Here is a 57,671-nt window from a genome sequence, read left to right on the forward strand (position 1 = left end):
CACTGCTGTCGCCGCCGATGACCAGCTTGTCCGAGGCGGCATCGTCGCCGGCCAGCACGGTGTTGAACAGCAGCGTGCCGCCGTTGCCGGTGTAGTTGCCGCTCACGGTCAGGGTGTTGAACGCGGTGCCGTTGCCCAGCGCGACTACACCGCCGGTCGCCGCGGTCAGCGTGTTGACGCTACTGTTGCCCGTGAGCTGCCAATAGCCGCCCTGATCGATGGTAGCGGCGTTGACGCCAGTGAAGCTGCCGTTGATGCGACCGCCGTTGGAAAGGGTAACGTTGCCAACGCTGCCATCGGCGGCGACCAGGACGTTGCCATCCAGCACGCTGCCTTCCACGAAGAGGTTGGCCGTGGTGATGCGGTCGGTGGCAGACCCTTGCTCGACGGTGAGGATGTTGCCGTCACCGCCGCTGAGCGAGGCGCCGTTACGGACGAAAATGTCGGTGCTGGCGAGCAGGCCGGTCCCGTCGGAGCGGACGTTGATCGCGCTGCCCGCGGTGCCGACCACCGACGATCCGTCGATGATGACCGTGCCGTCGCCGGGCCTGGCGACGGCGAGTGAACTGGCGTGCAGAATGCTCAGGCCGTGCGCCTCTCCGCGGATGACCGAGCCGTTGAGCGCAGTCACCGCGCCGCCGAACGTGGTGATCGCACCGTCAAACTCAGTGCCCCCCGTCGCGGTGATGCTGGAATTGGAGAGCGTGATCGCGCTGCCGCTGCTCACGGTGGCAGCGCTCGCTATGCCGCTTATAGTGCTGTCAGTAAAGGCGGCACTCGAACCCACGAGCGAACTATCCACGAGCAGTGAAAGCGCGGTGCCGCCCGTATTGGAAAGCGTCCCGCGGTTGAATACGGCACTTGACTGCCCGCCTAGCGACAACGCGCGGAACGGAGTGTTGGCAGCAATGGAACCCCCTGTAACGCTGACGGTTGCGCCGTTGCCCGCGGTCGTTCTTCCTGCGGTCGCACCATCACTCAAGGTGATGGCGGCGTTATCCACCTGGATGTCGGCGGCGGCGGCGCCCGGTGCCACAGTCAGGGCCGCACCATCAGTCACCGACCAGGATTCCAGCGGATCGCCGGGGTTGACGGTGTACGTCGTGCCGGGGCCGGTGACAGTGCCTGCGATGGCGGACAATGGGCCGAGAAAAAGCGCGGCAGCGACGGCGCTGGCGAGGACATGGCGGGAGGTCAGATACATGGGAGGCGTCCGTTAGGGAGGGAGTGCTGCCAGTCACCGAGAGCATTAAATGACGGAGAAAACGTGATGCGCTCGTGATACGCGTCTCATGCTTTCGCAAGATGAATGGCGCGGAGAGAGCGAAAGTGCTGCCGTCTCGGGGGTAGGGGAAGTCTGGGGCCAGCTGAAACTGTGATCCATGCAACTAATTGCAATTGCGCCCCAAGGCTGAATGGCCGTTACGGATCGATGGCGTCAATAGGGAGCGAAACGGTGCAGCGCATGTCTTCGCTGGCTCAACGCGCTGCAACATGCGGTCGCACATCGCCGGTGCTAGGATCGGCCACACCTTGAATCGATCTAAATCCAAGCACATGACCAGAACGGGGACGTCAGGATGGGTGGGGCTCGCAATGGGCGCCCTGTTGATAGCCGGTGCCGCCAACGCGGCGCCCATGGCAGTGGGTGAACGTGCCTACGCCGCCGTCGATCCCTTCATCGGCACCGGCGGGGAAGGGCATACCTATCCCGGCGCCACGGTGCCGTTCGGCATGGTCCAGCTCAGTCCGGACACCCGCATCCAGCCGCGCGAAAAGGCCTACGGCTGGGCAGCCGGTTATCGCCATGACGACAGCAGCATCGTCGGCTTCTCGCACACGCATTTCTCCGGCAGCGGCCATTCGGACCTGGGCGACGTGCTGGTGATGCCGTTCACCGGCGATCCGGGGCTGGAGCGCGGTGACCCGGACACGCCAAAAAGTGGCTATGCCTCGCGCTTCCACCATGACAATGAGAAGGCCGAGCCGGGTTACTACGCGGTCACGCTGGACGACTACAAGGTACGCGCCGAGCTCACTACCAGCGCGCGCACCGGCGTACACCGTTACACCTATCCAAAGGGCGAGAAGGCGCGCGTGCTGCTCGACCTGCGCACCAGCCTGTATGACTATCCGGGCAAGATCCTGTGGTCGCGGCTGCGCCTGCAGCCCGATGGCACGGTCACCGGCTTCCGCGAAACCCGCGGTTGGGCGCCGGGCCGGCAGCTGTATTTCGCGATGCGTTTCTCGCGCCCGCTGACCGGCCACGCCTTGCACAACACCGAAACCGACATTGCCTACAAGGGCTTCCCGCCGCCGGGCCAGAACGATCCCACCCAGCGCCCGCAGATCGAGGGGCGGCAGCTGGTGGGGACGTTCGATTTCGGCACGCTGGATGCCCCGCTGGTGGTCACCGTGGCCATCTCGTCGGTGAGCGAGCAGGGCGCGATCGCCAACCTGGACGCCGAAGCGAAAGACCAGAACTTCGACCGCGTGCGCGCCGATGCGAAGCAGCAGTGGACCCAGGCGTTGTCCGCCGTGGACATCGAGGCCCCCGCGCATGACCTGCGCAGCGCCTACACCGCGCTGTACCACAGCATGCTGGGCCCAACCCTGTTCATGGATGCCGATGGCCAGTACCGCGGTTCGGACAATGCCGTGCACCGCGCCGAGGGCTACACCAACTACTCCACGTTCTCGCTGTGGGACACCTACCGTGCGCTGCATCCGTTGCTGACCCTGGTGCAGCCGGAAAAGCGCAACAGTGATTTCATCAATTCGCTGATCGCCCACCAGCAGCACAGTGCGTACGGCATGCTGCCGGTGTGGGCGTTCCACGGCCAGGAAACCTGGTGCATGATCGGCTACCACGCCGTGCCGGTGATCGCCGATGCCTACCTCAAGGGTATCCGCGGTTTCGATGCGGACAAGGCGCTGGATGCGATGGTGGCCACCGCCAACTACGGCCCGTATGACGGCATCGCGCAGTACCGCGAACTGGGCTGGGTGCCGATCGACGAAGAGGGCGAGGCGGCCAGCAAAACGCTGGAGTACGCCTTCGACGACTGGACCATCGCGCGCATGGCCGAGGCCATGGGCCGCAAGGACGTGCAGGCCACCTTCGACGGCCGCGCCGGCAACTGGCGCCATGCCTATGACGCCGGCACCGGCTTCATGCGCGCACGCAAGCGCGATGGCAGCTTCCGCGAGCCCTTCGATCCATCGGCCAGCGGGTACGGCACCGACTACACCGAAGGCAACGCCTGGCAGTACTCGTGGTATGTGCCGCAGGACGTGGCCGGGCTGGCGCAGGCCCATGGTGGCAGCGACACGCTTCTGGCGCGCCTGGACCAGGTGTTCGAGGCCAAGGTCGACCCGTCGATCTTCGAGCATATGGAAGACATCACCGGCCTGATCGGCTGGTACGCGCACGGCAATGAGCCCAGCCACCACGTGGCCTACCTGTACGCGCATGCCGGCCAGCCGTGGCGCACGCAGGCCCGCCTGAAGCAGATCATGGACACCCAGTACGCCGACCGTCCCGATGGCCTGGCCGGGAATGACGACCTGGGCCAGATGTCGGCCTGGTACGTGTTCACCGCGCTGGGCTTCTACCCGGTCGCGCCGGGCAGTGGCGAATACATCATCGGCCGGCCGTTCGTGCCCAAGGCCACGTTGAACCTGCCCAACGGCAAGCAGTTCCGCATCGTTACGCAGGGGATGGACAAGGGGCACCAGTACGTGGGCTCGGTTACCCTCAACGGGCAGCCGCTGCAGCGCACCTTCCTGCGCCATGCCGAGATCCTGGCCGGCGGCGAGCTGCGCTTCACCCTGCAGGCCGAACCGAACAAGGCGTGGCCGGGGGAGGGCGCGCAGGCGCCGTACTCGATGTCGCGCTGAGCATTGGGCGAAACCCGTCAACCTTTGCAGGGCAAGGGCTGTCCCGACGTGGGGCAGCCGAGTCGGGCCAAAATGGGATTTATGTCCAATTTGGCCAAAAGGCGTATGATGGCCCCATATCCCGCGCTGGAGCCTGCCATGACGTTGCCCTTGGATCTGCCCGGCCTTGAAAAGGCCACTGCATCATCGGTAAAGACCCGTGGCTGGCCGAGCCTGATGCGCACCGTGCGTGAAAAGCAGGCGCTGGTGATTACCAACCACAACCACCCCGAAGCGGTGATCGTCGATATCAAGGCCTACCAGGAACTGCTGGCCAAGGCCGCCGGCGCCGGTGGCGACGCGCGCGGCGGTGAGCTGGAACGCCTGCGTGCGCAGTTCGATACGCAGTTGGCCGGGCTCAACCGCGACGGCGGGCTTGGCAAGGTGCTGGGCAAGCCGATCCATCGCGGCAAGATCACCCCCGGCAAGTCGCTCTGACCGGTGGGGCGGATTCTGGTGCTGGCCGGCGTCAACGGCGCCGGCAAAAGCTCGCTATTGGGCACGTTGCTGGAGGCGAAGGGGCTGTCCTGGTACAACCCCGACGCGTTCACCCGCGCCCTGGTCGAGGCCGGCTGGGTGGAGGCCGAGGCCAACGCAATGGCCTGGCACGAAGGCACGCGGCGGCTGCGCCAGGCCATGCTCGATGGCAGCGATTTCGCCTTCGAAAGCACGCTCGGCGGCAATACCATCCCACGCCTGCTGCGTGAGGCCTGCGCCTCGCACGAGGTCGCGATCTGGTTCTGCGGCCTGGACAGCGTGGCCCTGCATATCGAGCGCGTGGCGGCCCGGGTGAGCCGCGGTGGCCACGACATTCCGCAGGACAAAATCCACGCCCGCTACGATGCCTCCCGCGAAAACCTGATCGAGCTGCTCCCGTACCTGGCCGAGGTGCATGTCTACGACAACAGCGCTCCGCTGGACGAACAGGGCCGCGCCGACCCGCGGCCCTTGCTGCAACTGGACCGCACCGGCCTGCATTACCCGGTCTCGGTCGCCGAACTGCTGCACACCCCGGACTGGGCCAAGCCGATCGTGATGCGGGCGATGGAGCTGCACGCCGGCGCTGCCTGACGCTGCGGCGGGCGGCAGTGCACACGCGGCACACACATCCGTATGCGCGGTGCTTACATCCACCTGCCTACCTTGGACCTCGGGCGCAACGGCGACCCGTTTTCCCAAGGAGTCCACGATGCAGCAGCACATTCCCGCAGGCACCCTCGTCGTCGTCGCAGACGGCGGCTCGGCCCGTGTGTTCACCAATGTCGGCGATGGCCGCACCCTGCAGCTCAAGCAGCACGATGAGCTGAAGGTCCAGGACATCAGCGCGCAGGGTGTCTCCGGCCAGGGACCGTCGGGCTCGATGCCGCAGGACATGAGCATCTCGCAGATGAACGAGGCTACCTTCGCCAAGCAGTTGGCCGGGCAGTTGAACGAGGACGCCCTCAACAACCGCTATGCCCACCTGGTGCTGATCGCCGATCCGCAGACGCTGGGGCGGATCCGCCCGCAGCTGCACAAGGAGGTCCAGTCGCGGTTGCTCGCCGATCTGGCCAAGGATCTCACCAACGCCCCGCTCGAAGACATTCAACGGGCGCTTGAGCAGGCGCGATGAGCTACAGCCGCGACTACGCCAGCCAGGAGCCGTCACGCGCCGAGATCGATGCGGGCACCGGCTGGCAGCTGGTCGAGTTCGGTGCCCCGTGGTGCCCGCATTGCAGTGCCGCCCAGTTGGCCCTCAAGGACTGGCTGGATGCGCACGAGATGCCGCATTTGAAGATCGAAGACGGTAAAGGGCGGCCTGCGGGCCGCTCGTTCAAGGTCACGCTGTGGCCGACCGTGATCCTGCTGCGTGATGGGCAGGAAGTGGCACGGGTGGTGCGACCGCGTGGCGATAACGATCTGGCCGTGTTCGATCACGCGCTGCAGGGCTAGAATCCCGGCGTTGGTTGTTTGCCGGGATCTGCGCGTGCCTTACCGAAAAAAGCACATCACCGCCGTCGATGGGCAAGGCCGCAGCATGCCGTTCGCGCCGGATGTGCCGGTGCTGTGCCGCGCGCGCGACTACACCCCGGGCACGGTGATTCCGCTGCACCATCATCCCGACCGCCATCAACTGGTGTACGCCGAGACCGGCGTGCTGGTGGTGCAGGCGGGCGCCGGGCGCTGGGTGGTGCCGAGCACGCGCGCGATCTGGATGCCGGCCGGCATGGGGCACAAGGTGAGCTGCATCGGCGCGGTCGGCATGCGCAGCCTGTACATCCTGCCGTCGGCCATGGCACATGCGCCAGACACCGCGTCGACCGTATCGGTCACGCCGCTGTTGGCGGCCTTGATCCGCGCCGCCGTCGAGGTGCAGCCGCCGTATCTGCAGGACTCCCGCGACGGTCGGGTCACGCAGCTGATCCTGGACGAACTGGAGACGCTGCCGGTGTTGCCGCTGCACCTGCCGCAACCGCTGGATCCACGACTGCAGGCCATCGCGCGCCGGCTCGAATCCGCCCCGGATGATCCCTCCACGCTGCAGGACTGGGCGCGTCGGCTTTCGGTGGACGTCAAGACGATCCAACGCTTGTGTGCGCGCGAAGTGGGCATGACCTTCGGCCAATGGCGGCAGCAGGCGCGGTTGCTGCGCGCCCTGGAGCGTCTGGCGCACGGCGACAAGATCATCGATGTGGCGCTGTCGCTGGGGTATGCCAGCCCCAGCGCGTTCACCGCGATGTTCAAGAAGCGCTTCGGGCAACGGCCGAGCCAGTTCTTCCAGTAGCGCCGCGCACCTGCCGCGCGTAGCGTCGCGTCAGTGCGGCCTGGTTTTGGGCAGGAACGCCGTTGCCAGGCCCAGCAGGGGCAGGTACGAGGTGAAGTGGTAGACCCACACGATGCCGTGGATGTCGGCGAGCTTGCCCAGGCCCGCCGCGCCGATGCCGCCGATCCCGAACATCAGGCCGAACATCAGCCCCGATACCATGCCGACGCGGCCGGGTACCGCTTCCTGCGCATACACCACCAGCGCGGCGAAGGCCGAGGACATCACCAGGCCGACCGCGATCGCCAGCACCGCCGTGCCCATGAGGTTGGCGTAGGGCAGGGCGAGTGCGAACGGCGCCACGCCGAGGAACGAAATCCAGATCACCGCCTTGCGCCCGATCCGGTCGCCGACCGGGCCGCCGATGAAGGTGCCCAGCGCGATCGAGGCCAGGAAGATGAAGAGATACATCTGACTCTGCTGCACGCTCAGGTGGAAGCGCTCGATCAGGTAGAAGGTGAAGAAGTTGGTGAACGAGGCGATGTAGACGAACTTGGCGAACATCAGCACCGAGATCACCGCAATGGCCTGCACCACTTTTCCGCGGCCGAGGCCGGTGCCGTGGCTGCGCGCCAGGCTGCTCATCTTGGCCTGGCCATGGCGCACGGTCCAGCCGGTCAGCCGGAACAGCACGAAGATGGCGACGGCGGCGATCAGCATGAACCAGCCGATGGCGCGTTGCCCGTGCGGAATGACCACCGCGGCGGCGAGCAGCGGGCCGATCGCCGAGCCGGTGTTGCCGCCGACCTGGAACGTGGACTGCGCGGTGCCGAAGCGCCCACCGGAGGCCATCCGTGCCACGCGCGAGGCTTCTGGATGGAACGTGGCCGAGCCCACGCCGACCACTGCGGCGGCCACCAGCAGCATTTCGTAACTGTTGGCAAGGGCCATCATCGCGATGCCGATGAAGGTGGCCACCATGCCCGACGGCAGCAGGTAAGGCAGCGGCCGTTTGTCGGTATACATGCCCACCCACGGCTGCAGCAGCGAGGCGGTGACCTGGTACACCAGCGCGATCACCCCGATCTGGCCGAAGCTGAGCTGGAACTCGCTCTTGAACATCGGATACACCGCCGGCAGCACGGCCTGGATCATGTCGTTGAGCAGGTGCGCGAACGCGGCGGCGCCGACGATGCGGATCGCAAAGCCCTGGTTGGCGGGTACGACGGGGGCGGCCGAGGGGATCGGTGCGGGTGCGGGGGAGGGCGTTTGTGGGGTCATGGACGGCATCGAAAGCAGGGCACGCTTGCCGGCACCGTGCGGGGGCGTTGCAGCGCCGCGTGGTCCCGGACCCGTGGGGAGGGGAGGGGACGCCCAGAATAGGACCGTTGCCTTCTCCCGTCTCGCGCGATATGGGCGCGGGTCGTCGCAAATGGGGCATGGATCGCGCCGCGTTGCGTCGTGGACCTCATTTTAAGGCGTCCCCTCTACAATTGAGGGCTTCAAGCAATGAGGACACGGCAATGAATGCCGCAGCAGACAAGGACGATGCAGCCAGCATCGCGCAGCATCGAACCGCCGCCGAGGTCGCCTTCAATCCTGATTACGCGTCGGCCAACAGTGAGTACCGCGCCGCAGTGGGCAGCGGCTCGATCACCTGGAATCCGGGCGATGGCGCGGTCAAGGGCGCCATCGAGCGGGACGTTGCCAAGGTGGGCTCCACGGCGCAGACGCAGGCTCAGGCGGTGACCTTCACGCACGCGAGCGCCGACGGCCTGGTGAACTATCAGGTGCAGATGGAGCGCTCAGCGGGCGCACGCGCGGAGGTGGGGGGTGGATCGAGCCGTGGCGCGGCCGCCGAGACGGCCACCACCGCCGGTGTACGCGGGCGCTACCTGGTCAGCCTGCCGGCCGGCAGCGATGCGGTCGATGCGGCGAAGGTGGACCCGTTCACGCCCACCACGATTCCCGTCGGTGGCCGCGTCACGCTCGATGCCCAGGCGTTCCAGGGCACTGCGCTGGACGCCAGCTTCCGCCACATCGCCACCCAGACACAGCTCACCGAGGCCTCGGGCGCGAGCTATCGCGTGGACCGCCTCGATGCCGGGCATGTGCGCGTGACCATGGGGCCCAACCAGGCCGTGTCGGCATTCAACGGCCTGGGCGTGTCGGCCGGCGGTGTCAGTGCCATGCTCGGCCGCCAGGATGCGCTGGGGCAATCCACGCTGAAGACCGCCACCTTCGACCTTGGCCAGCCCGATGGCCAGGCCGCCTACGCGCACTTTGTCGGTACCGGCGAAATCGCCGCGCAAACGCCGGGGGTGGATGCGGTCGCCACCGTCGAACGGCTGGGCATGAGCTCGCAGACGCGGCTGAAGGTCGGCGTGGGCGAGCACTTCAGTGCCGATCTGGGCGGTGCGCGCAACAGTGGCGACGTGGTGCGCACGCGCTTCGAGGATGGCAGCCATGTGGATGCACGCCGGGTGGAATACAGCGACAACGTGCCCATGACCCGGCTCAGCGTGCATGCCGCCGACGGCCAGGAGAATGTCGACGCGCGCCGCTACGAGTTCCAGTTCGACCTGCGCAACGCGCCGCAGGCCCAACAGATCGCCGGCCTGCTCAACACCGCGCTGACCGGCGAGACCCGGCGCGCCGGGCCGGTGCAGGCCGGCGACACCCTCACCCTGGGCTTCAGCGAGGCGCAGATGCGCACGCTGATGCAGCAGACCCAGGCCATGGTGCAGGACAACCCCACCGCCGACCGGCGCTGGCGGTTGTTGGCCGAAGATGGCCACGGCCAGCCGCAGCAGGACGTGGACGCCTTCGCCACCACGCTGGCACGCCTGCAGGGCCAGTCCGCGTATGGCATGGCCGAGCGCCTGTTCCATCTTTCCAACGCCGCCGACGGCGACCCGCGCAAGGGCTTCGAGCCGATCGCCGCCAGCGTGGACAGCCCGCGCCTGCGCGACCTGCCCGCACCGTCGCCGCTGCTGCCGCAGGATCCGCGCCATGCCGACAGCCCCGATCACGGGTTGATGCGGCAGAGCCAGAACGCAGTGGGGGCGCTGGATCAGGGCATGGGCCGTCAGCCCGATGCGATGAGCGAGCGTCTGTACATGGGATTGGTGGTGGCGGCACGCCGAGAAGGTCTGGAGCGGATCGACCAGGCGCAGCTCAGCGACGGCGGCCAGTACGCGTTCGCCGTGCAGGGCGAGCCGCATGCGGCGGACCGCAAGCTGGCCCGTGCCGAGACCAGCGAAGCGCTTGCCACGCCGGTGGGTGAGCATGTGCGCGCACTGCAGGAGGTGGCGCCCGCGCACGTACGCGACGCGCAGGCCGAACAGCAGCAGGTGGAAGAGCGTGTGCAGTCGCAGGCGCAGGGGATGTCGCGCTGATGACGCATCCGTGGGCCGCGCTGGCCGTTGCCCTGGCCAGCGCCGGCGCACCGGCTGCAGAACTGCTGCAGCCGGGCATCTATCGGCTGGACCCGGACGCGTGGTTGCAGGCTGCCCCGGCCACGCCAGCCCCAGGCGAGGCGTTCAAGCAGCGCTTCGCGCATGCGATTCCCGCCAGCGCCAAGGTGCGCGTTGCCTTCGTATCGCGCGATCCGCAGGGGCAGCGGAACACGCTGGTATTCGTCACCGACCCGGGCTATCGCTACGACATCAACAGCGAGAACAGGCTCTGCCCGGCCTATGCATTCCCTGACTGGAACGACCGCTCCGACGCGCAGCCCTACTGCCGCACCAACATCAATGGCGATGGCAGCGAAGCCGCGTTCGACTGGAGCACCACGCAGTTCACTGTGCGCTGGAACGATCGCAAGCGTGCCACCGGCACCGAGCACATCCCGCCGCAGCGCAAACCCACCGCCGATGAGGTCGGGGCCTGCGCGATCAGCGACGTCTGTGCCCCCGAGGCTTACGGTCGCAGCGTCACCCATTACGAGGTGATCCATCCGCGTGATCGCTTCGTGCTACAGCAGGCGCGTGACTATTCCGATGTGTTGTATCTGCCTATCGACGTGGTTGCGCAGGCTGAGCCGTTGGCGACCCGTGCGGGCGAGCCGCTGAAAGCAGGCAGCTATCTCGCGGTGGTATCGCGCACGCCGGCATGGTTCCAGATCGAACGCATCGCATCGGACGGCAGCACTGCGTCAGGCTGGATCGACCGCGATGCGTTGTCCCGACCCGAGTGGGTCGTGCAGACGGCGGTGACGCCGGCGTTTCGGTTCCGGCTGGGCTTCGAGCGCAACGACAGCGATGACGACGACCCGCAACGGGTGCTGAGCGCCATCGACGTTCTGGACGCCACCACCGGCAAGCGCGTGCAGATCCTGCGCGATTTCGATGCCGATCCCATCGGTGGAGCAGGGGACGTGCTGCAACTGGTGGATGCCAACTTCGACGGCCACCCGGACATCCTGTTGCCGGGGATGTCCGGCGGCGCGGGACCCAACAGCACCGACAACGTGTTTCTGTTCGACCCGGCCTCGCAGAACTTTGTCTACGACGCCACCTTGTCAGGCATGCCACAGCTGTCCATCAATGCGGCGCAGCGCACCGTGACCTCTTCCGCGCGCAACGGCTGCTGCGCGCACGCCTCGGAAACCTACCGGTATCGTGACGGCAGCTTGGAATTGTTCGAGAGCTGGGAAGAGGCGCTGTCCGCCGATGGCGAGTCGGTCGACACCACGCGCGGCGTGCTTCGCAACGGCCGCATGACGTACAGCACGGTGCGCAGCCCGGCCGAGCATTGAGCCCGGCCCGGCCTGCCGCCCACCGCCACGATCACCAGTCGGTGGGGGCGTAGTCCTTCAGGAACTGGCCCCAGACGTGCTCGCCGCTGTTGAAGCCGTGGATGATCGGGTCGACGATGCGCGCGGCGCCATCGACGATGTCCAGCGGCGGATGGAAGCGCTCCTGTTCCACCTTCTTCGCGGCCAGATCGGCCGGATCCTCGTCGGTCACCCAGCCGGTGTCGACACTGTTCATGTGGATGCCGTCGTTCTGGTAATCGGCCGCCGAGGTGCGCGTCATCATGTTCAACGCGGCCTTGGCCATGTTGGTATGCGGATGCCGGGTGGTCTTGAAGTTGCGGTAGAACTGCCCCTCCATCGCCGACACGTTGACGATGTGCTTGTCGCGCTCGGGCGTGCGCAGCATCAGCGGCTTCAGCCGCGCATTGATGATGAACGGCGCAATGGCGTTGACCAGCTGGGTCTCCAGCAGTTCCACCGATGGCACTTCGTCCATCTGCATGCGCCACGAATTGCGGCCGCGCAGATCGATCTGCTGCAGGTCCTGGTCCAGGCGGCCATCGGGGAACAGGTGCTGCTGGCCGACCAGTTCGTCATCCAGCAGCGGCACCTGCGACAGCTCGGCGGCGCGGGTCAGGCCGTTGGCACCGTTGAAGCCCTGGTCCTGCACTACCGGCAGCGCAGTGGCCGAGGTGGCGCCCAGCAGCTCGGCGCTGCGCAGGCCCTCGTAATCGCCGATCAGGCGGCGCAGCGTCTCGGGCACCTCATGCAGGGCCGCGGTTTCGCCGGCCATCATGTGCGCATAGAACTGCGGCGGGCGGCGTACCGTCTGGCAGGCGTTGTTGATGATGAAATCCAGCCGCGTTCGCGTGGCCAGCAGTTCGCTGCAGAACGCTTCCACACTGGGCGTGTGGCGCAGGTCCAGCCCGTACACCTGCAGGCGGTGGCCCCACTCGGCGAAGTCGGGCTCTTCGGCGTAACGCGCCGCCGAATCGCGCGGGAAGCGCGTGGTCACGATCAGCTCGGCACCCGCGCGCAGCAGCTTCAGCCCGGCCTGGTAGCCGATCTTGACCCGGCCGCCGGTCAGCAGCGCCACGCGGCCGCGCAGGTCGGCGGTCTCGGTGCGCTTGACGAAGTTCAGCTCGGCGCAGGTGGGGCACATCTGGTCGTAGAAATGGTGCAGCTGGGTGAACTTCTGCTTGCATACATAGCAGTGGCGCAGCTCGGGCGAATGCACCGGTTCCGGCGCAGCGCTGGCGTTCTCGCCGTTGTGCGCATCGTGCAGACCCGCCGCATGCGGCGGGAAGTAGTTCGGCGTGCTGAACACCGGCTTGCGCCGCAGGGCGCGGATGCCGGTTTGATCGAGCAGGGCCTCGGCCTTGCGCACCTTTTCCTGGTGGCGCTGCTTGGCCTGCTGCTTGAGCATCTGCCGGCGTGCCTTCGGCTCGGGGTGATAGACCTTGGCCACCACCTGGTGCAGCCGCGCACGATCGGCGTCGGGCAGGGTGTCGAGCACGCTGCGGTCGGCCTCGATCGCCTCCAGAAGGTCGAGTGCGGCGCGCAGGCGGTCGGTCAGGGGGAGGTCGTCGGCATCGACGGGAGTGGCAATGGTATTCAATTCAGATCCGGGAGCAGCGGCGGGGATACAGCGACAGACGGCAGAGCGATGACCGCCTCGATGCGGGTCCGTGCTGTAGCGGACCGGGGCGTCCGGTCGGCGGGTATTGTCCCCGATCCGGGGGTGTTGGCGCCAATGTGGTGTCGCGCGGGAGGCGTCTAGAAGCGGGTGTACGGCCGACGGACCGGCCATGGGGAGGCACTGAATGCGTTCAGGTCGCCATTTCTGCCTGGCTGGCGCGCAGTGTGGGGGCGCCTTACGTGCAAGAGGGCGATGGGACTTTGACGGACTGCCCCCGGGCCTCCGTTGCCGCGTGACCCATGCAGGGCGTTGAAACGCGCCAAAGTGAGATTCAATCCACATATTCACGTGAATATAGGGACATTCCACCGGCGACGTGTTGAGCGTCAAATATTTGGTGCTTCGGGTAGGCGATTTCGATCACGGATAGCTCACCTCGATTATGGCCCCGTCTGGAGATGATCGATGTTCGCCACGACCGCCCGGGGAGAGGGCGGCTGGCGCCGTGTCATGGCAACGCACCGCGCCCAGCAGGCGCGGCATGTGGCGTGGACATCGCAGCATCCCGCGATGGCGCCGCGTGGCACCTATCGTGCGATCGCCTGGTGTGCTCGCACCGGGTTGCCAATCCAGAGGGAGTTTCAATGCACAGGCAAGTCAGTGAAATGCTGCAGCGCGCATATCGTCCGTACCCCTCGTTGCCCGAACTGTTGGGTGCGTTCGTGGAGGAGTTTTCGCAGCACCAGGCATTGCGCGGCGGGCGCGTACGGCTGCGCGGAATGGCCGCAGACGGCCAGGCGACGACGCCGGCCACCGTCGGTGATCGTGAACTACCGGCGTCGCAGCGGCTACCCATCCGCTACGGCGACGAGGTGCTGGGAGAGCTCCACCTGGAAGGCAAGAGCGGGCTGCTGGACGACACCGCGCTCGCCTTGGGTGAATTGTTTGCCCATCGCTGCGCACAGCTGATAAAACGCTACGAAACCAAGACCTGGGCAGAAGCCGTCCTGAGCCGACCGCTGCTCCTGGTGGGTACGTGTGAAGCGATGAAGCAGATCGAGGGGTTCGTCGAACGCGCCGTGGCCAGCAGCCTGCCGGTGCTGGTACGCGGTGAATTCGGCACAGAAAAAGTAGAGCTTGCCGCGGCCCTGCACAGCTGTGGTCCGTCACGGTTGGGGCCGTTCGTCGAGGTCAACTGCGCCCATCCGCTGGGTGAGCCCGGCGACTGGTTTGCACGTGCGCAGGGCGGCACGTTGTACTTCCATGAGGTCGATGAGTTGCCGGCGAGCCTGCAGGGGCAGCTTCCGCACCGTATCCAGGGACTGAATGCCGCTGTGGCCGATGCCCGACCCGTGCAGCCCACCCGGGTGATCGCCTCCAGCAGCGTAGATCTGGAACAGCGTGTGCGTGACCGGCAGTTCTCGCGCGCGTTGCTGGCCGGCCTGGAGTTTCTCACCGTGGATATTCCCCCCTTGCGCGAACGCGTCGAAGACATCGGCGCACTGGCCGCCCGCGCTCTGGATCTGCACGGGTTCGATTCCCAGGTAATCCGTGGGGAATTGCTGGAGATACTGCGTCGCCATGATTGGCCGGGCAACCTGCTGGAGATGGAGCGGGTGGTGGTGCGGCTGGCGGTAATGACCGCGGGCCGTCCGATCCGCAGGGAGGATGTGATGCGGCACGCGCCGGGGCTGTCCTGGGCGATGGAGGCGACCGCCGCCGCGGCGCCCGCCGCGACGGCGACCGACCCCGGCGCCTTCCCGCTGGATGAGGTGGACGCGGGGGTTGATCCCTCGGCCACAGACGCGCGCGAAGGCCGCGATCTGCCACGGTCCGCATATGATCGCCTGAACGACGGTCTGCATGACGGCCTCAAGCGTGCGCTTGCCTATCTCAAAGACCACGCGGCCGAACCGCTCACCCTGGGCGACCTCGCCAGGCAGGCACACGTCAGCCAGTCCCACCTCGGGTTCCTGTTTCGCAACGAGCTGGGTACCACGTTCAAGCCGCTGTTGCAGCAGTTGCGGATCGAACATGCCAAACAGTTGCTGCGCAGCGAACAACGCCTGCGCATCACCGATGTGGCCCTTCAGGTCGGCTTTGGCGACCTGAGCCATTTCGAGAAAAGCTTCCGGCGGGTGGTGGGGGTCAGTCCACGCAGCTACCGGCGCACGCCCGCCGGATAATGCTCCTGGTCAAGCGGCCTAGCGGCGCTGTTCCCACTTTGCGTCGTCCTCGGCGGCGGCTTCGGTAGCGCGGCGAACAGCGTCTTCGGCGGCGGCATCTGCCCGGCGAGCCGCTTCGTTGGCGGCTTCGATCGCATGTTGGGAGGCTTCCATCGCCGCGCGAATGGACTGCTCGGTGGCCGCCATCGCCGCTTCAGCCAGTTCCTGTGCGATCTCCATCGGGCTTTTGCGGGGGGGGCGGCCACCGTCCGGTGGCGAAGGAAGCGGGGTCGGGAAGGTCATCGGGATGGCTCCGTCTGGGGAAGAGGAAGGGTGCCCGCCAGCGCGGGCACCCAGGAGATGGCGCAGCGCGGCCTGCGCGCTGGCCAGGATCTGATCGGCCTGTAGTCGCGCGGCTTGCCGGCCGGCGACAACCGCGTCACCGGCCGCCGCAGCCAACGACGTGCACGCGTGCTCCGGCCCGTGCGACGGCGCCACGACCGTCACGCCGAACTGGCCTGGTAACCTAGCATCGCTTCGGATGCGTCATCGCCGAGCAGCCGGTTGTACTGCGCCAGGGTGATGATGTTGTCTTCCACCTGCACCAGCGCTCGCTGCCGCGAGGCCTCGATCGGGAACTGCACGCTGGCGCCGTCCTGGCCCAGCCGCCCACGATGGACCGGGTGTTCGTTGAGAAAGGCCTGGGCTTCGCGCATCTGCCGGCGCGCTGCCTCGCGGATGGTCTCGTGATCCAGGGGCATTCCATGCAGGGCTACCGCGACCTGCTGGGCGGCCAGGGAGATCCGTGCGAAGCCAACCGGTCGTCCTGCCTCCAGTGTCTCGGCGATGGCCTGGCGCACTTCTTCAGGCGCCGGCAGGCGCGGCAGCTGTGGCCCGTCCAGCGCACCGAACAGCATGGGCAGCAGGATCTGCAGCGCGTGCGTGGCGCGCTCCAGCCGCTGCTCGGCGGTTGCGGCGGTGTGCTGGGTGCGCAGGTAGAAGCGGTAGTAATCGCAGAACTCGATCGGTCGCCGTGCGTGCTGCAGTGCGAAGTCCGCTGCCTCCCCTCGGGTTGCTCCGCTGGGCAGCTGCGGCCCCTGTTCGGCGGCCAGCTGCCACAGCGCAAGGCTTTCGCGGAAATCCAACTGCTGCAGCAGCGGCGCATCGGCGCCACCGACAGCTGCCAGGAAAGGACGGTAGGACTGCAGCGCAGCGTTGCTGACCAGGGAATGCCGCGACAGCAGGCGCTGCACGCTGTCGGCCAGAGCGCTGCCGTGTTCGCCATGCTCCACCCGGTACAGCGTGTCGATATCTTCCCCGCCCAGGCTGAGCAGTTTGATCGGACTCACCTGCAGGCCGGTCTGCGGCAGCCAGGCCAGACGAGAGCCGTGCAGGCCCTGCTGGATGCCATCCAGCAGCATGCTTTCGTCGGCGAACTGATAGCGATGCTCGTGGGCATCGATGGCCCACTGCAACCAGGGCTGGCCGCCATCGACAAGGGTCAGCACCTGCCGGCACACACTGCTGAGCAGGCCGAGGTGGGGAATGGAACGACCAGCAACGAAAAGACTCATCTGCGGTTCTCCTTGGGGGCCTCAACCGGCCGGAAATCCTTTGAGTACGGATGCGGCGGCGGTGCCGACGCGATTGAAATCCTCCGTCGCCCCCTGCATCATCGATTGCGCCTGATTGAGCACTTTTGCATATTTTTCGTCGCCCGTGGCCAGGTACTGGGCCATGGCCACGCCCGCCGCGGTGGTGGCGATGGTGGAGACGTTGCGCAGCGCATCGGCGGCGTCCTGCACGGCGATCGCCGCCGACTGGGCCACCGACTGGTAGGCCTTGCCCGCACCGCTGGTGAGCACCACCTGGGGGCTCATGGTGGCGGTCTGCACCTGGTTGATGACGTCGATGACCTGGGCGTTGACGTTGCTCGGGTCCATAAGAACTCCTCCAAGGACATGCGCAGGGGTGCGCTGTTACCGGTGCTTCAGGGGCGGGCATCCGCGTCGCCTGGATCGGCGTGGCGGGAGGGGGCAGGCGCGGAATCCGGGGCGGGACCCACGGCCGGGTCCGGACCGGGCGCAGGGTCGGGCACGGGACCGGGCGCGGACGCCGACGTACCTGCTGCAAGCACTTCGAGTGTATGCAGGTTGGCAGCGGCGGTCGCTGCATCGGCGCTGGCACCATGGGTCTGTGCCTGCAGGATGCCGATGGCGGTCATTCCTTCATTGGTGGCTGCCGCAATCACCGCCGCCGGCGAAGGCGGCGTGGGCTGCGGGCCGGGAAGCGGGAGGACATTGGGCGGCGTCGGCGGTGTCGGCGGTGGCGGGGGAGGCGGCGCGGGGAACGGGGCGTTGATCATTTTCGCACACGTGGCCGTGACCGCCGCGGCGCTGACCATGCCGCCGCCCTGCTGGCGGTTGACGGCGTTGTGCATGGCCGTACCCAGCGTCTCAAGCATCACTACATCCAGCATGCCAAACGCCTGCGAAGCGGCCTGGCCGGTGGTCAGGGCTGCCAGCGTGCTGACGCTGTCGACCATCTGGGTGTTGACCGTGTTGTCGTTGATCATGATGGAACCGCTCCCTTCTGGATGATCAGGGCCAGCACCTGGGCGAGGCTCGCGCCTGCCGTGACCTGGCCGCGCTGCTGGTTGGCCACGGCGTTCTGCATCGCCAGGCCGAGTGAGTCGGCCATCGCAAGATAGGTGGCCGACATCGCGAATGAAGGCGCCAACGCGATCGCCAAGGCCGACTCCGCGCTGGTGGCTTCCAGCAGGTAGGCAATGGCGGGCGAGGCGGCCATGGATCAGAGGTCCGACGTGACGCCACCCAGGCTCGGGGCGCCGCGGTGGGCGTCACGCCGGACCGACACGTCAGCGCAGACCCAGGATTTCGCGGGTGGCCACGCCGTTGGAGGCGGTGTCGATCGCATACAAGGTCGACACCCCCTGGGTGGTCGAGGCCTGCATGGTCACGTAGGACTGCTGTTGGTTGTTGGTGGCGTTGTGCGCGGCGTTGGACAACGCCTGGCTGGTGGCCACGAACAGGTTGCCCATTGCGATGGCCGGTGCATCACCAAGAACCTTGGTGTTGACCTGCGACACCGAGTCGGTGATCTGGCTGTTGACGGCGGTAGGGAATGCCATGGTGAAGACTCCTTGGGGTGGACGAAGCTACGGAAACGGAGACTGGCGGCCATCACTGCGATCAGCCGAACGTCTTCCGGGTGGCGGCGCCGGTGGCGCCGGTATCGACTGCATAGAGCAGTGAAACGCCCATCGTGGTCGCGGCCTGCGCCGTGACATACATCTGCTGCTGGGCGAGGGTTGCGTTGTGGGCGGCGTTGGCCAGTGCCTGCGCCGTGGCCTGGTAGAGGCTGCCCATGGCCGTGGCAGGGGCAACCCCCAGCACCTGGAGGTTGGCCTGGGTGACCGAGTCGGTGACCTGGTCATTCACAGCGGTTGGAAATGCCATGGGTCAGCTCCTTGCCCGGCGGCGCGTCAAGCGCCGAGGATCTGTTTGGTGGCCACGCCGGTGGTGGCCGTGTCGATCGAGTACAGGGTGGCCACGCCCATCGTGGTGGCTGCCTGGGCCGTCACGTAGGACTGCTGCTGCGCGTTGGTGGCGTTGTGGGCGGCGTTGGCCAGCGCCTGCGCGGTAGCCTGGTAGAGGTTGCCCATTGCGATGGCCGGCGCATCGCCGAGCACTTTGGTGTTGGCCTGGGTAACCGAATCGGTGATCTGGTCGTTGACGGACGTCGGGAATGCCATGTCGTGCTCCTTGAGGGTGGCGGATCAACAGCAATCAAACCGGATCAGGAACCGAGCCCGCGCACGCGGGTGCTGAAGACTTCCTTGGTAGCCACAGCGGTGCTGGCGGTATCGATCGAGTACAGCGTGGCCACGCCCATGGTGGTGGCCGACTGCGCGGTCACATACGACTGTTGCTGGGCGTTGGTAGCGTTGTGGGCGGCGTTGGCCAACGCCTGCGAGGTGGCCTGGTAGAGGTTGCCCACCGCGATGGCGGGCGCGTCGCCCAGCACCTTGGTATTGACCTGGGTAACCGAATCGGTGATCTGGTCGTTTACCGCGGTTGGAAATGCCATGTTCTGCTCCTATGAAAGATGGAACTGCCTGGGGTCCAGTGTCACGGTGCATTGCGCCGAAGTGTCTGTGCGTCACCGTGTATGCAGAGTAGAAACATCGCGGCGGCGTGGATTGGTGGAATCGACGAAGAATACGGCGGATCTGGCGTGAAAGAGGGCGCTGCAACACGGGGAAAACGCGGGTGGGTGCAGGGCGCCCCCCAAAACACGCGCGGGACCTTAAACGCAGCGGGGCTGCGCCGGGGTGGAAAACCCGGGGCAGCCCCGCTGCGGGAGGTATGGCGATGCTGGGCTCAGGGAACGGGAAGCCCCGCGATGTAACGCGCGATCGCGGCATACCAGTCGATGGACTGCGACCCTGCTTGCGGGACCTGCGGCAGGACGACGCTCTGCTGGACCCCCAGGACGTTGCAGATGTCGGCCTGCTCGACCAACTGCAGTCGATCCAGTTCCCAGTCCGCCACGCTGGTCGCGGTGGGCCTGCCCATCATGGCAGGGCGTCCGGCCAGGTTGGCGTTGAGGGTCGCCAGGGTGCCAGCGTCCACTTCAAGGGGGGCATCGAAGCAGACCAGCACGAATGAGACCCTGCCTGGCCGCGGCCCGAATTCGACGAGTGCGAACCTTGCAAATTCCGGGCCGAGTGGGGTGCCCGTCTCCTCGGCGAACTCGCGGCGGGCAGCCGGCTCGGCCGCCTCGCCCAGTCCCATGCGCCCGCCCGGCAGTGCCCATTGCCCGGCCTGGTTGACGAGCGTTTCCGGGCGCTGGGAAATCCAGGTTTCCAGCGCCAGCTGTGCCGCCGCGATGCGCCCGACCAGCCCGGCGTCGGGCCAAACGGTGATCGGCGGGGTCCCGAGCGGCGTCGCGGCAGCGAATCCGGCTGTCCTGGAGGCCCGGTCCGCCGCCGTCAGCACGGATGGAAGCGCAACCTGCAGCGCTTGAACCGTGTCGGCGCCGGCGGCCGTCGCGACCTGTGCCGAGGCATCCCTGACCGCATTGAGCGTGGTGGCGGCGGCCGGCGTGCTGCCCCAGGCCGATTGCGCTGCGGCAGCGGCATCGACCAGTAGCGTGCCCGCCTGGGCGGTCAGGTCCGCCCGGGCAGGCGAGGTGAGTGCAGCGGCCAGCAGGGCGGCAGCTTCCACCACCAATGCTGGCGTGGCAATGCTGCTCCACCAGCTATTGGTGACGCGTTTGCGCGCGATCAACCATTGCGTTCCGGAACGTACCGCAGCGTAGGCTTGTGTCATCACGACTCTCCTCGGGGTGGGCAGCATGGGCGCTCCGCCGGACCACCCGGCGGGCTGCATGGGCATGGCGCATTCAGTTGTTGCGGTGTTCAACCAGGTAACGGGCCGACTGCAGCGCGTTGCCGTCGGCGTCGGTGGTGATGGGGTCATACATCGTGTCGTAACGGGCTTCCCACGGCGGTACGCCGTCGCGTTCGAGGAAGCGCCGTTGGTTGCGGGGCGGCAGCGGATCAAGCACCCGGCCGTTCGGGTTCAGGCCGTCCAGATGGTTTGCGAGTGCCTCGGCCACCTGCTGCACGCGGTTGCACAATTCGGCGCGCTTGCTGTGGCGATTGAAAAAGTCCAGATCGTTCCACTCGAGATTTTTGCGAAGCGGCTCCAGCCGCTCCAGAATCGTCCAGTCTTCCAGCGCGTAATCCCATATCCCACGTTCGCGCAATACGGTCGGCAGGTTCAGTACTGCCCACCGGTAGAGCGCCATGTCCTGGGTCTGCAACACGTCCATCAACGACGCCTTCAACCAGAGCCCGGTGAGGTCTTTAAGCGCGCTGTGGTAGGGCGCCCAGTCGCGCGCGTGGCCGCTCAACGTCTCGCCCTGATCTGCGTCGATGGCCTGGGTGGAACTGGCATTCCAGGCATCGCGTTGCATCTGCAGCTGCAACGGCTCACTCAGGCACGCCATGGCACCGGTCAGGACCTTGCTGGCCACCACGTGGAGCAGGGCGCACTTGGGCAACTGATCGGCATCCAGCGCATGGGCGCTGTCCAGGCCGCGCACGTTGAGGATGTAACTGCAGCAGGCACGCAGCAGCACGTGTCGCCAGTACCAAAGGCCCAGCTTGCGGTTGTGGCGCTCGCCTCGCAGTCGCCGGGTCTCATCGTTGCCGTCGAACAGCGCGTCGTAGTCGGGCATGCAGGTCTTGCGCAGCATGTAAAGGAAGTAGCCGCACAAGGTCATCGGCAGATTCATCTGCGAGGAGAAGCCGCTGGACCAGAACTTGCTGTACTTGGCGAGGATGATGCCAGGTGTGTAGCCGCCCCAGTCGTGCTGCCGCAGCTGATGGCGGTAACGGGCGGCCGGAATGTTGATGCCGTCATCAACGTTGTAGACGTTGATGGCATTGCCGACGTCGCCCCACGCTGCACAGGTGCACGTGGCCGGTGCCAGTGGCACGCCATCGTCGGCACGGGGTGTAAGGCGCAGGTGCCCATCACGCACCGCCCGGATGAGAAGCCCGCGCAGCTGGGGGGTGAAGCGTTGCTGCCAGTCAGCGAACGTGGTGGCGACAATGGCGTCGTCCTCCTCCATGTCGCCGTCGTCCTGCGGTGCTCGTACGGCCACCGACTCGGTCAGGATCTTGGCCAGTTCGGCCTTGAACCGGTAGGCGTTCCGGAGGGTGTCAAAGCGCAGGGGAGGGCTGACCAGCTCGAAGGTGTGATCCGAATCGGACTCTATCCGCCAAGCGCCGGGCTCTGCGAGATCCACCTTGCGCAGATCGTTGCCGACGGCGAGCGGGTCTGCATCGGTCCGCCACGGCTGCGCGTCGCCAGGCTGCAGCGTTGCGGCCACCACGTGAGTGAAGGCGAATATCGCACTGTCGTGCGTGCTGAACTCGATCTCCAGTCCGTAGGTGTTCCATGGCAGCGCCTCGCCGCCGGCGCCGACCTGGATATTGTTCATGACCAGATCCGCGACCGGCGGGTCGATACGGACGGTCCATCCGATGATGTCGTCGGGAGTGATGGTCAGCATGCGGACACCCTGTGTTGGCGCTTGACCTGGGACGGTCAGCTTCAGGGCATGCTAGGAACGATGCGGCGGCAGGAATCGGCGCAAACGACGGGTAATGCGGCGGCGATGCGCCGATAGGTCCGAATGCGGTGGAATTGACGATATCGGGGCCGCGAATGGTGCGGCTGGCGGGCAGGCGGTGCTGGCCTTGCTGCTGGCCGGCGTCCGTTCCGAGGCGGTCGCGGTTGCTTTGCGCCGGGCCGAGAGGCTGCGGCGGCGCCAGGACGGCGGCGATGCGATGATGACGAAGTGGATCAACCGTGCGCCATCAGAGGCGCGCCGTCCTGCAGGCGCGTGGCGAAGACATCCCAGCAAATGAGGCCATCAACATGAGGCGCGTGGGCGTTACTGTCGAGGCTGGGAAAGGTACCGAGGGAGTGCGAATTAACTTCCCAATGGCCTCGATACGGACGCGCGCGTGATCAGCCGGTGCGCCAGCACATGGTTGACCGTGCCGCCTGCGGGGGAGGGTGGGCGGCGGATCTCGCGCAGCAGGATGTCGATGGCGGTGTCGGCCATCTCCGCCACCGGTTGATGGATCGTGGTGAGTTCGGGCCACACCATTGTCGACGCGAAGGTGTCGTCGAACCCCACCACCGAAAGATCACCCGGCACCTCCAGGCCGCGACGATGCGCCACTGAAACAACCGCCGAGGCCATGTCATCGTTGCTGGCGAAGATCGCGCTGGGCGGCTGGGACAAGGTCAACAGCCGGTCAGCTGCCTCCAGTCCGGAGCGGTAGGTGAAGTACCCTGGCTGGACGAGTGCGTCGTCGTAGTGGAGGCCAGCGTCGGACAGCGCATCCCGGTAGCCCTGCCAGCGATGCGCACTGGCGGTCTGGTTCGGATCGCCTGTGATGTAGCCGATGCGGGTATGTCCGTGGGCGATCAGATGCGACACCATGTCGTGGCTTGCCTGGCGGTCATCGATGCGCACGCAGGAGATCCTGTCGCTGAAGTGGCTGGACGCGATGGACACCACGGCAACGCCGGCGGTGACGAATTCGTCGACGATGGCCTTCGATTCACACAGCGGTGGCGGAAGAATCACACCCGCCACGCTGCCGGAGAGCCGCCTTGCCGCCTCGCGACGTGCCTTGGCACCGAGCTCGTCCCACGCGGCGATCACCAGCTGCGCCGCTGCACGGGTAGACCCACGCAGCGCGCCCACCAGCAGTTCGCGCAGGTAGCTGGAGCTGGGATTGGTGTAGATCAGCGCAATGCAGGTGTGTTGCGCCGCGGCCAGCGCGCTTGCGGCCAGGTTGGGCCGGTAGTCCAGGTCGCGCACGCTTCGCATGACGCGCGCGCGGTTGTCTTCGCGCACGCCGGCATGGCCGTGGATGACGCGGGAAACGGTCATGGCAGATACGCCGGCATGCGCCGCGACGTCATCCATGGTGATGGCGCTGGCCTTGCGGCGGACCACTTTATGGCTGCTTTTCAAGAAATGGGTTCCTTTGCTGCGCTGCATGATGACAAGCGCAACCCTGGATGATTAGTCTGCGCCCGTGACGTGATGGTAGCGCTACCACTGTGCCGGTGTAAGGCCAGCGGGTGCCCCCCCCTTTACCACGCGGCTGTTCTGGCAAGCCTGAAAGCGAGTTTGAGTCGCAGCAAGCGCACAGCGCGCTGCGATGTCGGTGTGGAAGACGGGCATCGCCCGTACGTGCCCCCAGGAGGGGCGGTACATCCATTCGATCGTATGTCAGAGGGGAGAGTCATGAGCGCTTCTACGTTCCGTCGTACGCCAGACCGGAGGGCTCGTTCATGAGCCGGACGCTGGCGAAGTTCACCTCCAGGGCCATGTTTACGTTTGTAGGCGGCGTTCTGGTCATCAATCCCGCATTCGCACAAGACGCGTCAACGCCGGCACCGGTCGTCCAACCCCAACGCCAGGCCCAGCCCAACCCGACCGAGCTGGATGCCGTGCAGGTCACTGGCATCCGCAACAGCCTCAGCCAGGCGATGGACATCAAACGGGACTCGGCCGGCGTAGTGGATGCGATCAGCGCCGAGGATATCGGCAAATTCCCCGATACCAACCTGGCCGAATCGCTGCAACGCATCACCGGCATCTCCATCGAACGCCGCGATGGTGAAGGTGCGCAGGTCACGGCGCGCGGCTTTGGCCCCCAGTTCAACATGGTGACGCTCAACGGCCGCCAGATGCCCGGCGCGGATGCGTTCGGTGCCTCCGGACAGGTCGCCATCGGCGGTGTCGATGGGGGTACGCGTGCCTTCAATTTCGCCCAGTTGGCCGCTGAAGCCATCAATGGCATCGAGGTCTACAAGACCAGCCAGGCCAATGTCCCCAGCGGGGGTATCGGTGCCACCATCAACATCCTCACCGCACGGCCGTTCGACCATGCGGGCACCGTCGCCAGTGCCGGTGCAAAGGTCGTCTCCGACGAGAGTCAGCCGTTTGGCAACGATCTGACACCGGAACTGTCCGGCATCTTCAGCTACAGCAACCCGGAGAAGACCTTCGGTGTCGGGGTGAGCGCAAGCTACCAGAAACGCAAGGGTGGCTCGGTGCAGGCCACCGACAACTACTGGAACGTGCAACCGTGGACCGGCACGATGCCCGGCAACCCGACCGTGGTCAATGCGCCGGCGATCGGTGCGCTGTACGGACGTCCCAACGACCTGCGCTATGCGTTCTCCGAGTTCGAACGTGAGCGCATCAATGGCCAGGCGGTGTTGCAGTTCGCGCCGACCGACGCGGTGACCCTGACCCTGGACTACACCTATTCGACCAACGAGATCACCGAGAATCGTGGCGAACAGGGCATGTGGCTGCAGAACAGCAACTACACCGATGTAACGTTCGACACCAGCGGTGCGGTGGCTACGCCGATCTACATCCGCGAAATCGCAGGGACCAAGGATTTCGGGCTTGAACAGCAGCGCAGCATGCAGAAGTACAAGCTGGGATCGCTCGGCTTCAATGCACTGTGGAACGTCACCGACCGGTTCAAGCTGACCTTCGACGCGCACGATTCAAAGAACGAAAGCCGGCCGAACGATCCGCTCACCGGGGGCGGCTCGATCTTCAGCAGCATCGCCGGCACCAACAACTGCACCACCGGGCCGCATTGCGGTGGCTCGTGGGTGCAGGAAATGAACTTCAACAACGGTCTGCCGGTGGGTACCCAGGTCTGGTACCCGAGCACGGCCGATGCCATTGCCAAAACCAACGGTGTGGTCAATCCGGGCTTTGCGCCGGGCGAGATTGGTTCGCAGGTGCTGCGCATCAATTCGCAGACCCAGGTCAGCGAGATCAAGCAGGGTCGCATCGACGGTGAGTGGAGCTTTGACAAGGGGCGCTTCCAGTTTGGCGTGGACTCGAGCAAGCAGACCACCCACCGCATCCAGGCAGCGGAGAACTACAACACGCTGGGCGACTGGGGCGTGACCAACGTGGACGGGGATGTTGCCAACGGGCTGATGGACCTGCTGCAGCCGGTCAACATCGTCGGATTGTTCAACGACTACAACGCCAACAGCTTCACCGCCTGGCGCGGCGATGCTGGCCGCCTCGCGCAGTGGGCCGCGGACAACTATGGTGCCAACCTCGGCGTGAGCCCGCAGCGCGCCGCCGACAACCTCGTGGAGGAGAAGACCAAATCGGCCTATTTCCAGGTCGAGCTGGACGGCGAGCTGGGCGGCCTGCGCACCAATACCCGTCTGGGCGTGCGCTATGAAACCACCGATGTGGTGTCGACGTCGGTCATCGCCATCCCGGAGGCCATCGAATGGCAGTCCAACAACGACTTCCGCGTGGTGTTGTCCGACGAGCAACAGCCGTTCACCGAGAAGAACAGCTACAGCTACCTCCTGCCCAACCTCGACTTCAGCATCGACCTCATGGACGATCTGAAGGCGCGCGTCTCGTTCGGCAAGAGCATCGCGCGCGCGCCGATCGGCAACCTCTACGCAGGCCCGACCGCACAGCAACCGTTTGGCTCGGTGCTGATCGATCCCTCTTCGCGGGCCAGCGGCACCGCCCAGAACCCGCAGTTGAAGCCGCTGGAGTCGGACAACCTCGACCTGGCGCTGGAGTGGTACTTCGCTGATGCGAGCTATGTGTCGTTGACGTACTGGAACAAGTCGGTCAACAACTTCGTCGGCAATACCATCGTGCAGGAAGATCTGTACGGGTTGAGGGATCCCACCTCCGGTCCGGATGCGCAGGCGGCATTGGCATTCCTCAACAGCGGCGCCTGTATCACCCAGGTCGGTGCGGCCAATGCGGCGGCCTGCTCGGCCAATGACACCGCCCTGTTCACCGCGCTGGCGTTGCTGCGCAACAACCCGGCCGGGTTGGGCGCCTATACGGGTACCGACGCGCAGGTCCTGGCGACCGAAGCGGCCTACGATCTGTATGGGCAGGCCGGCGACCCGCTGTACCAGTTCAACGTCAACCGTCCCATCAATCAGAACCAGGCCAAGCTGCACGGCTGGGAGCTGGGCGGGCAGTACTTCTTCGGTGATACCGGGTTTGGCGTCCTCGCCAATTACACCCTGGTGAAGGGCGATGTGGGCTACAACAACGGGGGCGATCCGGGCATCGACCAGTTCGCGCTGACGGGCCTCAGTGACACCGCAAACGCCGTGCTAATGTACGAAAAATACGGTTGGTCGGTGCGGTTGGCGTGGAACTGGCGTGACCAGTACCTGATCCTCGCCAACCAGGGTGCCAGCCGCAACCCGTACTACGTGGAACCGTACGAACAGTGGGATCTCAGCGTGAACTACACCCTGGATGATCACTGGTCGTTCGGTCTGGAAGCGATCAACCTGACCGGTGAGGACGTCCGCTGGCGCTCGCGCACCTCGCAGATGATCGTGAAGCTGGCTGACCAGAGCCCGCGCTACATGCTCGGCGTTCGTTACAGGTTCTGATGTGTGGGGGTGCCGCTGCCCTGGCAGCGGCACCCGTTCAAAGGTCCTGATGGGGTTGGAAGAACACCATGCCGCGTTACGAAATGCTCAACAACATCGCCCACCGCGATCTGCGCGTGGCCACCGACTTCGGCCCCGAGTTTGGTGACGCCGTCGGCATGGTGCCGGCCTATCCGAGCGAGTTCGCCGAACTGCAGCGGGAATATCCCATTTTCCTTCGCAGGGACGTCGCCACCGGCGAGTGGCAATCGGTGGCACTGCTCGGGTTCGAGCAGCACGAAAACCTGTTCCTGCAGGAAGGTCGCTGGAATGCCGCCTATCTGCCCGGGGCAGCGGCCAAGGGGCCGTTCCTCATCGGCTTCCAGGAGCGCCGGATCGATGGCGCACCCAGCCAGGAAGCGGTGCTGCACGTAGACCTGGACCATCCGCGCGTGAAGGCGATGCAGGGTGAGCCGGTGTTCCTGCCGCAAGGCGGCAACACGCCCTACCTGGACCACATCGCAGGGGTGCTGCGTGGCATCCACGACGGCCATGCCTTTGGCGCAGCGATGTTTGCCCGACTCGATGCACACGAACTGATTCAACCCATCACGCTCGACGTGCAGATCGAACCGCAGCATCGGGTCAGCGTCAACGGCCTGCACGCGATCGACCGGGACCGCCTGGCCCTGCTGGACGGTCCCGCGCTCGCCGAACTCAACCGTGCCGGCTATCTGGAAGGTGCTTACCTGATGCTGGCCTCGCTGCACAACATGCGACGCCTGATCGCCGAGAAGCAACGGCGCCTGCGCATCGCCGATGTCGCCACTGCGGCCGGCAGGAACTGACGGGTGCTGGACGGCGTTGCCATGCGGACACTGGAGGACGTGGAGCCCACGGCACTGCCGTTGGCGTCACTGGTGTCCGCCGGGGAACCGGTGGTACTGCGCGGCATCGCACGCGACTGGCCGCTGGTGCAGGCCGGGCTGCGCTCCGCGCAGGAGGCGCTGGGCTATCTGCGCCGCTTCGAGGTGGGCGTGCCTGTCCCGTATTCGTTCGGCGGGCCCGAGATCGAAGGGCGTCCGTTCTACAACGACGATTTCACCCGCTTGAACATTGAGGTCCGGCGCGGCCTGCTGACCCAGGTGCTGGCCGAGATTGAAGACACGCTCGAGGCACCACGGCCACCTACTTACTATGTCGCTTCGCTGCTGATTGATCGGGCGCTCCCCGGCTTTGCGCAGGCCAACGACGTCGGCCTGGCCGGGCAGGGCATCGAGGCGTCGGCGAGCATCTGGATCGGCAACCGGGTGACGGCCTCCTGCCATTTCGACACCCCGGACAACCTGGCGTGCTGCGCCGTGGGCCGGCGCCGGTTCACGCTCTTTCCGCCGGAGCAGATCGACAATCTGTATCCGGGGCCGCTGGCGCCTACGCCAGGCGGGCAGGTGGTGAGCGTAGTGGATTTCGACCGCCCGGATTTCGCGCGCCACCCGCGCTTCCGTGATGCACTGGCAAGCGCGCAGACCGCCGTGCTGGAACCGGGCGATGCGATCTTCATTCCGAGCATGTGGTGGCACCACGTGCGCAGCCTGGCGCCTTTCAACGTGTTGGTGAATTACTGGTGGCGAAGCTCACCGGCCTTCCTTTCCTCGCCGCTGCCGGCCCTCCACCACGCGATGTGGGCCGTGCGCGATCTGCCGGCGCGCGAAAAGCAGGCCTGGGCGAAGATCTTCGAGTACTACGTATTCGGTCCGGGTGAGCGTGCGGGACAGCACCTGCCCGACGCTGCCCGGGGCGACCTGGCACCGTTCGACGAGACGCAGGCGCGCCGCATGCGCGCCCAGTTGCTGGCTCGACTCAACCGCTGATGAGGGCACCGTATTGAACGTGGCGAACACAACCGAAGGGCGTATCCGCAAGGTCGTCATCGCCGGTGGCGGCACCGCAGGCTGGCTGGCCGGCTGTGCGCTGGCGCACCAGTTCCGCGACCAGTTGGACATCACCCTGGTGGAGTCCGAGCAGATCGGCACGGTGGGTGTCGGCGAGTCGACCGTGCCGCCCATCCGTGCGTTCCACCGCTTTCTGCAGATCGACGAGCAGGAGTTCCTGCGCGCCGTTGCCGGCACGTTCAAGCTCTCGATCTCGTTCGAGAACTGGCGTCGACCCGGCGATCGTTTCATCCATCCGTTCGGCACGATCGGGCAGGGAACCCTGGCCACGCCGTTCCACCACTTCTGGCTGGACAGCCTGCGCCGCGGCATGCCGTCGGAACTGGGTGACTTCTGCCTGGAAAGCGTCGCCTCGCGCGGCGACCAGTTCTCGCTGGATACCCAACCCCGGCTCAACTACGCCTATCACTTCGATGCCGGGCTGTATGCCAAATTCCTGCGACGCAAGGCCGAAGGGCACGGCCTGCGACGGGTGGAGGGCAAGATCCGCGAGGTCAAACAACACGCCCATGACGGCTCCGTCGCGTCACTGGTGCTGGAGGATGGGCAGGTCATCGAGGGCGACCTGTTCATCGACTGCACGGGATTCCGCGGCCTGTTGACCGAGCAGACCCTGCAGACCGGCTATGAGGACTGGCACGAATGGTTGCCCAGCGATCGCGCTGTTGCGGTGCAGACCGAGTCCATCGCGCCGCCGGTGCCCTACACCCGTGCGATCGCGCACGAAGCCGGGTGGCGATGGCATATCGCGCTCCAGCACCGGGTCGGCTGCGGGCTGGTGTTCTCCAGCCGGCACATGTCCGATGACGAGGCGCAGGCCAAGCTGCTGCGTGACGTCGATGGCCCGCCGCTGCGGGATCCGTGGCTGGTCCCGTTCCGCAGCGGGCGCCGCCTGAGGGCGTGGAACAAGAACGTGGTGGCGCTCGGGCTCGCCAGTGGCTTCATCGAGCCGTTGGAGTCGACCAGCATCCACCTGACCATCAGTGCCGTGGTGCGGCTGATCCAGCTGTTCCCGTTCGACGGCGTCAGCCCGACGCTGATGGCGCTGTACAACGATGTCAGCCGGCAGGAGATGGAGCATGTGCGCGACTTCATCATCCTGCACTACCACGCCAACCAGCGCGACGAGCCGATGTGGAAAGCCTGCCGTGAGATGGCGCTGCCCGAGTCGCTCGCGATGCGGCTGCGCGCCTGGCGCGAACGTGCCCATGCCTGGCAGGACCCCGGTGAGCTGTTCCGTGTGGAGTCCTGGACCAGCGTGTTGATGGGGCAGGGGATCGCGCCGGGTCCTGCGCACCCGCTTGCACGTGCCATCGACGATGCGGATCTGCGCACGCTGTTGGCGCGGATCCGGCAACCGGTGCAGCACGCCGTCGCGACGATGTCCTCGCAGGCCGCGTTCATCGACCGCTACTGCAAGGCTGCGCAGGACGTATGGCCACGGGCCTCAGCCCTGGCATAGCAGAAAAGCATGCTGCTGCCTGGAAATGGTAGCGCTACCTTCATGTGGGGACGGAGTGGTAAACATGGAACTGGTTGCCGGAATAGATGCAGGTACGCAAAGTCTCAAGGTCGTGGCGTACGACCCTGCCGGGCGCCGTCTGGTTGCCAGCACCAGCGCGCCCCTGGACCTGGCGTCCGCCGCCGACGGCAGCCGTGAACAGCGGCCGGCCGAGTGGGTGGCAGCGCTTCATAGCTGCTTCGCTGCGATTGATCCCAAGGTCCGATCCCGTATCGCCGCGCTGGCGGTCTCGGGCCAACAGCACGGCTTCGTACCCGTCGATGCAGCCGGGGAGGTCCTGGCGCCGGCCAAGCTGTGGTGCGACACCAGTACCTCGGCCGAGTGCGTGCAGATCATGGACGCACTCGGCGGCACGGCGCGCACCATCGCACTGGCCGGCAACCCTGTCCTTACCGGCTATACCGCCTCCAAACTGCCGTGGACCAAGACGCATCGTCCCGAGGTCTACGCGCGGCTTGCCACCATTCTGCTGCCGCACGATTACCTCAATTTCGTGTTGACCGGCCAACGTTTCTGCGAATACGGCGATGCGTCGGGGACGGGCTGGCTGGACGTGCGAACCCGCACCTGGTCGACCGAACTGCTGCGCGCGACCGATTCGCAACGCGACCTCGCCGCCTGCCTGCCGCGCATCGCCGCGCCCGAGGAGGTGTTCGACATCGACCCGGCCACAGCGGCGGCCCTGGGGCTGCCCGCGACGGTGAAGGTCGCCGTTGGCGGTGGCGACAACATGATGGCGGCCATCGGCACCGGTTGCGTCGTGCCCGGCCGCCTGGCGATGAGCCTGGGTACCTCGGGCACCCTGTTCGCCTATTCGGACACGCCCGTGGTGGACCCGGAGGGGGCGTGGGCTGCGTTCTGCTCGTCCACCGGCGGCTGGTTGCCGCTGATCTGCACGATGAACTGCACCGTGGTGACCGAACAGGTCGCCGACGCCTTCGGCTTCAGCACGCGCTTTGGCGATGGGCACCTGCGGGCCACGCAGCCCGGCGCCGACGGGCTGGTGATGCTGCCGTTCCTCAATGGCGAACGCACGCCAGACCTGCCGCTGGGCAAGGGGGTGCTGGCGGGCCTGGACACGACCAACATGACCCCGGCGCACTTCTACCGCGCGGCCATGGAAGGAGCCACGTACAGCCTGAAGTACGGCTACGACGCGTTTGTGCGCGCCGGCATGCAGTTCGACCGCATCGTGCTGACCGGTGGCGGCAGCAACAGCGCGCAGTGGCGGCAACTGGTGGCCGATGTGTTCGGCCTGCCGGTGGACGTGCCGACCCAGTCCGAAGGCGCGGCGTTCGGAGCGGCACTGCAGGCCCTGTGGGCGCTGGGTCACGCGCGCGGCGACGCGACCTCCATCGCCGAGCTGACCGACCGGCACGTTGCCGTCGATCCGCTGCAGTCCGCACAGCCGGACCCGACGCGTACGCACGCCTATGCCACGGCCTATGCACGTTTCCTGCGACATATCGACGCCCTCATGCCGCTGTATCGCGGCTGATCCCCTTTTTCGCGACACCTCGCACAACGAAAGGAACACGCACCATGAGCAATCAGCCCTTCATCGGCGCCAAGACGTACTTCCCCGGCATCGGCCGCATCCCCTTCGAAGGCCGGGGCTCGGACAACCCGCTCGCGTTCAAGGTGTATGACGCGAAGAAAGTCATCGGTGGCAAGACGATGCAGGAACATCTGCGTTTCGCGGCCTGCTACTGGCACACTTTCTGCAACGCCGGGCATGACCCCTTCGGTCCGGGTACGCGTCATTTTCCCTGGGAGGTCGGCTCGCCCATGGCGACTGCCGAGGCGAAGGTGGATGCGGCGTTCGAATTCTTCACCAAGCTGGGCGTGCCGTACTGGTGCTTCCACGATATCGACCTGGCGCCGGATGCCGACGATGTCGGCGTGTACGAAAAGAACCTGAAGCACATGGTGGGCCTGGCCAAGGCCCGCCAGGACGAGACCGGCGTGAAGCTGCTGTGGGGCACGGCCAACCTGTTCTCGCACCCGCGCTACATGAATGGTGCGTCGACCAATCCGGATTTCGCCGTGGTGGCGCGTGCGGCGGTGCAGGTGAAGGCGGCGCTGGAGGCGACGGTGGAACTGGGGGGCGAACACTACGTGTTCTGGGGTGGCCGCGAAGGTTATGCCTCGCTGGTGAACACGCAGATGAAGCGCGAAGTCGACCATCTCGCGCGGTTCCTCGGCATGGCGCGGGACTACGGCCGCAGCATCGGCCTGAAGGGAAACTTCCTGATCGAGCCCAAGCCGATGGAGCCGATGAAGCACCAGTACGACTTCGACAGCGCCACCGTCGTCGGCTTCCTCAAGGAGCATGGCCTGGACAAGGATTTCAAGCTCAATATCGAGGCGAACCACGCCACGCTCTCCGGCCATACGTTCGAACACGACCTGCAGGTTGCCTCGGACCACGGTTTGCTGGGTAGCATCGACGCCAACCGCGGCAACGCGCAGAACGGCTGGGACACGGACCAGTTCCCGACCGACCTGTACGACACGGTGGGCGCGATGCTGGTGGTGCTTCGGCAGGGTGGGCTGGAAGGTGGCTTGAACTTCGACGCCAAGTTGCGTCGCGAATCCACCGATCTCGAGGATCTGTTCATCGCCCACATCGGTGGCATGGATGCGTTCGCGCGAGGGCTGGAAGTGGCCCACGCACTGCTGAACGACTCGCCCTTGGAACAGTGGCGAAACGCGCGCTACGCCAGCTTCGACAACGGTCCCGGCAAGCAATTCGCGGGAGGCGCGCTCAGCCTCACGGATCTGGCCGCATTGGGCGCCAAGGGCGGGGAACCCAGCCAGATCAGCGGCAAGCAGGAGCGCTACGAGAACCTGCTCAACCAGTACCTGCTGCGCTGAGCGTGACCGCTCGCAGCGATGACACCCAACCGGGGAGGGGCAGGGCAATGAACCAGGCAATGAGCGGCGGGGAGAACACCCGACTGATTGTGTTGATCAGCGTGGTGGCGACGATTGGCGGATTCCTGTTCGGGTTTGACAGCGGCGTCATCAACGGCACCCAGGACGGCCTGCACCAGGCGTTCAGGTCCGGCGAGTGGATGCAGGGGTTCGAGATCGCCTCGATGCTGTTGGGCTGCGCCATCGGTGCCTTCAGCGCCGGCCGGCTGGCCGACAGCCTGGGACGGCGCAACGTGCTGATCGTGTCGGCGGTGTTGTTCCTGCTGTCGGCGATCGGCGCGGGCGCGGCGTCCTCTTCGGTCATGTTCATCCTCGCGCGGGTGATGGGGGGCTTTGCCGTGGGGGCGGCCAGCGTGATCTCGCCGGCGTACATCGCCGAAGTTGCGCCGGCGCGTTACCGGGGCCGTCTTGCCACGGTCCAGCAGATCGCCATCATCAGCGGCCTCACCGTCGCGTTCCTGTCCAACTATCTATTGGCGGCCACCGCCGGTGCCTCGACCGAGGCGCTGTGGTGGGGGCACGCGGCGTGGCGGTGGATGTTCTGGATGCAGGCGGTGCCCTCGCTGTTGTTCCTGGCGCTGTTGCTGACCATTCCCGAAAGCCCGCGCTACCTGGTGGTGAAGCGCCGCAAGGACGAGGCGCTGCACGTGCTTACGCGGCTGTTCGGTGGGGCGGAGGCGCAGGCCAAGCTTGCCGAGATCGACGCCTCGCTGTCGACCGACCACCATCGCCCGCGGCTGTCGGATCTGCGCAACAAGGTGACCGGCCGGATCCGCCCGATTGTCTGGGTCGGCGTCGGCCTGGCCATCTTCCAGCAGCTGGTCGGCATCAACGTGGTGTTCTATTACGGCGCCGTGCTCTGGCAGGCGGTCGGCTTCTCCGAAAACGACGCACTGCTGATCAACGTGCTGTCCGGTGCGCTGAGCATCGGCGCCTGCGTGGTGACCGTGCTGCTCATCGACCGCATCGGGCGCAAGCCGCTGCTATGGGTCGGCTCGGCCGGCATGGCAGTGTCATTGGCGCTGTTGGTGGTGGCATTCGCCAGCGGCTCGCTGGTGGACGCCCGCCTGCAGCTGCCCGGGCACATGGGCACGCTGGCGCTGGTGGCGGCCAATGCCTACGTGGTGTTCTTCAACGTCTCCTGGGGCCCGGTGATGTGGGTGATGCTGGGTGAGATGTTCCCCAACCAGATCCGTGGCTCGGCGCTGGCCGTGGCCGGTGCGGCGCAATGGACCGCGAACTTCGCCGTCACGGTGACGTTCCCCATTCTGCTGGCCGCCATCGGGCTGGCGGCGACGTACAGCATCTACCTGGTGGCGGCCATCATCTCGGTCGTCTTCGTGCTCAAGTATGTGCACGAAACCAAGGGCAAGGAACTGGAGCAGATGGAAGGATGAACACGATGACCAATCCACGCCTTACCCGCACCCACCGTGGCGTGCTGCTGGCCGCGCTGATGCTGGCCCTGGTTGCCTGCGGGAACGAAGACAAGCCCGTTGCCGCCGCGCCGGCCGACCCGGAGCCGTGGCCGCAGGTCGCCTGGCCGCTGGCCGAGGACGCCGCGCTGGAGAAGCGCATCACCGACCTGATGGCCACACTGACGGTAGAGGAGAAGGTGGGCCAGCTGGTGCAGGGAGATATCGCCAGCATCACGCCCGATGACCTCCGCAAATACCGGCTCGGCTCGATCCTGGCCGGCGGCAATTCCGACCCCGGCGGCCGCTACGATGCCGCGCCTGCCCAATGGTTGGCGCTGGCCGATGCGTTCTACGAGGCGTCGATGGATACCTCGCAGGGCGGCAAGGCCATTCCGGTGCTCTTCGGCATCGATGCCGTGCACGGGCAGAGCAACATCATCGGTGCGACCCTGTTCCCGCACAACATCGGCCTGGGCGCCGCGCGGAACCCGGAACTGCTGCGGCGGATCGGTGAAATCACCGCGCTGGAAACCCGGGCGACCGGCATGGAGTGGGCCTTCGCGCCAACCGTGGCGGTACCGCAGGATGACCGCTGGGGGCGCACCTACGAAGGGTATTCCGAATCGCCCGAGGTGGTGGCCAGCTATGCCGGCGCGATGGTCGAGGGCCTGCAGGGCAAGGTGGGCTCGCCTGCGTTCCTTGACGGTCGGCATGTGATCGCCTCGGTGAAGCACTTCCTCGGTGACGGCGGCACTGCCGATGGGAAGGACCAGGGCGACACCCGGATCAGCGAGGCCGAGCTGGTGCGCATCCACGCCGCCGGGTATCCACCGGCCATCGCGGCTGGCGCGCAAACCGTGATGGCATCCTTCAACAGCGTCAACGGCGAAAAAATGCACGGCAACAAGCCGTACCTGACCGATGCGTTGAAGGGCCGGATGCACTTCGGTGGGTTCGTGGTGGGCGACTGGAACGGCCACGGGCAGGTCAAGGGCTGCACCACCACCGATTGCCCGGCCACCATCAACGCGGGCCTGGACATGGCCATGGCGTCGGACAGCTGGAAGGGCTTCTATGAGACCACGCTGGCCGCGGTGAAGAACGGCACCATTCCCCAGCAGCGCCTGGACGATGCGGTGCGCCGGATCCTGCGGGTCAAGCTGCGGCTGGGGTTGTTCGAGGCGGGCAAGCCGTCGTCGCGTGCGGTCGGTGGGCAGTTCGCGCTCGTCGGTGCGCCCGCGCATCGCGACGTTGCACGCCAGGCGGTGCGCGAGTCGCTGGTGCTGCTGAAGAACCAGGGCGGTGTGCTGCCGCTGTCGCCGAGGCAACACATCCTGGTTGCCGGTGACGGGGCCAACGACGTCGGCAAGCAGGCCGGCGGCTGGACACTGAACTGGCAGGGCACCGGCACCACCCGCAAGGATTTTCCGAACGCGGACACCATCTTCGAGGGCATTGCGCAGCAGGCGAAGGCCGCCGGCGGCCACGCCGAGCTTGCAGTGGACGGGAAGTACGCGACCAAGCCGGATGTCGCCGTGGTGGTGTTCGGGGAGAATCCCTATGCGGAGTTCCAGGGCGATCTGCCGACACTGGCCTACAAGCCGGGAGACGACGCCGACCTTGCCCTGATCAAGCGACTGAAAGCTGACGGCATTCCGGTGGTCGCGGTGTTCCTGAGCGGGCGCCCGTTGTGGGTCAACCGGGAGATCAATGCCGCCGATGCGTTCGTGGCCGCGTGGCTGCCCGGGTCGGAAGGCGCCGGCATTGCCGATGTGCTGCTGCGTGGGCCGGACGGCCGCGTGCAGCACGACTTCAAGGGCAAGCTCAGTTTCAGTTGGCCGCGCACGGCAACGCAGTACGCCAACAACGTCGGGCAGAAGGACTACAACCCGTTGTTCGCCTTCGGCTTCGGCCTGACCTACACCGACAACGGCGATCTGGCCGCGCTGCCGGAGGTCTCCGGCGTCACCGGCAACGAAGGGGCGGTGGGTGTGTTCTTCGCGCGCGGCGATGCCGGGTCCGGCATGGCCCTGCGGCTGGAGGGCAGCACGGGGCAGGGCGTGACCGTCACCAAGGTGCCGGAATCCCTTGAGGGTGGCCTGCTGAATGTCACCGGCGTGGATCACCTTGCGCAGGAAGACGGTCGCCGGCTGGCGTGGACGGGCAAGGGGGAAGCGGTGGCCGCGCTGCAGTCGCACACGGCGCTGGACCTGCAGCGCGAGAGCAACGGCGACCTGATGCTGTTGACCACGCTGCGGGTTGAGACAGCACCCCAGGGCGAGGCATGGTTGGCGGTGGGCTGCGGCACGGGTTGCTCGGCACGCGTTGCGCTGGGGCCGACGCTGGCAAAACTGCCTGTGGGCCAGTGGACGCGCGTGGGCGTGCCCTTGAAGTGCCTGGCGGCGGCTGGCGCGGATGTCGGCAAGCTTGACCGCCCCTGGTCCATCGGGACGGCGGGCGCGATGACGCTCTCGGTGTCACGCGTCGCCCTGGGCGCGTTGAACGAAGCGGAGGCCACCGTCGCATGCCCGGGCGCGTGACGATGCGTCGTGTGCCCTCAGCGCCTGGGCGGGCGCGCGACCGAGTCGCGCACCACCAGCCGGTGTGGCACGACGTGATCGGTCAACACGCGGGTCTGGTCGCGCTTGCGGCGGATGGTGCGCAGCAGGATATCGATGGCGGCGTCGGCCATCGCGGCGATGGGTTGATGGATCGTGGTGAGCTCGGGCCAGACGGTTGTTGCGGCCGAGGTGTCATCGAAACCCACCACCGACAGGTCACGGGGCACCTCCAGGCCGCAGCGGTGTGCGACGGAGATCGCCGCCGCGCCCATGTCGTCGTTGCTGGCGAAGATCGCGGTCGGCGGCCGAGGGTGGGACAGCAGCGCTTCGGCGGCGGCAAGCCCCGAACGGTAGGTGTAGTCGCCCTGCTGGACGAGGCCGGGTTCGACCTGCAGCCCGGCCTCATGCAGGGCGGTGACAAAGCCATCGTAGCGACGCGCGCTCGCGCTCAGGTCGTTGCGGCCGCGGATGAAGCCGATGCGACGGTGACCGTGCTGGATGAGGTGTTCGGCCATCTCCTTGCCGGCGTGGAAGTCGTCGATGCGGACGCAGGAAATATCGTCACTGAGGTGACCCGATGCGATCGCCACCACCGGGATGCCCGCCTTGACCAGCTCGGTCACGGCCGGCTGCGATTCGCACAGCGGGGGCGGCAGAATGACGCCATCCACGCGTCCGTCCAAGGCACGCGCAGCCTTGCGCTCGGCGTCGGGGTCCAGGTTGTCCCAGTAGTGGATGACCAGCTGGATAGCCGCGTTGGACGCCACCCGCAGCAGGCCGACCAGCAGCTCACGCAGATAGGCACCGCTGGGATTGGTGTAGATCAACGCAATGCGCGTGTGGTGTGCGGCGGCCAGCGAACTGGCGGCCAGGTTGGGCGTATAGCCGAGTTCACGCACCGCGCGCATCACGCGTTCGCGGGTGTCATCGCGCACCTTGCCCTGGTTGATCGCCCGCGACACGGTCATCGGCGATACCCCGGCCAGGGCCGCCACCTCGTCGATCGTCACCCCGCTGGCTTTGCGGCGGACCGACTTCTTCGGCTTGTCCAATTCGCGCTCCCGTTCTTCTTTGTGACGCTGTCGCGTCCAAAGCACGTCCGGAGCTTACAAGGTTTGCCGTCCACGCTGCGGCTGCGTTCAAGTGTCGCGCGGTGTCATTGGATGCTCGGCGCAGCAGTGGCGCTGTTTGCCTGCGTGGGCAACGTGCGCGCAGAGGACGGCTACGCGCTCTGGCTGCGCTACGCCCCCGTCGAACCCGCGCGCGCGGCCGACGCCCGCCCGCGCCTGGCAGAGGTGGTGGCCCCTGACAGAACGCCCACGCAGCGTGCCGCGCGCGAGGAGCTGGAGCGTGGTCTGCGGGGTCTTACGGGCAACGCTCCCCGGATGCAGGGTGTGGGTGCCACCAACGCTTCGCTGGTGCTCGGCACACCGCAGTCGTCGACATGGATCGCGCCATTCCGCGAAGAGATTGAATCGCTCGGCGATGAAGGCTACCTGCTCAAGCGCGCGCGCATTGGCGGGCGCGACGTGCTGCTGGTGGCCGCACGCCGCGATATCGGTGTCCTGTACGGGGTGTTTCATCTGCTGCGACTGCTGCAGACGGGCGCGTTGCCGGATGCGCTTGAGGTGCGCGAATCACCCCGTCTGCGGCTGCGCGTACTCAACCATTGGGACAACCTCGATGGTCATGTCGAACGCGGCTATGCCGGCCGCTCACTCTGGGATTGGCAGACGCTGCCGGAGTGGCGCGACCCGCGCTACACCGACTACGCGCGTGCCAACGCCTCGCTCGGCATCAATGGCACCGTGCTGAACAATGTAAACGCGAGCGCACAGAGCCTTGCGCCGGCGTATCTCGCCAAAGCCGCCGCGCTGGCAGACGTGTTCCGGCCGTACGGCATCCGCGTATACCTGAGCGCGCGCTTCAGCGCGCCCATCGAGCTGGGCGGGCTGAAGACAGCCGATCCGCTCGACCCGGACGTGCAAGGTTGGTGGCGCGACAAGGCGGACGAGATCTACGCGCGCATTCCCGATTTCGGTGGCTTCCTGGTCAAGGCCAATTCGGAAGGACAGCCCGGACCGCAGGACTATGGCCGTTCGCATGCGGACGGCGCCAATCTGCTGGCTGACGCGCTGGCACCCCATGGCGGCGTGGTCATGTGGCGCGCCTTCGTCTACGCGCATGAGGTGCCCGAGGACCGCGCCACGCAGGCCTACACCGAGTTTGCCGGCCTGGACGGTGATTTCCGCCCGAACGTGATCGTGCAGGTGAAGAACGGTCCCATCGATTTCCAGCCGCGCGAGCCGTTCCATCCGCTGTTCGGGGCCATGCCGCGCACGCCGTTGATGATGGAAGTCCAGATCACCAAGGAGTATCTCGGCTTTGCCACCCATCTGGTGTACCTGGGGCCGTTGTACGAGGAGGCGCTGCAGTCCGACACCCACGCCCGCGGCGAGGGCTCCAAGGTGGCAAGGTCGCTGACCGGCATTGCCGGCGTCGCCAACCTCGGCAACGACCGGACCTGGAGCGGGTCGCACTTCGATCAGGCCAACTGGTACGCCTTCGGTCGTCTCGCCTGGAATCCGGAGCAGTCCGCCCGCGACATCGCGACGGACTGGGCGGCCATGACCTTCGCGCCGGATCCTGCGGTGGTGGCGCCCATTGTCGAGATGATGATGGCCTCGCGCGAGGCGGCGGTGAACTACATGACCCCGCTGGGTCTGCACCACCTGATGGCGCGGGGGCACCACTACGGTCCCGGTCCCTGGGTGGACGGTGGCCCGCGCGCGGACTGGACGTCTGTCTACTATCACCGCGCCGATCGCGATGGCATCGGCTTCGACCGGACCGCCCGTGGCAGCAACGCGGTGGGCCAGTACGCACCCGAGGTGGCCGCGCTGTATGGCGACCTGGCGCGGGTTCCCGAGCCGCTGCTGCTGTGGTTCCACCACGTGCCGTGGGATCACCGCATGGCCTCCGGCAAGACGCTATGGAACGCGCTGGTCGGGCGCTATTCGCAAGGCGTGGACCAGGTGCAGGCCATGCAGGGGACGTGGGCGAGCCTGCGCGGCAGGGTGGATCGGCAACGGTACGAGCAGGTCGCCGCCTTTCTCCGCATCCAGCGGCGCGAAGCACAGTGGTGGCGTGATGCAAGTGTGGCGTACTTCCAGTCCGTGAGCGGCAGGCCGCTGCCTGCGGGCGAAGTCGCGCCGCCGCACCCGCTGGCGTGGTACGAGGCGCTGCAGTTTCCGTCCGCGCCGGGAGATGGGCGATGAGTCGGAGCGCTTGGATCGGATGGATGTTGGCGGCCGGGTTGGCGAGCTGCGCCAACCCGGCGCTGGCGCAGGAACGGGGGGCCGCGCTGCTGCATCCGCTGTTCCAGGATCACGCGGTTCTGCAGCGCGACCAGCCCTTGCCGGTCTGGGGCCGCGCCACGCCCGCCGCCAAGGTTTCCGTGACCTTCGCACGGCAGGCGGTCACCACGCGCGCCGACGCCAGTGGAGGCTGGCGCGCCACGTTGCAACCGACGCCCGCTGGCGGTCCTCACCGACTGACCGTCCGCGCGGGGCCGGCTGTCCAGAGGGTGCGTGACCTGCTGATGGGCGATGTCTGGTTGTGTTCCGGGCAGTCGAACATGGAGCTTCCGGTATGGCGCGCGCTCGACGCGGTCAGCGAGATCGCTTCGGCCGCGCAACCGACGATCCGGCTGCTCACCGTGCCGAAGGCGGCAGCCGTCACGCCCCAACTTGCGTTCCAGACCCCCGTGTCGTGGACCCCCGCGTCTCCGGATACGGTGCGCGACTTTTCTGCTGCCTGCTTCTACTTTGCGCGTGAGCTGCAGAAGACCGTCAACGTGCCGATGGGGCTGATCCAGTCGGCGTGGGGCGGCTCGCGGATCGAGGCATGGACCAGCGCCGACGCCCTGCGCAGTCAGGGCGGCATGGAACCGGCGCTGGAGGTGCTCGCGCGGTATGCCACCGACCCCGCCGCGGCAAACGCCCACTGGGGCAGGCAGTGGCAGCAGTGGTGGGCAACGCGTGCGGGTGCCGTCGCCGGCGACACCCCCTGGCAGCCCGGCGCGGACGGCGCGGGATGGCAGGACGCGCCGGCCATGCTCGGGGCATGGGAGCGCTGGGGCGTGCCGGCGCTTTCGCACTACAACGGCATGGTCTGGTACCGCACCCACGTGACCCTGACGGCCGCCCAGGCCGGGCAGGGGGCCCGCCTTGAGCTGGGTCCGGTCGATGAGACGGACATGACCTGGGTGAACGGCGTGGCCGTGGGCAGCCAGTACGGTCCAGGCGAGGCGCGGTCGTATCCGTTGCCACCCGGTTTGTTGAAGGCCGGTGCCAACACGGTGGTGATCAATGTGCTGGACACCTACGGCGACGGTGGTCTGGCGGGTCCCGCGAGCGTCCATGCCGTCCACCTGGACGATGGCATGCGGATCGTCCTGGATGCGGCGTGGCAGTACCGTGCGGCACCCGGTGCGCAGGCACCGCCACTGGCGCCGTGGCACGCGGCCACGGGGATGTCGACGCTGTACAACGGCATGATCGCGCCGCTGGGCAGCTATGGCCTGCGGGGCATTGTCTGGTACCAGGGCGAATCGAACACGGGCGACGGCGCCGCCTACGCGGCACGGTTGCGTAGCTTGCGCGATGACTGGCGCAGTCAGTTCGGCACACAGTTGCCGGTATTGGTGGTGCAGTTGGCCGGATACGGCCTTCCACCTCAGGCGCCGGTGGAGAGTGGTTGGGCGCAGGTGCGCGAGGCGCAGCGGCGCGTTGCGGCGGAAGACCCGCACACCGGGCTTGCCCTGGCCATCGACATCGGCGATGCGTACGACATCCACCCGCCCAACAAACAGGAACTCGGCCGACGCCTGGCCCAGGTGGCGCGCCACGTGGTCTACGGCGACCGGACCGTTGCGCCGTCCGGCCCCACGGCACACCACGCATCGCGCACGCAGGATGGTGTGCGGATCGCGTTCGACCATGTCACCGGCAGCCTGGTCACCACCGGTGCGAACGGCCCCATAGGATTCGAGCTCTGTGACGCCGACGCACGGCACTGCCGCTATGCCGAGGCGGTGCTGGATGGGCTTGAGGTTGTGTTGGATTGCATGGATTGCGTGGAGCCGGCCAGCGGCCGGCACTACCGGAGCGGCGCGTTGCGCGTGCGCTACTGCTGGGCCGATGGCCCGATCTGCACGCTGCGCGACGGCAGCGGCGCGCCGGCCGGGCCCTTCGAGCTTTCCCTCAACGCTGCAGAGGTTCCCTGATGCGTCTGCTGATTGCCACCGTGCTCCTGCTGTTGTCCGCCGCGGTGCAGCCGCTGGGGGCCGCACCCGCGCCACCGGTCTACTTCGACTGGTTCGACTATGCCGGACGCGATACGGCCTTCGAAGCGCCGCTACCCGCCGGTCACTACCGCAACCCGATCCTCGCCGGCTTCCACGCCGACCCAAGCATCGTCCGCGCGAACGGCCGTTTCTACCTGGTCAATTCCAGCTTCACCTACTTCCCGGGCATCCCGGTGTTCGAGAGCGTGGATCTGGTGCACTGGAAGCAGATCGGCAACGTGATCGACCGTCCATCCCAGCTGGACTTCGATGGCTTGAGCGTGTCCCGCGGCATCTTCGCACCGGCCATCGCGTACCACGACGGCGTGTTCTATGTGGTGACCACCGCCGTCGACAGCGGCGGCAACTTCATCGCCACCGCGCGGGATCCTGCGGGCCCGTGGTCCGATCCGCACTGGCTGCCGGGCGTCGACGGCATCGATCCATCGCTGTTCTTTAACGACGACGGCACGGTTTACCTGCTCAACAATGATGTGCCGCCCGACCGGCCGCGCTACGAGGGGCATCGCGCGATCTGGATGCAGCAGATCGATCTGGCCGCGTTCAAGCCGGTGGGCCCACGCAAGGTGCTGATCGACGGCGGCGTGGAGCCGGCGAAGAACCCGATCTGGATCGAGGGGCCGCACCTCTACAAACGCGACGGCTGGTACTACCTGTCCGACGCCGAAGGCGGCACCGGGCCGCAGCATTCCCAAGTGGTCCTGCGCAGCCGGGACGTGTGGGGACCTTACGCGCCCTATGCCGGCAATCCGATTCTCACCCAGCGCGACCTGCCCGGCGATCGGCCGCTGCCGATCACCAACGCCGGGCACGCCGATCTGGTGGAAGGTCCGGACGGCTCCTGGTGGGCGGTGTTCCTTGCCAGCCGCAATTACCAGAAACGCCACTACAACACGGGACGGGAGACGTATCTGCTGCCGGTGCACTGGCGCGATGGATGGCCGGTGATCCTGCCCGCCGACCAGTCCATCCCGTATGTGGTCAAGGCGCCGTCGTGGATGAAGGGGGATGCAGCGCAGGCACCTTCCACCGGCAACTTCATCGATCGCGACGAGTTCGATGCGCCGACGCTCGGCAAGGGGTGGCTGCGCGTACGGGTCCCCAGACAGGCGTGGGCAGACCTGAGCCTGCGTCCGGGCACCTTGGCCGTGCACCCGCTGGCGGAGAATCTGGACACGCTGCGCAACCCGGCATTCCTCGGACGTCGCCAGCAGCATCTGCGCTTCGAGGCCAGCACCCGGATGACGCGGCCGGCGTCGGGCGTGGCAGCCGGCCTCGCCGCGTTCCAGAGCGAGCACTACTGGTACTTCCTTGGCGTGCGCAGCCTGGGAGGGGATCGCGTGGCAGTCTTCCTGGAAGGACGCGATGGCAGCGGTGTGACCCGCACTCTGGCCACGCGCGAGGCGACGGCGTCCACGTCACTGCGCTTGAAGATCGCCGGTGACGAGGGCCGCTACGCCTTCGCATTCGACCCGTCCGACGGAGGTGGCTGGCAGACCCTCGCCGATGACGTGGACGGAACGGTATTGAGTACGGATCGCGCAGGCGGCTTCGTCGGCGCGCTGCTGGGACCATTCGCGCGCGACGAGCGCGCCTTGAGGAGCAAATGATGACGCGTGCGCCTTACCTCTGCAGTGGCCGTCGTGGCCCCATCTTCCGCATCCTGGCGCTGTGCGCTGCCATGGCAGCGGCGACCGCCGGTCAAGCGGCGGAAACCCAGCCCTGGCTGGACACCTCGGCCAGCTTTGAAACCCGCGCCGCCGCGCTGGTGGGGCAGATGACCCTGGAGGAAAAGGCCGCCCAGATGCAGAACGCCGCGCCCGCCATCGAGCGTCTGGGCGTGCCGGCCTACGACTGGTGGAACGAAGGCCTGCACGGTGTGGCGAGGGCAGGGCAGGCCACCGTCTTCCCGCAGGCAATCGGGCTGGCGGCCACCTTCGACGTGCCGTTGATGGCGCAGGTTGCGACCACCATCAGCGACGAGGCGCGCGCCAAGCATCACCAGTTCATACGCGAGGGGTCGCATGGCCGCTACCAGGGCCTGACCTACTGGTCGCCGAACATCAACATCTTCCGCGATCCGCGGTGGGGCCGGGGCCAGGAAACCTACGGAGAGGACCCGTACCTGACCGCGCGCATGGGCGTGGCCTTCGTGCACGGCCTGCAGGGCGATGACCCGGTGTACCGCAAGCTCGACGCCACGGCCAAGCACCTGGCCGTACACAGTGGTCCCGAGGCGGACCGCCACCACTTCGACGCACGGCCCAGCAAGCGCGACCTGTATGACACCTACCTCCCGGCCTTCGAGGCGCTGGTGAAGGAAGGCCAGGTCGACGCGGTGATGGGCGCCTACAACCGGGTGTACGGCGAGTCCGCGAGCGCCAGCACGTTCCTGCTGCGCGACGTGCTGCGGCGGGAGTGGGGCTTCAAAGGCTACGTGGTGTCCGACTGCTGGGCCATCGTCGATATCTGGAAGCATCACAAAATCGTGCCCAGCCGCGAGGCCGCCGCAGCGCTGGCGGTCAAGAACGGCACCGAACTGGAGTGCGGCCAGGAATACGCCACGCTGCCGGCCGCGGTACGCCAGGGGCTGATCAGCGAAGCGGAGATCGACGATGCGGTGACGCGCCTGTTCACCGCGCGGATGCGGCTGGGCATGTTCGATCCGCCCGAGCGCGTGCGCTGGGCGCGGATACCGGCCTCGGTGAACCAGGCGCCGGCGCACGACGCGCTGGCCCTGAAGGCCGCGCAGCACTCCCTGGTGCTGCTGAAGAACGATGGCGTGCTGCCGCTCTCACGCAACCTCAAGCGCATTGCCGTGGTCGGTCCGACCGCCGATGACACCATGGCCCTGCTTGGCAACTACTTCGGCACGCCGGCCGCGCCGGTGCCCATCCTGCAGGGGATCCGCGACGCGGCCAAGGGTGTCGAGGTGCGCTACGCGCGCGGTGTGGACCTGGTCGAAGGGCGCGACGATCCCGGTGCGACACCGCTGATCGAGGCAGCGTACCTGCGGCCGTCGGCCGATTCCCCGGAACGTGGCCTGCGCGGTGAGTACTTCCGCACGCCCGATCTGTCAGGGAAGCCGGCCCTGGTCCGCACCGATGCGCAGATCGGTTTCCGCTGGGACCGGGGTTCACCCACCGACAACCTGCTGGCCCGCGGTGAAGCGGCGCCGGGGCAGGGCATTCCCAACGATGGCTTCAGCATCCGCTGGCGGGGCCAGCTGCTGCCGCCGGTCTCGGGCCGCTACCGGATCGAGGCGGCCGCCGACGACGGCTTCCGTCTCTTCGTCGATGGAAAGCGGGTGCTGGACCACTGGGCCAACAGCGATCGCCTGCGCAGCGATGGTGTCGACCTGGACCTGCAGGCGGGACGCGCCTATGCGCTCACGCTCGAGTACTTCGATAACGAACGCGACGCAGGCGTGCGACTGGGCTGGCGCATGCCCGGCGCGAAGGCGCCGTTCGAGGAGGCAGTCGATGCCGCCCGCAACGCGGACGTGGTGGTCTTCGTCGGCGGCCTGACCGGCGATGTCGAGGGCGAAGAGATGACGGTGAACTATCCCGGCTTCGCGGGCGGCGACCGCACCGACCTGCGCCTGCCCGCCACCCAGCGCGCCCTGCTGGAAGCGCTGCACGCCACGGGCAAGCCGGTGGTAATGGTGCTGACCGGCGGTTCGGCGCTGGCGGTGGAATGGGCCCAGGCGAACCTGTCCGCGATCCTGATGAGCTGGTATCCGGGGCAGCGCGGTGGCACCGCCGTGGGCCAAGCGCTGTTCGGCGACACCAATCCCGCGGGCCGGCTGCCGGTGACCTTCTACACCGCGGACCAGGCGATGCCGGCCTTCGATGACTACACGATGGAGGGCCGCACCTACCGCTACTTCCGCGGCACACCGCTGTATCCGTTCGGCTACGGGCTGTCCTATACCCGGTTCGGCTACGGCAAACTCCGTCTGGATGCGTCCCGCATCGCCGACAACGGCACGCTCAAGGTGCAGGTGGACGTCTCCAACACGGGCAGGCGCGCGGGCGATGAAGTGGTGCAGGTGTATGTGCGGCGGCTGGCGGCCGGCGCAGGCGATGCGCGGCAGACCCTGCAGGGCTTCCAGCGTGTCCACCTGGCACCGGGCGAGCGGCGCACCGTTGCATTCGATCTGGAGGCGCAGCAGGCGCTGCGCCAGTACGACGACGCACGCGGAACGTATGTGGTGCCGCCGGGGGCGTACGAAGTGCGGGTGGGCGGCTCCAGCGCCGATGCCCGTGTGCACAGCCGCTTCACCGTGGAGGCACGTCGTGACTGATGCCCGCCCCATGGATATTCCCGAGCACACGCTGTCCATCCGGGAGAAACTGGGCTACAGCCTGGGTGACCTCGCGGCCAACCTGATCTTCCAGACGCTGATCACCTACCTGGCGTTTTTCTACACCGATGTGTACCGGTTGCCGCCCGCCACGGCGGCGACGATCATCCTTGCGATCGGCCTGCTGGGCGCCTTCGTGTTCACTCCGCTGATCGGCATTGCCGCTGACCGCACGGTCAGCCGCTGGGGAAAGTTCCGGCCCTGGATCCTGTGGACGGCGATTCCCTTCGGCGCGCTGTCGCTGCTTGCGTTCAGTACGCCGGACCTCGGCGGTCGCGGCAAGGTCCTCTATGCCCTGGTGACCTACGGCCTGCTGATGTTCGTGTACGCGGCCAACAACCTGCCGTACTCCGCGCTCAGCGGCGTGCTGACCGGCAGCATGGCCCAGCGCAACAGCCTGTCGGCCTACCGCTTCGTGGCGGTGATGATCGCGCAGTTCATCATCCAGGTGCTGTTGCTGCCGCTGGTGCTGATCCTAGGCGATGGGGATCGCGTGCAGGGCTTCGAGCGGGTGATGACCGTGTTCGCGGTCGTGGGCACGCTGTTCTTCCTGATCACCTTCGCCACCACGCGCGAGCGCATCGTGCCGGCCAAGGAACAGACGGGCGGGGTGATGCAGGACCTGTCCGACCTGCTGCACAACCGGCCGTGGAAGGTGATGCTGGCCCTCACGGTGCTGGTCTTCATCAACCTGGCCCTGAAGGGCGGCACCTACATCTACTACTTCCAGTACTACATGAGCGAGGTCGCCTTGGCGGGCTTTCTCGACAGCTCCGGCTTCAATGCGTTCATCGGTGGATTGAACGCGACGCTCAACGGAAGGGGTCTGTCCGGGTTCACTTGGCCAAAGGATCCGGCGACCTCGGCGTTCAGTCTGTTCAACGCCTGCGGCATCCTCTGCATGATCCTGGGTATCGGCGTCTCCCGCCGCCTGGCCGACCGCTTCGGCAAGCGAGATGTCTTCGGCGGCGCGCTGCTGGTGTCCACCCTGTTCCTGCTGGTGTTCTACCTCTTCCCGCCCACGGCGGTCGGCGTGGCCTTTGGCGCCTTCATGCTGCACGGCTTCTGCTACGGCATCACCATCCCGCTGCTGTGGGCGATGATCGCCGACGTTGCCGACTATTCGGAATGGAAGAACCACCGCCGCGCCACTGCGATCATCTTCTCCGCGATGCTGTGCGGGCTGAAGATCGGGCTCAGCATCGGCGGTGCGCTGGTCGCCGGCATTCTCGCGCACCACGGCTATCAGGCCGGCGCGGAGCAGCAACCCCAGGCCGTGGTGGACGGTATCCGCCTGACGGTGAGCCTCTACTGCTCCATTCCCTTCCTGATAGCTGTTGCGCTGCTCTTCCTCTACAAGATCGACAAGGACATGGAAACGCGCATCGAGCATGACCTGCATCTGCGCCGGCAGGGAGGCACCCTTGATCGGCTCGCGGCGCAGGCCATTTCCCAGCCGCTGGTGACCCACATCTATACGGCCGATCCCTCCGCCCACGTGTTCGAGGGGCGCCTGTACATCTATCCTTCGCACGATATCGACGGCGGCGCGCCCTTCGACGACGAGGGCGGGCACTTCGGCATGGAGGACTATCACGTGCTGCGCATGGAATCGCCCGAGGGCGAGGCCACCGATTGCGGCATGGCGCTGCATGTGCGCGACGTGCCCTGGGCCGCGCAGCAGATGTGGGCGCCGGATGCGGCCCACCGCGACGGCCGCTACTACCTCTATTTCCCGGCCAAGGACGGGCAGGGCAGGTTCCGCATCGGTGTAGCGGTGGCGGATCGCCCCGAGGGGCCGTTCACTGCCGCGCCGGAACCGATGGAGGGCACATACTCGATCGACCCGGCCGTGTACGAAGACGACGACGGCACGCATTACCTCTACTTCGGCGGCATCTGGGGTGGCCAGCTCCAGAAGTACCGTGACAACCGCTTTGATGCGACGCACGCAGAGCCTTCCGGGGAGGCGCCCGCACTGGGACCGCGTGTCGGCCGACTGGACGCGGGGATGACGCGGCTGGCGGAGCCCACGCGCGAGGTCGTCATCCTGGATGAGCACGGAAAGCCGCTGCGTGCCGATGACCATGCGCGCCGGTTCTTCGAGGGGCCGTGGCTGCACAAGTATCAGGGCCGCTATTACCTGTCGTATTCCACGGGCAATACGCACCTGCTTTGCTACGCCGTCAGCGACAGCCCGTACGGACCGTTCACCTATGCCGGCGTGATCCTGAAGCCCGTTGTGGGCTGGACCACGCACCACTCCATCTGCGCGTTCGAGGGGAAGTGGTATCTCTTCTACCATGACGCCTTGTTGTCGCGCGGCGTGACCCATCTGCGCTCGGTCAAGTGCACGCCGCTGCAGATGGACGCGGACGGCAGCATCCGGACGATTGATCCCTATGGCAATTGAAACGGCCTCACCCAGGGACGATGCGCAGGCGCCGTTGCCTGCCGGCCACCTTTACTGGTTGCGGGCAGGCAAGCTGGAGGTCGCGCTTGCACCGGAAGCCGGTGGTCGCATTGCCCATCTGCGCTACGACGGCGTGGAGTGGCTGGTTGGCGAACACGACGGTAGCGCGGCCGCCATCGGTTGGGGGTGCTATCCGATGGTGCCGTGGGCGGGACGCATTCGGCAGGGACGCTTTGTCTCTGATGGCAGGGCAATTGAGCTGCCTGCGAACTTTGGAGCGCACGCGATCCACGGGGTAGGTTTTACACGGCCCTGGAACATCCAGAGCATCGGCGCGGATGCGGCGACGCTGTCGCTGTCGCTGCCCGAGGATGCGTACTGGCCCTTCGGCGGCAGTGCGACGCAGAGCATCCACGTACGTCCAGATCGCCTGGACCTCCACCTCGCCGTTGAGGCCGGCGACCAGGCAATGCCCGTCATGCTCGGCTGGCATCCCTGGTTCCGGAAGCCGGATCAATTGCTGTTCTCGCCGAGTGCGATGTATCCACGGGACGGGGAGGGCATTGCCATGTTGCCTTGCGTCAGCCCCGCGCCTGGACCTTGGGATGACTGTTTCATCAATCAAGCCGAGGTGACGCTGGTGTCTGGCAACCAGCGCCTGCGGCTGTGGGCCGATACGGATCACTGGGTGGTGTATGACGGTGCTGGGCACGCGACGTGCGCGGAGCCTCAGACGGGTCCGCCGGATGGGTTTACCTTGGCACCGCAGCGGCTGGTGCCGGGCCAGAAGATGGAGTTGACGTTCACGCTGATATGGGAGGGCGAGGGGATTACGCAGGGCTAGCGTCCCGTCCACCCTATCGGTGAGCGCATATGCACCGCTGGACCCGGCGGTAAGCTCGATGCGTATTACGTCGGAATCAAGCGGCAGGAATGAGAGCCAGTGAACTCACAGTGATGCACGTCGCTCAGGAATTCACGGCTTGAAAACTGCGCGACGGCGACTCTTTACCGACCTCGTTTTGAAGTGAAGAGCCTCTTTCCATGCCCAACAGCCATCTCACCACGGTAAATCCGCTGACCGAAGAAGTGGTCGCCACCTATTCCTACATGTCTGACGCTGAAGCCGCGGCGGTCGTGAAGACCAGTCACGATGCCTTTACTCAATGGCGTCTCCGCAGTCTGGATGAGCGAGCAAAGGTGATTGCCGGCATTGCCAAGGCACTTCGCGAGCGGAAGGAAGAGTTCGCACAGCTGATGACCGACGAGGTCGGCAAGCTCATTGAAGACAGCCGTACTGAAGTCGAGCTGTGTGCCAGCATCTGTGACTACACCGCCAAGCAGGGGCCTGTTGTTCTGGCCGATGAGGAGCGCGATGTAGAGGGCGCCACAGGCATCGTCACCCACGCGCCGATCGGCGTGATTTACGGCATCCAGCCGTGGAACTTCCCGGCCTACCAGGCGATCCGCTATTCCATCGCCAGCCTGATGGCCGGCAATGGCGTCCTGCTCAAGCATGCCGAGAGCTGCACCGGCAGTGGGTTGCTGCTGCGTGAGATCTACGAAAGTGCCGGGCTGCCCAAAGGGCTGTTCGGCGTACTGTTGATCAGCCACGACCAATCCAATGACATCGTGGAAAACGATCTGGTGCGCGCGGTGACACTGACCGGGAGCGAGGCGGCAGGGCGCACGGTGGCCGCCAAGGCCGGCGCGGCGCTCAAGAAGACGGTGCTTGAACTGGGTTCCAACGATGCTTATCTGGTACTGGACGACGCCGACCTGGAACTGGCGGTGGCGACCTGCGTCAAAGGACGCCTGTTCAACAATGGGCAGACCTGCGTCAACGCCAAGCGCTTTATCGTGACGAAGAAGAACTACGAGGCCTTCGTCAGCGCCTATGCAAAGGCGTTCGAGGCGATCCGGATGGGCGACCCGAACGCCGACGACACCCAGCTCGGCCCGATGGTCTCCAAGGCGCAGCGCGACAAGCTGCACGAACAAGTGACCAAGAGCGTCGCGCAGGGCGCACGTCTGGTGGTCGGCGGTGAGGTGCCAGAGCGAACCGGCTGGTTCTACCCGGCCACGGTGCTGGCGGATGTGGCGCCGGGGCAGGTGGCCTACGAGGATGAGCTGTTCGGTCCTGCGGCGGCCATCATCCGCGCCGAGGACGACGAGGATGCGCTGCGCATCGCCAACGACAGCCGCTACGGCCTGGGTGGGGGCATCTTCAGCCGGGACGTGCAGCGCGCCCGGGAACTGGCGAGCAAGTACTTCGACACCGGCATGGTCTTCATCAACACCTTCGACGTCGCATCTCCGGCGCTGCCGTTCGGTGGTGTGAAGGCGTCCGGCTATGGTCGTGAGCACGGTCCTGAGGGTCTGAAGGAGTTTGTCAACGTCAAGTCCATCAAGATTGCGGCTGCCGCGTCGGGTTGATCCGGCCTCGGCGCCGGGCGACTCCAGATTGCGTACGCGGCTGGCCACGGATGGCCGTCGCCCACCGCCAACCCCGCACGCTGCTGGCCGGGACGATCCCGATGCGACGCGGAATACGTGGCGGTTACTGAAGGACCCACCGCGCCGAGTAAACAGAATCCCCGGCCCGCCCAAGGCCCATGGACACCGTAGAGCGGACCGTTGGTCCGCTGCCTCCCAGGTTGCCCGCCCATCGCCTATCTGACGCTACGCGGCCTGCGGCTCCATCCCTTGAAGACTCAGCCGGCACGCAGCTTTATGTAGCGACGAAACCGGTACGTGACCACCAAGCAGAGCGGCAACGAGATACGGCGCGCGCCACGAAGGCGGCGCTCGATAGGTTGGTGGAAAGAATCGCCGCGTGAGAAAGCCGCCGGCCAGGCCTGAAGCATCCGCTCGGCCTTGGCCGGGTGTCCTCATCAGCCAGGCAGCTCACATTTCATTTTGCCGTCCACATAATAAGGCTTGGGCACATTCGGGTTGTCGCTGGTCTTCTCGAAGACCACCTCGAACGAATCACTGTCGGGTGAGCCCTTGCGGTCGGTACAGGCGTCCTGCAGTTTCTTCTTTACCGCCGAGATGCCGGCATCTCGGTTGGCGCCATCTGCACTGTTGGTCAGGTTGACCGTTTCAGCGGAGGCAACGGCACTGAATCCCAACAGGCAGCCGGCAATCATCAGCGTGTGCAGTTTGATCATGGTGTTTTCCCTTGTAGACGCGAACGGGGTCCCAGCATAGGACGGCGCGGTTAAGGTGACGTCGTCAGGCAGGCGCCAGATGGCCGATGGTCCGAGGGGTAGGGCGGCGAAAGCGTGTATTTCACATACTCGCGGTACGCAGGGAGATTCGCCAGTACACCCAGCCCAGGTTGTCGCACGCCAAGGTAATGGACAGCGGGTTCACCCATTGGCAGGCAGTGCTCGCCGCTCTTCGTGCATTCCCGAAAGCCCAGCGCGAACAGCGGCTGCGTTATGTCTGCAATCCGCGAATCAACATGGCTGATCGCATGGGCTTGATGTAAGGCGGGCTGCAGCGCCTTGGGCCGTTCCCGTTGCTGCTTGCCCTTCCCGAAGCTGGACCTCGGCGCAGAGCTGAGCCACGCCCAGCGGCGCCTGGAAAATGGTGAGGCCGGCGATCTGAATCGGCTGCACACGCACGTCAAGTACAGCTTCTGATCCTGAGCCCGCACGGGGGATCCGTTATCACGCTCCCGGCTTCCCCGGCGGCGGCGTGTCGCCTCGTTCATGCCAGGCCGGGAGTTCCAGCGCATGGCGTTCGAGCATGGCCTGTATACACGCACGCGCATGGTGCCTCTCCGCGTTCTCGCATTGGTCGAGAATCTCGCCACTCAGCTGTTCAAACTGCGTCCAGAATTGCGCTGGGTGGCGCACTCGCGCCACCCAGTGGTCCAGCTCGTCGGCCAGCGCATCAAGTTGCACCTGTATCTCGACGCGCACGTTCATCCCGGAGGTGCACCCAGATCAAGCGCGACACGGTAGTAATGACCGTCGTCGCGGAGCAGGACGCTGAGGTCCGGCTGCAGGACGTCATCCACATGCAGCGTCGGCTGACCCTGCGCCGTGCGGGTCACCACGAACTCATACAGGCTGCGCCCGAAGCGGTAGCTCAGTTCGAAGGACGGCCAGTGATCGGGCAGGCACGGTTCAAGCGAAAGACGATCGCCGTCGCGACGGATGCCGAGCAGGGATTCGACCAGCAAGCGATACATCCACCCGGCCGATCCGGTGTACCACGTCCAGCCGCCTCGTCCGACGTGCGGCGACACGGCGTAGACATCGGCGGCCAACACATAGGGTTCGACGCGGTAGGTCTGGACCGCCTCGGCGTCCAGCGTGTGGTTCAGGGGGTTGATCATGCCTGCCAGCTCCCAGGCACGCACTGCATCGCCCTGTTGGGCGAATGCCATCGCCGCCCACACCGCCGCATGGGTGTACTGGCCGCCATTCTCGCGCACGCCCGGCACGTAACCCCGAATGTAGCCGGGGTCCTCCGTGGTCTGGTCGAAGGGCGGGTCGAGGAGCTGGATCAGCTTGGCGTCCTTTCGCACCAGATGCGTGTACAGCGAATCCAGTGCTTGGCTGGCACGCTCGGGCGCGGCCACGCCTGACAGCACCGACCAGCTCTGGGAGATCGAATCAATGCGGCATTCCTGGTTCTGTGACGAGCCCAACGTGGCGCCGTTGTCGAACCAGGCGCGGCGATACCACGCCCCGTCCCAGGCATGCTGTTCCAGGTTCTGACGCAGGCGTTCGGCCTGTTCTTCGCACCATTGCGCACGGGCGGCATCGCCACGCGCGTTGGCCAGCCCGATGAAGCGGCGAAGCGTGTCATGCAGGAAGAATCCGAGCCACACACTTTCACCGCGCTGCTGGTCGCCGACGCGGTTCATGCCATCGTTCCAATCGCCGCTCCCCATCAACGGAAGCCCACGTTCGCCCAGCAACCGGCACCCGCGTTCCAGTGCGACGACGCAGTGCGCATACAACGTGCCGCGCTGTGCCGAAAGGGTGGGCATGTCGTAGTAACCCTCCTCTTCGGCTGTCACCGCGCGCCCCTCGATGAAGCCGACCTCTTCGTCCAGCACGCTGGCGTCGCCGGTGACCTCCAGGTAGCGGCATGCGCCCTGGGGCAGCCACAGATAGTCGTCCGAGCAGCGGGTGCGCACGCCGCGACCTTGCGGCGGGTGCCACCAGTGCATCACATCGCCTTCGGTGAACTGGTGTGCCGCGCAGAGCAGCAGGTGTTCGCGGGTCAGGTCCGGGCGCGCGTGTACGAGGGCGAGCGCATCCTGCAGCTGGTCGCGGAAGCCGAACGCGCCGCCGGACTGATAGTAGCCACTGCGTGCCAGGTAGCGGCAGCCCAGGGTCTGGTAGACCAGCCACCCATTGGCCAGTGCGTCGAACGCCGGGTCCGGCGTGCGTACCTGCACCGTGGCCAGTACGTTGCGCCAGTGGATGCGCACGGCGTCCAGCGCATCGATGGCTTCCTGATTGCCCTGGCGGCTTCGTGCCAGCGCCAGCGTTTCCTCGCGGTCGCGCCCGGCGCCAAGGCGGAACGTGGTTTCACTGCGGTCGCCCGGCGCCAGCTCCAGCGGCACCTGGATCGCCGCGCAGGGATCCATGCCCGCACCGGCCCGTGCATCCAGACGCTCGCGACGCAACGCCGCCGGTGCGTGCAATCCGCCGTTGCGGCCGATGAACTCCAGGCGGTCACAGGTCCAGCCGCAGCCCTCGGCATCGGTGTCGAAGAAGGCCATCCGGCCGCCGAACTCGGTGCTGTAGCTGTTGCGCGCCAGCAGCGCCCCGGTCTGCGTATCGCGCTCGGTGACCACGTGCATGCGCGACTTCGGGCGCAGGTCACCCATGACCCACTCCACGTAGCCGATGGCCGACAGCCGCCGTGGCCGGCCCGAGAGGTTGTGCAACCGCAGGACCGAGAACTTCAGTGGCGCGGTGACATCGACGAAGACCCACAACTCGCTGGCGATGCCGTCTTCGATGTGCTCGTAGACCGTGTACCCGAAGCCGTGGCGGGTACGGTACGCACCGGTTCCCCGGCAGGGCAGCGGCATCGGCGACCAGACACGGCCGGTGTCCTCATCGCGCACGTAGAAGGCTTCGCCGCCGGTATCGGACACCGGATCATTGAGCCAAGGCGTCAAGCGGAATTCGTGTGCGTTTTCGAACCAGGTATAGCCCGGTGCACTCTCGCTGACGACCGTGCCCAGACGGGCGTTCGCGATCACGTTCGCCCAGGGCGCCGGCGTCGGGGCGCCTTCGCGCACCACCACCACGTATTCGCGGCCGTCCTCGCTGAAACTCCCGGTGCCGTTGTCGAATCGGCCGGCGCCGCGGTACGGAAGGAACGGCCACGGGTCGTCCACCTCTTCGTCGTGCTCAACGCCCGGGGGCAGTCCGGGTTCGGGTCCCGGGTCGGCGATGACGGGCAGCCCGGGCGTCGCGTCCATCGCCAGTGCCAGCTCCTGCTGCTCCGCCTGCGGCACCAGAGCCGGAATCCGTCGCACAGGCAGCGGCTGGCGCCCCACCTGCGCCGCCAGCGTGCCGTCCTCGTCGCTGAGCACCACCCGTGCCACCGCCTGCAGCAGAACGCGGTCCTCGTGGCTCATGTTCTGCACCGGCCGCACGAAAATGCCGCCGGGGCGATCGAGCAGGCCCGTCTCCGAACTGGCGGCCACCATCCCCAGGATCTGGTCCTGCAGTTCCTGTCGATAACCGGCCTTGCTGTCGTTCCAGATCACCAGGTCGGTGTTGAGTCCCTTCTGGCGCCAATACGCGTGCGCCTGCACCAGCTGCCTGACCAGTTCCACGTTCTCCGCGTCGGTGACCTTGAGCAGGACGATGGGCAGGTCGCCCGAGATGGCATGGCCCCACAGCCCGGATTGCCCTCGCTGGTTCTGCTGCAGGACGGCGTCGCCCGCGCGCAGCAGCGGATTGGCATACAGCACGTGGCTGGCCAGGCGCTCGTACAGCGAGGCCTCGGCCTGGCTGGCATTGATCTGCCGGCGCACCACCTGGCTGTGTGTCCAGGACAGGTCGAAGACACGGTCCGCCAGGCGGCGATCACGGTACTTGTCGACCATCGCCTCGCAACCGACGCGGTCGGCGCCGATGCCATACACCATGTCCAGCTGCACGGTCTGCTCGGGCTCCAGCACCACCCGCACGCGGATGGCCACGATCGGGTCGAGCACCGAGCCGTCCGTGCCCGAGAGCTCGGTGTCGGTGGTCAACGCCTGCGGCGTCCGTGGCGTGTTGCCACGGCCCAGGAAGCGCGCACGGTCGGTTTCGTAGGAAATCGACGCGACCTCGGCGTCATGCACCGCGACCAGATGGAACATCCACGGTGGGACTTCGTCGTGCGAACGGGGCCGGCGCGTGCAGAGCACGGCCTGCTTGGCTGCCAGGATCTCGCTCTGCACGAAGAGGTTGCTGAAGGCCGGATGCGCGTCGTCCGACGCTGCGGGCGCAAGCACCACTTCGGCATAGGTGGTGATCTCCACCGTGCGCTGGCGACGGCCGCGGTTGGTCAGGCGCAGGCGCCTGAGCTCGATGTCGTCCTCGGCGGAAATGGCGACCTGCAGATGGCTCTCGCAGCCGCGGCGCGCACCGCGGAACTCTGCCTTGGCGTCGGAGAAGATCGCCTCGTAATGGTCCAGCGCCACGCAGGTGGGCTGGTAGGCGGCGGACCAGAACTCGCCGCTGTCCACGTCGCGCACGTAGCAGAACGTGCCCCAGGCATCGGTGGTGCCGTCTTCGCGCCAGCGGGTGAGCGACAGGTCGCCGTGGCGGCTGTAGCCGCCGCCGGCATGGGTCAGCATGCCGTGGTAGCGCCCGTTGGAGA

At 66.5% G+C, this 57,671-nt stretch carries 43 protein-coding genes and 1 pseudogene (1 of these 44 running past the window's edge); 25 read left to right on the forward strand and 19 right to left on the reverse strand.

Annotation, left to right across the window (positions count from 1 at the left end; all coding sequences use genetic code 11):
- Window positions 1–1,204 (reverse strand): autotransporter outer membrane beta-barrel domain-containing protein (locus tag NR101_RS00005; protein WP_256774365.1); only part of this gene is annotated, 1,204 nt, incomplete at its 3' end.
- A gap of 353 nt (window positions 1,205–1,557) precedes the next feature.
- Here NR101_RS00005 and NR101_RS00010 point away from each other — a divergent pair.
- The 6 genes from NR101_RS00010 to NR101_RS00035 all read left to right on the forward strand — a co-directional run bounded on the left by NR101_RS00010 (window position 1,558) and on the right by NR101_RS00035 (window position 6,703).
- Window positions 1,558–3,900 (forward strand): GH92 family glycosyl hydrolase, encoded by a 2,343-nt coding sequence (locus NR101_RS00010; protein ID WP_256774364.1) that lies wholly within the window; start codon window positions 1,558–1,560, stop codon window positions 3,898–3,900.
- 138 nt (window positions 3,901–4,038) lie between these two features.
- Window positions 4,039–4,377 (forward strand): type II toxin-antitoxin system Phd/YefM family antitoxin, encoded by a 339-nt coding sequence (locus tag NR101_RS00015; protein ID WP_256774363.1) that lies wholly within the window; start codon window positions 4,039–4,041, stop codon window positions 4,375–4,377.
- Window positions 4,378–4,380: 3 nt separating this feature from the next.
- Window positions 4,381–5,010, forward strand: coding sequence for a hypothetical protein (locus tag NR101_RS00020; RefSeq protein WP_256774362.1), 630 nt, complete (start codon window positions 4,381–4,383; stop codon window positions 5,008–5,010).
- A 118-nt stretch (window positions 5,011–5,128) separates the two neighbouring features.
- A complete protein-coding gene (locus NR101_RS00025; RefSeq protein WP_256774361.1) occupies window positions 5,129–5,551 on the forward strand; it encodes a host attachment family protein in 423 nt (140 codons plus the stop codon).
- Entirely contained in the window at window positions 5,548–5,871 is a 324-nt protein-coding gene (locus tag NR101_RS00030; RefSeq protein ID WP_256774360.1) for a thioredoxin family protein, read from the forward strand. The genes NR101_RS00025 and NR101_RS00030 overlap by 4 nt, the downstream gene beginning before the upstream one ends.
- An 85-nt stretch (window positions 5,872–5,956) precedes the next feature.
- Window positions 5,957–6,703, forward strand: coding sequence for a helix-turn-helix transcriptional regulator (locus NR101_RS00035; RefSeq protein ID WP_256774380.1), 747 nt, complete (start codon window positions 5,957–5,959; stop codon window positions 6,701–6,703).
- A gap of 30 nt (window positions 6,704–6,733) precedes the next feature.
- On the opposite strand, the gene NR101_RS00040 is transcribed toward NR101_RS00035, so the two are convergent.
- Window positions 6,734–7,963 carry an MFS transporter gene (locus tag NR101_RS00040; RefSeq protein WP_256774359.1) on the reverse strand — a complete coding sequence of 410 codons (1,230 nt, stop codon included), beginning with the start codon at window positions 7,961–7,963 and terminating at the stop codon, window positions 6,734–6,736.
- Window positions 7,964–8,205: 242 nt separating this feature from the next.
- Between NR101_RS00040 and NR101_RS00045 the strand changes: the two genes are divergently transcribed.
- Window positions 8,206–10,080, forward strand: a complete 1,875-nt coding sequence (locus NR101_RS00045; protein WP_256774358.1) for an XVIPCD domain-containing protein — start codon at window positions 8,206–8,208, stop codon at window positions 10,078–10,080.
- Entirely contained in the window at window positions 10,080–11,444 is a 1,365-nt protein-coding gene (locus NR101_RS00050) for a hypothetical protein (protein WP_256774357.1), read from the forward strand. The genes NR101_RS00045 and NR101_RS00050 overlap by 1 nt, the downstream gene beginning before the upstream one ends.
- Before the next feature lie 31 nt (window positions 11,445–11,475).
- Here NR101_RS00050 and NR101_RS00055 read toward each other — a convergent pair whose 3' ends face one another.
- On the reverse strand, window positions 11,476–13,062 hold the full coding sequence (locus NR101_RS00055) for an SDR family oxidoreductase (protein ID WP_256774356.1): 1,587 nt from the start codon (window positions 13,060–13,062) through the stop codon (window positions 11,476–11,478).
- Between the two features lie 665 nt (window positions 13,063–13,727).
- On the opposite strand from NR101_RS00055, the gene NR101_RS00060 reads away from it, so the two are divergent.
- Window positions 13,728–15,269, forward strand: coding sequence for a helix-turn-helix domain-containing protein (locus tag NR101_RS00060; protein WP_256774355.1), 1,542 nt, complete (start codon window positions 13,728–13,730; stop codon window positions 15,267–15,269).
- An 18-nt stretch (window positions 15,270–15,287) separates the two neighbouring features.
- Here the strand turns inward: NR101_RS00060 and NR101_RS00065 are convergent, their stop codons facing one another.
- From NR101_RS00065 to NR101_RS00120, 12 genes are all read right to left on the reverse strand, one after another.
- Entirely contained in the window at window positions 15,288–15,488 is a 201-nt protein-coding gene (locus tag NR101_RS00065) for a hypothetical protein (RefSeq protein ID WP_256774354.1), read from the reverse strand.
- Between the two features lie 263 nt (window positions 15,489–15,751).
- The gene (locus NR101_RS00070) at window positions 15,752–16,822 is read right to left on the reverse strand and encodes a hypothetical protein (protein WP_256774353.1); all 1,071 of its coding nucleotides are present in this window, start codon (window positions 16,820–16,822) and stop codon (window positions 15,752–15,754) included.
- 21 nt (window positions 16,823–16,843) lie between these two features.
- Window positions 16,844–17,191, reverse strand: a complete 348-nt coding sequence (locus NR101_RS00075; RefSeq protein ID WP_256774352.1) for a hypothetical protein — start codon at window positions 17,189–17,191, stop codon at window positions 16,844–16,846.
- Window positions 17,192–17,238: 47 nt separating this feature from the next.
- Entirely contained in the window at window positions 17,239–17,823 is a 585-nt protein-coding gene (locus NR101_RS00080; protein ID WP_256774351.1) for a RebB family R body protein, read from the reverse strand.
- Window positions 17,820–18,056, reverse strand: a complete 237-nt coding sequence (locus NR101_RS00085) for a RebB family R body protein (protein WP_256774350.1) — start codon at window positions 18,054–18,056, stop codon at window positions 17,820–17,822. The genes NR101_RS00080 and NR101_RS00085 overlap by 4 nt, the downstream gene beginning before the upstream one ends.
- Before the next feature lie 70 nt (window positions 18,057–18,126).
- Entirely contained in the window at window positions 18,127–18,399 is a 273-nt protein-coding gene (locus NR101_RS00090; RefSeq protein WP_005416651.1) for a RebB family R body protein, read from the reverse strand.
- A gap of 61 nt (window positions 18,400–18,460) precedes the next feature.
- Complete coding sequence (locus NR101_RS00095) at window positions 18,461–18,727, reverse strand: RebB family R body protein (protein WP_256774349.1); 267 nt, start codon at window positions 18,725–18,727, stop codon at window positions 18,461–18,463.
- A 26-nt stretch (window positions 18,728–18,753) separates the two neighbouring features.
- Window positions 18,754–19,023 carry a RebB family R body protein gene (locus tag NR101_RS00100; protein WP_256774348.1) on the reverse strand — a complete coding sequence of 90 codons (270 nt, stop codon included), beginning with the start codon at window positions 19,021–19,023 and terminating at the stop codon, window positions 18,754–18,756.
- Window positions 19,024–19,067: 44 nt separating this feature from the next.
- Window positions 19,068–19,358: a RebB family R body protein gene (locus tag NR101_RS00105; RefSeq protein WP_256774347.1), complete on the reverse strand. Its 291-nt coding sequence runs from the start codon at window positions 19,356–19,358 to the stop codon at window positions 19,068–19,070.
- 293 nt (window positions 19,359–19,651) lie between these two features.
- Entirely contained in the window at window positions 19,652–20,602 is a 951-nt protein-coding gene (locus tag NR101_RS00110) for an NUDIX domain-containing protein (protein WP_256774346.1), read from the reverse strand.
- A 73-nt stretch (window positions 20,603–20,675) separates the two neighbouring features.
- Entirely contained in the window at window positions 20,676–22,355 is a 1,680-nt protein-coding gene (locus tag NR101_RS00115; protein ID WP_256774345.1) for a hypothetical protein, read from the reverse strand.
- A 423-nt stretch (window positions 22,356–22,778) separates the two neighbouring features.
- Window positions 22,779–23,864 carry a LacI family DNA-binding transcriptional regulator gene (locus NR101_RS00120; protein ID WP_256774344.1) on the reverse strand — a complete coding sequence of 362 codons (1,086 nt, stop codon included), beginning with the start codon at window positions 23,862–23,864 and terminating at the stop codon, window positions 22,779–22,781.
- A 296-nt stretch (window positions 23,865–24,160) separates the two neighbouring features.
- On the opposite strand from NR101_RS00120, the gene NR101_RS00125 reads away from it, so the two are divergent.
- From NR101_RS00125 to NR101_RS00160, 8 genes are all read left to right on the forward strand, one after another.
- Window positions 24,161–27,298 (forward strand): TonB-dependent receptor, encoded by a 3,138-nt coding sequence (locus NR101_RS00125; RefSeq protein ID WP_256774343.1) that lies wholly within the window; start codon window positions 24,161–24,163, stop codon window positions 27,296–27,298.
- 68 nt (window positions 27,299–27,366) lie between these two features.
- Window positions 27,367–28,125, forward strand: a complete 759-nt coding sequence (locus NR101_RS00130; RefSeq protein WP_256774342.1) for a SapC family protein — start codon at window positions 27,367–27,369, stop codon at window positions 28,123–28,125.
- 3 nt (window positions 28,126–28,128) lie between these two features.
- Entirely contained in the window at window positions 28,129–29,148 is a 1,020-nt protein-coding gene (locus tag NR101_RS00135) for a cupin-like domain-containing protein (RefSeq protein WP_256774341.1), read from the forward strand.
- Between the two features lie 13 nt (window positions 29,149–29,161).
- Window positions 29,162–30,691, forward strand: coding sequence for a tryptophan halogenase family protein (locus tag NR101_RS00140; protein WP_256774340.1), 1,530 nt, complete (start codon window positions 29,162–29,164; stop codon window positions 30,689–30,691).
- Between the two features lie 64 nt (window positions 30,692–30,755).
- Complete coding sequence (gene xylB / locus NR101_RS00145; protein WP_256774339.1) at window positions 30,756–32,249, forward strand: xylulokinase; 1,494 nt, start codon at window positions 30,756–30,758, stop codon at window positions 32,247–32,249.
- Window positions 32,250–32,293: 44 nt separating this feature from the next.
- Complete coding sequence (xylA, locus tag NR101_RS00150; protein ID WP_256774338.1) at window positions 32,294–33,628, forward strand: xylose isomerase; 1,335 nt, start codon at window positions 32,294–32,296, stop codon at window positions 33,626–33,628.
- 47 nt (window positions 33,629–33,675) lie between these two features.
- The gene (locus NR101_RS00155) at window positions 33,676–35,085 is read left to right on the forward strand and encodes a sugar porter family MFS transporter (protein WP_256774337.1); all 1,410 of its coding nucleotides are present in this window, start codon (window positions 33,676–33,678) and stop codon (window positions 35,083–35,085) included.
- A gap of 5 nt (window positions 35,086–35,090) precedes the next feature.
- The gene (locus NR101_RS00160) at window positions 35,091–37,646 is read left to right on the forward strand and encodes an exo 1,3/1,4-beta-D-glucan glucohydrolase (RefSeq protein ID WP_256774336.1); all 2,556 of its coding nucleotides are present in this window, start codon (window positions 35,091–35,093) and stop codon (window positions 37,644–37,646) included.
- Between the two features lie 17 nt (window positions 37,647–37,663).
- Here the strand turns inward: NR101_RS00160 and NR101_RS00165 are convergent, their stop codons facing one another.
- Window positions 37,664–38,719 carry a LacI family DNA-binding transcriptional regulator gene (locus NR101_RS00165; RefSeq protein ID WP_256774335.1) on the reverse strand — a complete coding sequence of 352 codons (1,056 nt, stop codon included), beginning with the start codon at window positions 38,717–38,719 and terminating at the stop codon, window positions 37,664–37,666.
- A gap of 111 nt (window positions 38,720–38,830) precedes the next feature.
- Between NR101_RS00165 and NR101_RS00170 the strand changes: the two genes are divergently transcribed.
- From NR101_RS00170 to NR101_RS00200, 8 genes and pseudogenes are all read left to right on the forward strand, one after another.
- Entirely contained in the window at window positions 38,831–40,945 is a 2,115-nt protein-coding gene (locus NR101_RS00170) for an alpha-glucuronidase family glycosyl hydrolase (RefSeq protein ID WP_256774334.1), read from the forward strand.
- 23 nt (window positions 40,946–40,968) lie between these two features.
- A complete protein-coding gene (locus NR101_RS00175) occupies window positions 40,969–42,954 on the forward strand; it encodes a sialate O-acetylesterase (protein WP_256774333.1) in 1,986 nt (661 codons plus the stop codon).
- Window positions 42,954–44,645, forward strand: coding sequence for a glycoside hydrolase family 43 protein (locus tag NR101_RS00180; protein ID WP_256774332.1), 1,692 nt, complete (start codon window positions 42,954–42,956; stop codon window positions 44,643–44,645). Before NR101_RS00175 ends, NR101_RS00180 begins: the two co-directional genes overlap by 1 nt.
- 71 nt (window positions 44,646–44,716) lie before the next feature.
- Complete coding sequence (locus tag NR101_RS00185; RefSeq protein ID WP_256774331.1) at window positions 44,717–47,341, forward strand: glycoside hydrolase family 3 protein; 2,625 nt, start codon at window positions 44,717–44,719, stop codon at window positions 47,339–47,341.
- 10 nt (window positions 47,342–47,351) lie between these two features.
- Window positions 47,352–48,815: pseudogene (locus NR101_RS18995) on the forward strand (MFS transporter); the annotation flags it as partial.
- Window positions 48,816–48,848: 33 nt separating this feature from the next.
- Window positions 48,849–49,814: a glycoside hydrolase family 43 protein gene (locus tag NR101_RS19000; protein WP_345779471.1), complete on the forward strand. Its 966-nt coding sequence runs from the start codon at window positions 48,849–48,851 to the stop codon at window positions 49,812–49,814.
- Complete coding sequence (locus NR101_RS00195; RefSeq protein WP_256774330.1) at window positions 49,804–50,658, forward strand: aldose epimerase; 855 nt, start codon at window positions 49,804–49,806, stop codon at window positions 50,656–50,658. The genes NR101_RS19000 and NR101_RS00195 overlap by 11 nt, the downstream gene beginning before the upstream one ends.
- A gap of 200 nt (window positions 50,659–50,858) precedes the next feature.
- Window positions 50,859–52,250, forward strand: coding sequence for an NAD-dependent succinate-semialdehyde dehydrogenase (locus tag NR101_RS00200; protein ID WP_256774329.1), 1,392 nt, complete (start codon window positions 50,859–50,861; stop codon window positions 52,248–52,250).
- A gap of 458 nt (window positions 52,251–52,708) precedes the next feature.
- Here the strand turns inward: NR101_RS00200 and NR101_RS00205 are convergent, their stop codons facing one another.
- The 3 genes from NR101_RS00205 to NR101_RS00215 all read right to left on the reverse strand — a co-directional run.
- A complete protein-coding gene (locus tag NR101_RS00205; protein ID WP_256774328.1) occupies window positions 52,709–52,987 on the reverse strand; it encodes a hypothetical protein in 279 nt (92 codons plus the stop codon).
- Between the two features lie 504 nt (window positions 52,988–53,491).
- Window positions 53,492–53,752 (reverse strand): hypothetical protein, encoded by a 261-nt coding sequence (locus tag NR101_RS00210; protein WP_256774327.1) that lies wholly within the window; start codon window positions 53,750–53,752, stop codon window positions 53,492–53,494.
- Window positions 53,749–57,671, reverse strand: partial view of a glycoside hydrolase family 94 protein gene (locus NR101_RS00215; RefSeq protein WP_256774326.1) — the end only. Its footprint extends 4,789 nt past the window's final position; the window shows 3,923 of its 8,712 coding nt (coding positions 4,790–8,712); its start codon lies beyond the right edge, outside the window — the gene reads right to left on this strand; it ends in the stop codon at window positions 53,749–53,751. Before NR101_RS00215 ends, NR101_RS00210 begins: the two co-directional genes overlap by 4 nt.

Source organism: Stenotrophomonas sp. Ste86 (genome assembly GCF_024519465.1).
In the GTDB taxonomy this organism is placed as follows: domain Bacteria; phylum Pseudomonadota; class Gammaproteobacteria; order Xanthomonadales; family Xanthomonadaceae; genus Stenotrophomonas.

Bases quoted from the DNA above. Each gene is read 5' to 3' on its own strand.
- NR101_RS00010 (WP_256774364.1), top strand. From the start codon at position 1,558: ATGACCAGAACGGGGACGTCAGGATGGGTGGGGCTCGCAATGGGCGCC.
- NR101_RS00015 (WP_256774363.1), top strand. From the start codon at position 4,039: ATGACGTTGCCCTTGGATCTGCCCGGCCTTGAAAAGGCCACTGCATCA.
- NR101_RS00025 (WP_256774361.1), top strand. From the start codon at position 5,129: ATGCAGCAGCACATTCCCGCAGGCACCCTCGTCGTCGTCGCAGACGGC.
- NR101_RS00030 (WP_256774360.1), top strand. From the start codon at position 5,548: ATGAGCTACAGCCGCGACTACGCCAGCCAGGAGCCGTCACGCGCCGAG.
- NR101_RS00035 (WP_256774380.1), top strand. From the start codon at position 5,957: ATGCCGTTCGCGCCGGATGTGCCGGTGCTGTGCCGCGCGCGCGACTAC.
- NR101_RS00040 (WP_256774359.1), bottom strand. From the start codon at position 7,963: ATGACCCCACAAACGCCCTCCCCCGCACCCGCACCGATCCCCTCGGCC.
- NR101_RS00045 (WP_256774358.1), top strand. From the start codon at position 8,206: ATGAATGCCGCAGCAGACAAGGACGATGCAGCCAGCATCGCGCAGCAT.
- NR101_RS00050 (WP_256774357.1), top strand. From the start codon at position 10,080: ATGACGCATCCGTGGGCCGCGCTGGCCGTTGCCCTGGCCAGCGCCGGC.
- NR101_RS00060 (WP_256774355.1), top strand. From the start codon at position 13,728: ATGCACAGGCAAGTCAGTGAAATGCTGCAGCGCGCATATCGTCCGTAC.
- NR101_RS00065 (WP_256774354.1), bottom strand. From the start codon at position 15,488: ATGGAGATCGCACAGGAACTGGCTGAAGCGGCGATGGCGGCCACCGAG.
- NR101_RS00070 (WP_256774353.1), bottom strand. From the start codon at position 16,822: ATGAGTCTTTTCGTTGCTGGTCGTTCCATTCCCCACCTCGGCCTGCTC.
- NR101_RS00075 (WP_256774352.1), bottom strand. From the start codon at position 17,191: ATGGACCCGAGCAACGTCAACGCCCAGGTCATCGACGTCATCAACCAG.
- NR101_RS00080 (WP_256774351.1), bottom strand. From the start codon at position 17,823: ATGATCAACGACAACACGGTCAACACCCAGATGGTCGACAGCGTCAGC.
- NR101_RS00085 (WP_256774350.1), bottom strand. From the start codon at position 18,056: ATGGCCGCCTCGCCCGCCATTGCCTACCTGCTGGAAGCCACCAGCGCG.
- NR101_RS00090 (WP_005416651.1), bottom strand. From the start codon at position 18,399: ATGGCATTCCCTACCGCCGTCAACAGCCAGATCACCGACTCGGTGTCG.
- NR101_RS00095 (WP_256774349.1), bottom strand. From the start codon at position 18,727: ATGGCATTTCCAACCGCTGTGAATGACCAGGTCACCGACTCGGTCACC.
- NR101_RS00100 (WP_256774348.1), bottom strand. From the start codon at position 19,023: ATGGCATTCCCGACGTCCGTCAACGACCAGATCACCGATTCGGTTACC.
- NR101_RS00105 (WP_256774347.1), bottom strand. From the start codon at position 19,358: ATGGCATTTCCAACCGCGGTAAACGACCAGATCACCGATTCGGTTACC.
- NR101_RS00110 (WP_256774346.1), bottom strand. From the start codon at position 20,602: ATGACACAAGCCTACGCTGCGGTACGTTCCGGAACGCAATGGTTGATC.
- NR101_RS00115 (WP_256774345.1), bottom strand. From the start codon at position 22,355: ATGCTGACCATCACTCCCGACGACATCATCGGATGGACCGTCCGTATC.
- NR101_RS00120 (WP_256774344.1), bottom strand. From the start codon at position 23,864: ATGCAGCGCAGCAAAGGAACCCATTTCTTGAAAAGCAGCCATAAAGTG.
- NR101_RS00125 (WP_256774343.1), top strand. From the start codon at position 24,161: ATGAGCCGGACGCTGGCGAAGTTCACCTCCAGGGCCATGTTTACGTTT.
- NR101_RS00130 (WP_256774342.1), top strand. From the start codon at position 27,367: ATGCCGCGTTACGAAATGCTCAACAACATCGCCCACCGCGATCTGCGC.
- xylB (WP_256774339.1), top strand. From the start codon at position 30,756: ATGGAACTGGTTGCCGGAATAGATGCAGGTACGCAAAGTCTCAAGGTC.
- xylA (WP_256774338.1), top strand. From the start codon at position 32,294: ATGAGCAATCAGCCCTTCATCGGCGCCAAGACGTACTTCCCCGGCATC.
- NR101_RS00155 (WP_256774337.1), top strand. From the start codon at position 33,676: ATGAACCAGGCAATGAGCGGCGGGGAGAACACCCGACTGATTGTGTTG.
- NR101_RS00160 (WP_256774336.1), top strand. From the start codon at position 35,091: ATGACCAATCCACGCCTTACCCGCACCCACCGTGGCGTGCTGCTGGCC.
- NR101_RS00170 (WP_256774334.1), top strand. From the start codon at position 38,831: ATGCTCGGCGCAGCAGTGGCGCTGTTTGCCTGCGTGGGCAACGTGCGC.
- NR101_RS00175 (WP_256774333.1), top strand. From the start codon at position 40,969: ATGTTGGCGGCCGGGTTGGCGAGCTGCGCCAACCCGGCGCTGGCGCAG.
- NR101_RS00180 (WP_256774332.1), top strand. From the start codon at position 42,954: ATGCGTCTGCTGATTGCCACCGTGCTCCTGCTGTTGTCCGCCGCGGTG.
- NR101_RS00185 (WP_256774331.1), top strand. From the start codon at position 44,717: ATGGCAGCGGCGACCGCCGGTCAAGCGGCGGAAACCCAGCCCTGGCTG.
- NR101_RS00195 (WP_256774330.1), top strand. From the start codon at position 49,804: ATGGCAATTGAAACGGCCTCACCCAGGGACGATGCGCAGGCGCCGTTG.
- NR101_RS00200 (WP_256774329.1), top strand. From the start codon at position 50,859: ATGCCCAACAGCCATCTCACCACGGTAAATCCGCTGACCGAAGAAGTG.
- NR101_RS00205 (WP_256774328.1), bottom strand. From the start codon at position 52,987: ATGATCAAACTGCACACGCTGATGATTGCCGGCTGCCTGTTGGGATTC.
- NR101_RS00210 (WP_256774327.1), bottom strand. From the start codon at position 53,752: ATGAACGTGCGCGTCGAGATACAGGTGCAACTTGATGCGCTGGCCGAC.